The organism is Shewanella bicestrii, assembly GCF_002216875.1.
Taxonomy (GTDB): Bacteria; Pseudomonadota; Gammaproteobacteria; order Enterobacterales; family Shewanellaceae; genus Shewanella; species Shewanella seohaensis.
Window position 1 is genome coordinate 1267319 of record NZ_CP022358.1, and the last position, 57671, is coordinate 1324989.

At 48.1% G+C, this 57671-nt stretch carries 56 protein-coding genes and 1 other annotated feature (2 of these 57 running past the window's edge); of the genes, 38 read left to right on the top strand and 18 right to left on the bottom strand.

The window, feature by feature from the left end:
* From CF168_RS05575 to gltB, 6 genes are all read right to left on the bottom strand, one after another.
* Positions 1 to 335, bottom strand: the 5' portion of a protein-coding gene (locus tag CF168_RS05575) for a trimeric intracellular cation channel family protein (protein ID WP_086903127.1). Its footprint begins 292 nt before the window's first position; the window shows 335 of its 627 coding nt (coding positions 1–335); it begins with the start codon at positions 333 to 335; its stop codon lies beyond the left edge, outside the window.
* Positions 332 to 709: a DUF2721 domain-containing protein gene (locus tag CF168_RS05580; RefSeq protein ID WP_011623626.1), complete on the bottom strand. Its 378-nt coding sequence runs from the start codon at positions 707 to 709 to the stop codon at positions 332 to 334. Before CF168_RS05580 ends, CF168_RS05575 begins: the two co-directional genes overlap by 4 nt.
* A gap of 55 nt (positions 710 to 764) precedes the next feature.
* Entirely contained in the window at positions 765 to 1754 is a 990-nt protein-coding gene (locus CF168_RS05585) for a cobalamin biosynthesis protein CobD/CbiB (protein ID WP_089067255.1), read from the bottom strand.
* A gap of 31 nt (positions 1755 to 1785) precedes the next feature.
* On the bottom strand, positions 1786 to 2496 hold the full coding sequence (locus CF168_RS05590) for a 5'-methylthioadenosine/adenosylhomocysteine nucleosidase (RefSeq protein ID WP_037427597.1): 711 nt from the start codon (positions 2494 to 2496) through the stop codon (positions 1786 to 1788).
* Positions 2497 to 2743: 247 nt separating this feature from the next.
* On the bottom strand, positions 2744 to 4150 hold the full coding sequence (locus CF168_RS05595; protein ID WP_089067256.1) for an FAD-dependent oxidoreductase: 1407 nt from the start codon (positions 4148 to 4150) through the stop codon (positions 2744 to 2746).
* Positions 4151 to 4156: 6 nt separating this feature from the next.
* Positions 4157 to 8605 (bottom strand): glutamate synthase large subunit, encoded by a 4449-nt coding sequence (gene gltB / locus CF168_RS05600; protein WP_089067257.1) that lies wholly within the window; start codon positions 8603 to 8605, stop codon positions 4157 to 4159.
* Between the two features lie 586 nt (positions 8606 to 9191).
* Between gltB and CF168_RS05610 the strand changes: the two genes are divergently transcribed.
* The 3 genes from CF168_RS05610 (at position 9192) to oxyR (ending at position 11813) form a co-directional block, all read left to right on the top strand.
* Positions 9192 to 10121, top strand: coding sequence for a TIGR01212 family radical SAM protein (locus CF168_RS05610; protein WP_089067258.1), 930 nt, complete (start codon positions 9192 to 9194; stop codon positions 10119 to 10121).
* 185 nt (positions 10122 to 10306) lie between these two features.
* Positions 10307 to 10672, top strand: a complete 366-nt coding sequence (locus CF168_RS05615; RefSeq protein ID WP_089067259.1) for an Hpt domain-containing protein — start codon at positions 10307 to 10309, stop codon at positions 10670 to 10672.
* A gap of 229 nt (positions 10673 to 10901) precedes the next feature.
* The gene (gene oxyR / locus CF168_RS05620; RefSeq protein WP_089068908.1) at positions 10902 to 11813 is read left to right on the top strand and encodes a hydrogen peroxide-inducible genes transcriptional activator OxyR; all 912 of its coding nucleotides are present in this window, start codon (positions 10902 to 10904) and stop codon (positions 11811 to 11813) included.
* A 24-nt stretch (positions 11814 to 11837) separates the two neighbouring features.
* On the opposite strand, the gene CF168_RS05625 is transcribed toward oxyR, so the two are convergent.
* The gene (locus tag CF168_RS05625; RefSeq protein WP_041412723.1) at positions 11838 to 12905 is read right to left on the bottom strand and encodes an adenylate/guanylate cyclase domain-containing protein; all 1068 of its coding nucleotides are present in this window, start codon (positions 12903 to 12905) and stop codon (positions 11838 to 11840) included.
* A gap of 123 nt (positions 12906 to 13028) precedes the next feature.
* Positions 13029 to 13700 (bottom strand): DNA mismatch repair endonuclease MutH, encoded by a 672-nt coding sequence (gene mutH, locus CF168_RS05630; protein WP_089067260.1) that lies wholly within the window; start codon positions 13698 to 13700, stop codon positions 13029 to 13031.
* Between the two features lie 691 nt (positions 13701 to 14391).
* Here mutH and rppH point away from each other — a divergent pair.
* From rppH to CF168_RS05680, 10 genes are all read left to right on the top strand, one after another.
* Complete coding sequence (gene rppH / locus CF168_RS05635; RefSeq protein WP_011623615.1) at positions 14392 to 14916, top strand: RNA pyrophosphohydrolase; 525 nt, start codon at positions 14392 to 14394, stop codon at positions 14914 to 14916.
* Between the two features lie 23 nt (positions 14917 to 14939).
* A complete protein-coding gene (gene ptsP, locus CF168_RS05640; protein ID WP_089067261.1) occupies positions 14940 to 17174 on the top strand; it encodes a phosphoenolpyruvate--protein phosphotransferase in 2235 nt (744 codons plus the stop codon).
* A 58-nt stretch (positions 17175 to 17232) separates the two neighbouring features.
* On the top strand, positions 17233 to 18033 hold the full coding sequence (locus CF168_RS05645) for a sulfite exporter TauE/SafE family protein (RefSeq protein WP_086903298.1): 801 nt from the start codon (positions 17233 to 17235) through the stop codon (positions 18031 to 18033).
* 45 nt (positions 18034 to 18078) lie between these two features.
* On the top strand, positions 18079 to 18885 hold the full coding sequence (gene lgt, locus CF168_RS05650; RefSeq protein WP_089067262.1) for a prolipoprotein diacylglyceryl transferase: 807 nt from the start codon (positions 18079 to 18081) through the stop codon (positions 18883 to 18885).
* Positions 18885 to 19679: a thymidylate synthase gene (gene thyA / locus CF168_RS05655; RefSeq protein WP_089067263.1), complete on the top strand. Its 795-nt coding sequence runs from the start codon at positions 18885 to 18887 to the stop codon at positions 19677 to 19679. The genes lgt and thyA overlap by 1 nt, the downstream gene beginning before the upstream one ends.
* 117 nt (positions 19680 to 19796) lie before the next feature.
* On the top strand, positions 19797 to 20966 hold the full coding sequence (nhaA, locus tag CF168_RS05660; protein ID WP_089067264.1) for a Na+/H+ antiporter NhaA: 1170 nt from the start codon (positions 19797 to 19799) through the stop codon (positions 20964 to 20966).
* 2 nt (positions 20967 to 20968) lie between these two features.
* Positions 20969 to 21355 carry a hypothetical protein gene (locus tag CF168_RS05665; protein ID WP_086903301.1) on the top strand — a complete coding sequence of 129 codons (387 nt, stop codon included), beginning with the start codon at positions 20969 to 20971 and terminating at the stop codon, positions 21353 to 21355.
* 95 nt (positions 21356 to 21450) lie between these two features.
* Positions 21451 to 22359 (top strand): transcriptional activator NhaR, encoded by a 909-nt coding sequence (gene nhaR, locus CF168_RS05670; RefSeq protein ID WP_086903346.1) that lies wholly within the window; start codon positions 21451 to 21453, stop codon positions 22357 to 22359.
* Between the two features lie 82 nt (positions 22360 to 22441).
* A complete protein-coding gene (locus CF168_RS05675; RefSeq protein ID WP_084294861.1) occupies positions 22442 to 22690 on the top strand; it encodes a succinate dehydrogenase assembly factor 2 in 249 nt (82 codons plus the stop codon).
* Positions 22671 to 23111, top strand: a complete 441-nt coding sequence (locus tag CF168_RS05680) for a protein YgfX (RefSeq protein WP_167373572.1) — start codon at positions 22671 to 22673, stop codon at positions 23109 to 23111. Before CF168_RS05675 ends, CF168_RS05680 begins: the two co-directional genes overlap by 20 nt.
* Before the next feature lie 90 nt (positions 23112 to 23201).
* On the opposite strand, the gene nadB is transcribed toward CF168_RS05680, so the two are convergent.
* A complete protein-coding gene (gene nadB, locus CF168_RS05685; protein ID WP_086903302.1) occupies positions 23202 to 24815 on the bottom strand; it encodes an L-aspartate oxidase in 1614 nt (537 codons plus the stop codon).
* Positions 24816 to 25004: 189 nt separating this feature from the next.
* On the opposite strand from nadB, the gene rpoE reads away from it, so the two are divergent.
* From rpoE to CF168_RS05745, 12 genes are all read left to right on the top strand, one after another.
* A complete protein-coding gene (rpoE, locus tag CF168_RS05690; protein ID WP_011623604.1) occupies positions 25005 to 25583 on the top strand; it encodes an RNA polymerase sigma factor RpoE in 579 nt (192 codons plus the stop codon).
* A 26-nt stretch (positions 25584 to 25609) separates the two neighbouring features.
* Positions 25610 to 26233 carry a sigma-E factor negative regulatory protein gene (locus CF168_RS05695; protein WP_086903303.1) on the top strand — a complete coding sequence of 208 codons (624 nt, stop codon included), beginning with the start codon at positions 25610 to 25612 and terminating at the stop codon, positions 26231 to 26233.
* Between the two features lie 12 nt (positions 26234 to 26245).
* On the top strand, positions 26246 to 27178 hold the full coding sequence (locus CF168_RS05700) for a MucB/RseB C-terminal domain-containing protein (protein ID WP_011717876.1): 933 nt from the start codon (positions 26246 to 26248) through the stop codon (positions 27176 to 27178).
* Between the two features lie 11 nt (positions 27179 to 27189).
* Complete coding sequence (locus tag CF168_RS05705; protein ID WP_089067265.1) at positions 27190 to 27663, top strand: SoxR reducing system RseC family protein; 474 nt, start codon at positions 27190 to 27192, stop codon at positions 27661 to 27663.
* 167 nt (positions 27664 to 27830) lie between these two features.
* Positions 27831 to 29621, top strand: coding sequence for a translation elongation factor 4 (gene lepA, locus CF168_RS05710; RefSeq protein ID WP_011717874.1), 1791 nt, complete (start codon positions 27831 to 27833; stop codon positions 29619 to 29621).
* Between the two features lie 179 nt (positions 29622 to 29800).
* On the top strand, positions 29801 to 30718 hold the full coding sequence (gene lepB, locus CF168_RS05715; protein WP_089067266.1) for a signal peptidase I: 918 nt from the start codon (positions 29801 to 29803) through the stop codon (positions 30716 to 30718).
* Position 30719: 1 nt separating this feature from the next.
* Complete coding sequence (gene rnc, locus CF168_RS05720; protein ID WP_011626882.1) at positions 30720 to 31400, top strand: ribonuclease III; 681 nt, start codon at positions 30720 to 30722, stop codon at positions 31398 to 31400.
* Complete coding sequence (gene era / locus CF168_RS05725) at positions 31397 to 32416, top strand: GTPase Era (protein ID WP_011623597.1); 1020 nt, start codon at positions 31397 to 31399, stop codon at positions 32414 to 32416. Before rnc ends, era begins: the two co-directional genes overlap by 4 nt.
* A 49-nt stretch (positions 32417 to 32465) precedes the next feature.
* Positions 32466 to 33167, top strand: coding sequence for a DNA repair protein RecO (gene recO, locus CF168_RS05730; RefSeq protein WP_089067267.1), 702 nt, complete (start codon positions 32466 to 32468; stop codon positions 33165 to 33167).
* 89 nt (positions 33168 to 33256) lie between these two features.
* Positions 33257 to 33994 carry a pyridoxine 5'-phosphate synthase gene (gene pdxJ, locus CF168_RS05735; protein ID WP_089067268.1) on the top strand — a complete coding sequence of 246 codons (738 nt, stop codon included), beginning with the start codon at positions 33257 to 33259 and terminating at the stop codon, positions 33992 to 33994.
* The gene (acpS, locus tag CF168_RS05740; RefSeq protein WP_089067269.1) at positions 33994 to 34377 is read left to right on the top strand and encodes a holo-ACP synthase; all 384 of its coding nucleotides are present in this window, start codon (positions 33994 to 33996) and stop codon (positions 34375 to 34377) included. Before pdxJ ends, acpS begins: the two co-directional genes overlap by 1 nt.
* Positions 34378 to 34546: 169 nt before the next feature.
* The gene (locus CF168_RS05745) at positions 34547 to 35083 is read left to right on the top strand and encodes a DUF962 domain-containing protein (RefSeq protein WP_089067270.1); all 537 of its coding nucleotides are present in this window, start codon (positions 34547 to 34549) and stop codon (positions 35081 to 35083) included.
* 65 nt (positions 35084 to 35148) lie between these two features.
* Here CF168_RS05745 and CF168_RS05750 read toward each other — a convergent pair whose 3' ends face one another.
* Positions 35149 to 36420, bottom strand: coding sequence for an HlyC/CorC family transporter (locus CF168_RS05750; RefSeq protein ID WP_011717867.1), 1272 nt, complete (start codon positions 36418 to 36420; stop codon positions 35149 to 35151).
* Positions 36421 to 36521: 101 nt separating this feature from the next.
* Positions 36522 to 37310 (bottom strand): cytochrome C assembly family protein, encoded by a 789-nt coding sequence (locus CF168_RS05755; protein WP_011623590.1) that lies wholly within the window; start codon positions 37308 to 37310, stop codon positions 36522 to 36524.
* 288 nt (positions 37311 to 37598) lie between these two features.
* Between CF168_RS05755 and ffh the strand changes: the two genes are divergently transcribed.
* The 11 genes from ffh (at position 37599) to CF168_RS05810 (ending at position 48757) form a co-directional block, all read left to right on the top strand.
* The gene (gene ffh, locus CF168_RS05760) at positions 37599 to 38972 is read left to right on the top strand and encodes a signal recognition particle protein (protein WP_011623589.1); all 1374 of its coding nucleotides are present in this window, start codon (positions 37599 to 37601) and stop codon (positions 38970 to 38972) included.
* A gap of 218 nt (positions 38973 to 39190) precedes the next feature.
* A complete protein-coding gene (gene rpsP, locus CF168_RS05765; RefSeq protein WP_011071566.1) occupies positions 39191 to 39439 on the top strand; it encodes a 30S ribosomal protein S16 in 249 nt (82 codons plus the stop codon).
* Between the two features lie 20 nt (positions 39440 to 39459).
* Positions 39460 to 39990 carry a ribosome maturation factor RimM gene (rimM, locus tag CF168_RS05770; RefSeq protein ID WP_086903309.1) on the top strand — a complete coding sequence of 177 codons (531 nt, stop codon included), beginning with the start codon at positions 39460 to 39462 and terminating at the stop codon, positions 39988 to 39990.
* Between the two features lie 15 nt (positions 39991 to 40005).
* A complete protein-coding gene (trmD, locus tag CF168_RS05775) occupies positions 40006 to 40752 on the top strand; it encodes a tRNA (guanosine(37)-N1)-methyltransferase TrmD (RefSeq protein WP_011623586.1) in 747 nt (248 codons plus the stop codon).
* 34 nt (positions 40753 to 40786) lie between these two features.
* The gene (gene rplS / locus CF168_RS05780) at positions 40787 to 41140 is read left to right on the top strand and encodes a 50S ribosomal protein L19 (protein ID WP_006080791.1); all 354 of its coding nucleotides are present in this window, start codon (positions 40787 to 40789) and stop codon (positions 41138 to 41140) included.
* A gap of 399 nt (positions 41141 to 41539) precedes the next feature.
* Positions 41540 to 42631, top strand: coding sequence for a 3-deoxy-7-phosphoheptulonate synthase (locus CF168_RS05785; RefSeq protein WP_011623585.1), 1092 nt, complete (start codon positions 41540 to 41542; stop codon positions 42629 to 42631).
* 62 nt (positions 42632 to 42693) lie between these two features.
* Positions 42694 to 43833: a bifunctional chorismate mutase/prephenate dehydrogenase gene (gene tyrA / locus CF168_RS05790; protein WP_089067271.1), complete on the top strand. Its 1140-nt coding sequence runs from the start codon at positions 42694 to 42696 to the stop codon at positions 43831 to 43833.
* A 216-nt stretch (positions 43834 to 44049) separates the two neighbouring features.
* Complete coding sequence (hcp, locus tag CF168_RS05795; RefSeq protein ID WP_089067272.1) at positions 44050 to 45714, top strand: hydroxylamine reductase; 1665 nt, start codon at positions 44050 to 44052, stop codon at positions 45712 to 45714.
* A gap of 81 nt (positions 45715 to 45795) precedes the next feature.
* Positions 45796 to 46908 (top strand): hybrid-cluster NAD(P)-dependent oxidoreductase, encoded by a 1113-nt coding sequence (locus CF168_RS05800; protein WP_089068910.1) that lies wholly within the window; start codon positions 45796 to 45798, stop codon positions 46906 to 46908.
* Between the two features lie 163 nt (positions 46909 to 47071).
* Positions 47072 to 47407: a hypothetical protein gene (locus tag CF168_RS05805; protein WP_011623581.1), complete on the top strand. Its 336-nt coding sequence runs from the start codon at positions 47072 to 47074 to the stop codon at positions 47405 to 47407.
* Between the two features lie 45 nt (positions 47408 to 47452).
* A complete protein-coding gene (locus tag CF168_RS05810; RefSeq protein ID WP_089067273.1) occupies positions 47453 to 48757 on the top strand; it encodes a cation:proton antiporter in 1305 nt (434 codons plus the stop codon).
* A gap of 147 nt (positions 48758 to 48904) precedes the next feature.
* Here the strand turns inward: CF168_RS05810 and CF168_RS05815 are convergent, their stop codons facing one another.
* Together CF168_RS05815 and pepA are read right to left on the bottom strand one after the other, a co-directional pair.
* Positions 48905 to 50908: a chorismate mutase gene (locus CF168_RS05815; protein ID WP_089067274.1), complete on the bottom strand. Its 2004-nt coding sequence runs from the start codon at positions 50906 to 50908 to the stop codon at positions 48905 to 48907.
* A gap of 37 nt (positions 50909 to 50945) precedes the next feature.
* Positions 50946 to 51064 (bottom strand) — a sequence feature (Phe leader region).
* A gap of 175 nt (positions 51065 to 51239) precedes the next feature.
* Positions 51240 to 52748 (bottom strand): leucyl aminopeptidase, encoded by a 1509-nt coding sequence (gene pepA, locus CF168_RS05820; RefSeq protein ID WP_086903313.1) that lies wholly within the window; start codon positions 52746 to 52748, stop codon positions 51240 to 51242.
* 255 nt (positions 52749 to 53003) lie between these two features.
* Between pepA and lptF the strand changes: the two genes are divergently transcribed.
* Positions 53004 to 54116, top strand: a complete 1113-nt coding sequence (lptF, locus tag CF168_RS05825; protein ID WP_011623577.1) for an LPS export ABC transporter permease LptF — start codon at positions 53004 to 53006, stop codon at positions 54114 to 54116.
* Entirely contained in the window at positions 54113 to 55171 is a 1059-nt protein-coding gene (gene lptG / locus CF168_RS05830) for an LPS export ABC transporter permease LptG (protein ID WP_086903315.1), read from the top strand. The genes lptF and lptG overlap by 4 nt, the downstream gene beginning before the upstream one ends.
* A gap of 106 nt (positions 55172 to 55277) precedes the next feature.
* Here lptG and CF168_RS05835 read toward each other — a convergent pair whose 3' ends face one another.
* From CF168_RS05835 to CF168_RS05855, 5 genes are all read right to left on the bottom strand, one after another.
* Positions 55278 to 55787, bottom strand: coding sequence for an RDD family protein (locus CF168_RS05835; protein ID WP_011717856.1), 510 nt, complete (start codon positions 55785 to 55787; stop codon positions 55278 to 55280).
* A gap of 39 nt (positions 55788 to 55826) precedes the next feature.
* Positions 55827 to 56084, bottom strand: coding sequence for a DUF2960 domain-containing protein (locus CF168_RS05840; protein WP_011626864.1), 258 nt, complete (start codon positions 56082 to 56084; stop codon positions 55827 to 55829).
* A gap of 37 nt (positions 56085 to 56121) precedes the next feature.
* Entirely contained in the window at positions 56122 to 56472 is a 351-nt protein-coding gene (locus CF168_RS05845) for a DMT family protein (protein WP_037415674.1), read from the bottom strand.
* On the bottom strand, positions 56472 to 56966 hold the full coding sequence (locus tag CF168_RS05850; RefSeq protein ID WP_011623571.1) for a GNAT family N-acetyltransferase: 495 nt from the start codon (positions 56964 to 56966) through the stop codon (positions 56472 to 56474). The genes CF168_RS05845 and CF168_RS05850 overlap by 1 nt, the downstream gene beginning before the upstream one ends.
* Before the next feature lie 118 nt (positions 56967 to 57084).
* Positions 57085 to 57671, bottom strand: the end of a protein-coding gene (locus CF168_RS05855; RefSeq protein ID WP_089067275.1) for a carboxypeptidase M32. The gene runs 907 nt beyond the window's last position; only the last 587 of its 1494 coding nucleotides appear in the window; its start codon lies beyond the right edge, outside the window; the stop codon is at positions 57085 to 57087.

The window sequence follows — 57671 nt, forward strand, 5'->3', positions numbered from 1 at the left end:
AGGGCTTTTTCGGCACCAATCACAGTGAACAGGGCCAAACCTAAGGCATCGGCGACCGGCAGCGTATATTGCGGCATCTTGCGGGGGCGGCGCACCAACAGCAAACAAGCTAGGACTGTGGCGAGTATGACAATGATGTAGTTAGGGTCGCGGATCCAAAACACTGGCGTCGCGCCTATCAGCGCATCGCGAATACTGCCACCGCCGACCGCAGTCACCGAGGCCAGCACGATAACGCCAAAGGGATCCATACGGTGACGACCTGCGGCTAAAGCGCCGGAAAGGGCAAATACCGCTGTGCCACATAAATCGAAGAAGTAAATCCAGTGGCTCATTTACTCATCTCTTTGATGTGGATGTTTAGCGCGTCCACAGAGATACGAATTTCTATCACAGACAAAATCAGTGAATAGAGCAGCAGTAGCAAGCTGGCACCGAAGATCACCGAGCCCGTCTTATTAAAACCGATATAGATAAAAATCATACAGAGCACACACAGGGCAAAGCTGGATACGCCAGCCTCCTGCATGCGGCGAATAATCCGGATCCGTTGGCTTAAGTTTTTAATCTGATCCTTATGCACGGGTTTATCACCGTTACTGAGCTGACGTATCAGTGCTGCCAATGCAAAGAAACGGTTGGTATAGGCCAGTAATAGCAGTGAGATTGCCGGAAATAGCAAGGCGGGAGTTGTTAATGAAACATGCATGTTTTCGAACAAGATAGTCAGCCTTTAACCCAATGTTAAGATTAAAGGCATCATATCACAGGGTTTGTAGCCAGCGTAAACCCGCCCAAATGATAGGAAGTAAGGTAATAAAGCTAAACCAGATAGCACAGGCACGCGATGTGAGTTTTACCGCGGGGGCAATCATTTCTTGGTGTGGCTGTGGCCCATGGGCAATCTTAGCCACATCAATACGCTGTCCTGAAAACTTCTGTGGTCCACCCAATTCAATGCGTAAAATATTTGCCACTAAGGACACGCTCATCACATAACCCCGCAGGGCAGGATGATTTTTAGAGGTGCGAAACAGCATTGCTAAGGCCTTGGGGCCGCCCTGAATCGCAATCGACAGGCTCCATAACCAAGCAGGGATAGCCAGCAGCGCCGTAGAAATAACGTGTACCGAACTGCAAAAGTGTTGGTACTTAGGTTGAATGGGCGGCCAACTGAGTTCGAGCTGTTTAATCATTCTGACCGCCAGCACCATAGGGGCGCCTGCGATCGCAAAGAAGAAGATGGTCGATGCTGTGCCGTAAATCGGCGCGGTAGCGAGCTTTTCTATCGTGGCCTTGGTTAAACCGACTTCCGACAGACTATCCGTATCACGGACAATCCACGGCTGTAATAGCTTTTTTGCGCTGGCATTATCCTCGCGCTTCAATGCTTTAGCTATTTCGTCGGCGACTTGGCTAAAGCCTGCATCCGTCAAACACAGATACAGAACTAAAAACTCAAAGAACCAAGGGAAGGCGGCAAGTTCGAGTAAAAAAGTGATAATCGCCCAGAAGGGAAACACCAGCAGCAACATGGCTAAAAAGCCAGCGGTCGCCTGTTGACTGGGCGCGCGCCCGGGGCGATTGACTTTGGCGGCGAGCTGTTTGGCTAAGTGACTAAACCAAATCAGTGGCTGCATTTCCCTCGGCAATGGCGCTAAACGCGCCAACAGTAAAGCAAAGAAAAGTACCAAGAAGCCCTCAAACAAAGCGCCATCAATTTCGACAAGTTGTTGATAAAAAGAACTGTGCATCAGGTACTTTCCGCAATCATGCTTTAGTCAATTACTTTACTGAGTTTGGATCTAATTGCTCAAGCAGCAACATCACCATTAGTGCCGAATGGTAACCTGCCTTCACAATGTAAGAATCAAAATCGACCGGTGAGTCGTTGTTGGCGTTATCAGAGAGCGAGCGGATCACCACGAATGGCACGCCAAACTGGTGACACACTTGGGCAATTGCCGCGCCTTCCATCTCACAGGCTGCCATGGTTGGGAAGTGTTCCAACATGGTCTTGGTGCGAACAGGGTCGCAAATAAAGCTATCGCCAGTACAGATTAAGCCTTCAATCGCTTTCACTTCGCCTAATTGTGCGATGGCCTTATTAGCCGCTTCGACTAAGTATGGCGCCGGAATAAAGGCTGCGGGTTGCTGCGCCATTTGGCCAATTTCGTAACCAAATGCGGTGACATCCACATCGTGGTGGCGCACTTCGGATGAAATCACGATATCGCCAATCGACAGTGAATCGACAAAACCACCCGCAGAACCTGTGTTGATTACCGCATCGGGGGCGTATTTCTCAATCAGCAGCGTGGTGGCAATACTAGCGGCGACTTTACCAATACCAGAGCGCGTCACTACAACGTCTTTGCCCGCTAAGGTGCCAGCGATAAATTCAATACCTGCAATCGTTTGCGAAGAGGCGTTTGTCATAGCCGCAATAAGATGGGCAACTTCTGGCTCCATTGCGCCAATAATACCAATTTTCATGGGAGACCCTTTTGATTCAACTGAATGTGTGATGCCACTAAAAGAGTGGGATAACAGAATGGCGGCTAATATACCATAGTTATGCTTTATCGTTATTGTGGGATTGCGATTGCTTGATTGGGGTGGGATAAAACGCGCGGAAGGTAAAAAAATGCGCACCCTAAGGTGCGCCAAAATTCACAAGCAAATGGTGGACTCGTGGGTACGAGTCCGAGACTCACAGGTACAGCGGTACAACAAAAAACAATTAATCTAAGTAGTTAAGAATACCTTGCGCGGCATCACGTCCTTCGGCAATTGCGGTCACAACCAGATCCGAGCCACGGACCATATCGCCGCCAGCAAATACCTTTGGATTGGTGGTTTGGAATGGGTTATCGGCCTGTTTACTGGCTTTTACTCGGCCCCATTGGTCGAGTTCAATGCCGTAATCGGCAAACCAAGGCGCAGGGCTAGGTTGGAAACCGAAGGCGATAATTACCGCATCTGCGTCGAGTAACTGCTCGCTGCCTTCAATTGCTTCAGCACGTTGACGGCCACTCGCATCGGCTTTACCCATTTGGGTTTCAACGCATTCCACACCCACCACTATACCGTCCTGGGTTTTAATCGCCACGGGTTGACGGTTAAACAGGAAGTTCACTCCCTCTTCACGGGCGTTTTGTACTTCGCGGCGTGAACCTGGCATGTTGGCTTCATCACGGCGATAGGCACAAATTACACTGCTGGCACCTTGGCGCACGGCGGTGCGAACACAGTCCATGGCTGTATCACCACCACCTAAGACCACCACGCGTTTACCGGCAAGATTCAGGTAAGGCGTATCTGGATTACTGCTGCCCATCAGGTGATGGGTATTGCCAATCAAGTAGGGCAGGGCTTGGTACACGCCTTGGGCATCTTCGCCCTCAAGGCCCGCTTTCATGGCGGTGTAGGTTCCCATACCGAGGAAGACGGCATCGTATTCCTCAAGCAGTTGGTTAAAGGCGACGTCCTTACCCACAGTGACGCCCAGTTTGAACTCGATGCCCATGCCTTCTAACACTGTGCGGCGAGTCGCCATCACGGCTTTATCCAGTTTAAAGGCGGGAATACCGTAGGTCAGCAGGCCACCAATCTGGGGATACTTATCAAATACCACAGCCTTAACCCCATTACGGGCAAGAATATCGGCGCAGCCTAAACCCGCAGGGCCTGCGCCCACAATCGCGACCTTTTCCTTGCGTGGCGTGACCTTGCTCATATCCGGACGCCAGCCTTGGGCGATGGCGGTATCAGTAATATATTTCTCCACATTACCGATAGTCACGGCGCCAAAGTCGGCGTTTAGGGTACAAGCCCCTTCACAGAGTCTGTCCTGTGGACAGACGCGGCCACAGATCTCGGGCAGGGTATTGGTCTCATGGACTAAATCAGCCGCCTCCATGATCCGCCCCTGCTGTGCCAGCTTCAGCCAGTTGGGAATATAGTTGTGCAGCGGGCATTTCCACTCACAATAAGGGTTGCCGCAATCGAGGCAACGGTCCGCCTGTTCAGTCACCTGAGCTTGAGCAAAGGGCTGATAAATCTCAATAAACTGAGTCGAACGCTTTGCTGCAGGGTGTTTAGTTGGGTCTTTACGACCCACTTCAATAAATTGAAAATCGTTACTCATCTGCTATTACCCCGCTTTAACTGCTAGTTCCGGGCTCGATTGCTCTAATTTGAGCAGATCTGCAACGGCGATATTTTTCGGTTTCACTAAAACAAAGCAATCTAACCAGTTGGCAAAGTCGCTTAAGATCATCTTCGCGTGCTCACTGCCGGTTTCGGCCACATGCTCTTCAATCAAGCCTTTCAAATGCTGTTGATGAATAGGCGACTCGAGTTTTTGGGTATCGACAAGCTCGTTATTCACGCGGCGGTTAAAGCGGCCAAATTGGTCGAACACATAGGCGAAGCCGCCCGTCATCCCTGCGCCGAAGTTCACCCCGGTTTTGCCGAGCACAACTACAATGCCGCTGGTCATGTATTCACAGCCGTTATCGCCTAAGCCTTCAACTACGGCAATGGCGCCCGAGTTACGTACCGCGAAGCGTTCACCCGCTTGACCCGCTGCGAAGAAGCGTCCGCCAGTCGCGCCATACAGACAAGTGTTACCGACAATCGCGCTGCGCTCGCTCTGGAATGGACTCCCTAGCGGTGGATAAATCACAATCTTGCCGCCTGACATGCCTTTACCGACGTAGTCGTTGGCATCACCGCAGAGCTTGAGTTCAAGGCCTGGGCTATTCCATACCCCAAAGCTTTGGCCGGCACTGCCATTAAAGCTGAGTTTAATCGGGGCCTTAGTGCCTTTAACCCCAAGGGTAGTCGCGATATAGCCCGACAGGCGTGCGCCCACTGAGCGGTCAGTGTTGTTGATACTGTAAGCGGCATCGAAACACTCGCCCTTATCGACCGCACTCTGGCACTCGTTGAGCAGATGTTGATTGAGTAAGCCTAAATCCGCTGGTGGATTGGTTTCCTGCCAAGTGCGCGAGGTGCTGGCTCTGACCTTTGGCTGATACAGGATCGGCGCTAAATCGAGTCCACGTTGTTTATCGGTCTGGCCTTCCAAGGTATGTAGCCACTCACTGCGGCCCACTAAGTCTTCGAACTTGCTGACCCCTAGCGTTGCCATCCACTGGCGTACTTCCTCGGCGACAAACTCAAAGTAAGTCATCACTCGCTCTGGTAAGCCGTGGTAGTGGTTATCGCGCAGTTTCTTGTCCTGAGTTGCGACACCAGTAGCGCAGTTGTTCAGGTGGCAAATACGCAGGTACTTACAACCTAAGGCAATCATAGGCACAGTCCCGAAGCCAAAGCTCTCGGCGCCGAGTAAGGCTGCCTTGATGACGTCGGTTCCGGTTTTTAGGCCGCCATCGACCTGCAAGCGGATCTTATGGCGTAGGCCATTTTCCACCAGAGATTGATGCACTTCGGCAAGGCCGAGTTCCCATGGGCTGCCGGCGTATTTCACCGAAGTGATAGGGCTTGCGCCCGTGCCACCATCGTAGCCAGAAATAGTGATCATATCTGCGTAGGCTTTTGCTACACCTGTGGCGATAGTACCGACACCTGGCTCAGACACTAACTTCACGGAGATCAGTGCCTTGGTATTGATTTGTTTTAAATCGAAAATCAGCTGGGCTAAGTCTTCGATAGAGTAAATATCATGGTGCGGTGGTGGTGAAATCAAGGTTACACCTGGGCGCGCGTGGCGCAGTCCTGCAATTTCCACACTCACCTTATGGCCTGGCAGTTGTCCGCCTTCACCGGGTTTTGCGCCCTGTGCGACTTTAATCTGCAACACATCGGCATTGACTAGGTAATGGGCGGTTACGCCAAAACGTGCCGACGCAATTTGTTTAATCGCCGAGTTACGCTCGGTATTAAAGCGGCGAGCATCCTCACCACCTTCGCCCGAGTTAGAGCGGCCGCCTAAGCGATTCATGGCGATGGCTAATGCCTCATGGGCCTCGGGGCTTAGGGCGCCGATACTCATGGCCGCACTGTCAAAGCGCGGGAACAAGTGGCTGGCAGCCTCGACCTTATCCAGTTCAATTGCGGCTTGGTCAGCTCTAATGCCAATCAAATCCCTTAGGGTAGCAACTGGGCGGTTATCGACTAATTCGGCAAACTTCTTGTAGGTCGCAAAATTCTTGTCGATTAATGACGCCTGCAGCGTGTTGACCACATCTGGGTTGAAGCAGTGGTACTCACCGCCATCAACGTATTTGAGTAGACCGCCTTGTGGCAGTGGCACATGGGCGCGGTAAGCGGCTTTATGCAGCAGCGCTTGATCTTGAGCGATATCCTCAAAGCTGGCGCCTTCGATGCGGCTCACCACTCCTTTAAAGCAGAGTTCAATTACATCGCTGGCAATACCAATGGCCTCAAACTGTTGGCTACAACGGTAGGAGCCGACGGTACTGATCCCCATCTTCGACATGATCTTACGTAGACCTTTCTCGATGCCGTAGCGGAAGTTCAGCATCAGCGCCGTGGTGTCGGTCAGTTGATGGCGTTTCGCTAGATCTGAGATTGATTCATACACTAGATACGGATAAATCGCCGTGGCACCAAAGCCGAGCAGCACCGCAAAGTGGTGCGGATCCCGCGCCGATGCGGTCTCAACAATGATGTTGGTATCGCAGCGTAGGCTCTTGCTGACCAGCATTTGTTGTACTGCGCCGACTGCCATGGCCGCTGGGATTACCTGCGCCGATTTATCAATCGCACGGTCGGATAAAATCAGCAGCGTAGTGCCACTGCGGGCTAAACGCTCGGCTTCCGAGGTGATGCGGCGAATCGCCTGTTCTAAGCCTTCTTTCGGATCGTAGTTTAAATCGACGATATTGGCGCGATAGTAAGTGCTATCTAATCCAAGTAATTGATTGAAATCACTGAATAATAATATCGGTGAGTTGAACATCACTCGATAGGCATGGCCAGTAGTTTCGTTGAAGAGGTTTTGTTCGCGGCCAATACAGGTCGCCAGAGACATCACGTGCTTTTCACGCAATGGATCGATAGGCGGGTTAGTGACTTGAGCGAATTTTTGCCTGAAATAGTCATAGAGCGAGCGTGACTTTTTCGACAATACGGCCATTGGCGTATCATCGCCCATGGAGCCTGTCGCTTCTTCGCCTTGTTTTGCCAGCACCCAAATCACTTGTTCAAGCTCTTCGCGGGTGTAACCAAATTGCTTTTGGTATTGCAGCAGTTGCTCAGGGCTTAATTCGCTGGCGCCATGTTGCTCCGTTGCTAACTGCTCGGCAGGGACCAGAGTACGACTGTTTTTGGCCATCCACTCTTTATAGGGGTGGCGACGCTTAAGATCGTTATCGATTTCGAATGACTGGTACAGACGGCCATTGAGTGTATCTAACACTAATAGCTCACCCGGGCCGACGCGGCCTTTTTCAATCACTTCATCGGCGGCGTAGTCCCAAATGCCCACTTCGGAGGCGAGGGTTAAGATACGATCTTTGGTGATCACATAACGTGATGGACGCAGACCGTTACGATCCACCGCGCAAGCTGCGTGGCGACCGTTGGTCATTACGATACCCGCTGGGCCATCCCAAGGTTCCATATGCATGGAGTTAAAGTCATAGAAGGCTTTTAGCTCATCATCCATCTCTGGGTTACTCTGCCATGCTGGCGGAATAAGCAAACGCATGGCGCGGTATAGGTCCATACCGCCTGAGAGCAACATCTCGAGCATATTATCGAGCGATGAGGAGTCAGAACCCGTTTCATTCACAAAGGGCGCCGCCTGTTGTAAGTCGGGCAGTAGTGGTGAATTAAACTTGTAGGCACGGGCACGGGCCCATTGGCGGTTACCGGTAATAGTGTTGATCTCGCCGTTATGGGCAAGATATCTAAAGGGCTGAGCGAGTGGCCATTTAGGTGAAGTATTGGTTGAAAAGCGTTGATGGAATAAACAAATAGAGCTCTTCAAACGAATGTCAGCAAGGTCGGAATAGAATGCGGGTAAGTCGGCAGGCATCATCAAGCCTTTGTAGACTATGACTTGGCCTGAAAGACTCGCGACATAAAAGTCTTTATCGTCAGTAATTTGTTGCTCTAATCGGCGGCGAGCCATGTAGAGGCGACGCTCAAGATCTTTCTCACGCCAGCCAATCGGGGCGTTGATCAGTACTTGATAGATTTGCGGTAGGCTCGATTTACCAATTTCACCCAATACTTCAGGATTGACGGGGACTTTACGCCAGCCGGCAATGCTTAAGGTTTCACGCTCGAGCTCGCGTTCGAGAATAAACTTGGCTTGGTCGGCCAGTTCTTCATCTTGGCTTAAAAACAACATGCCCACGGCGAATTTGCGGCTCAGGTGCCAGTCATTTTCCGCGGCAATGGCTTCAAAGAATTGCAATGGTAGCTGCATTAATAAACCACAGCCGTCCCCAGTTCGACCGTCAGAGGCGATACCGCCACGGTGTTTCATGCGATCGAGGCCATGGATGGCGGTGCGCACGATACGATGGCTGGCTTCGCCATCCATTTGTGCAATCAAGCCAAACCCACAATTGTCCCGCTCAAAACTGGGATGATATAAGCTCATACAAAAACCTCCCTTGACCTCAACGAAATTACTACTCGGGAGAAATGTAAAGACTTTCTATAGATATGCACCCGAACCACCCAAATTATCCTGAGATTAACTAAAGGTCAAACCAAAATTTTGCATAAAATATGGGTATTAATTCATGTTTTATACACAAAACATAATTACTTTACGTTAACGTTAACTGATTAAAGTGCTGTATAACATTATGAATAAAAAGAATTTTAAAAAATGAAAAACTTGTAAGTTACCAAAATGTAACATTGGCGCTGATTGTTTTTGATTTAGAAATAGTGATTTTTATTGCAAATACAGTGTTTGTATAAAAATATGAAGTAAGTGAATTGTTATTCCGTTTGGTTGTGAGTGCTATCACAGAATGTAAAGGCCCTGTGAGGGGCTGCTCAGGTTTTTAGCTTGGATATGGTGAATATTATGAGAGTTTGATTTACCGCCAAGAAAAGTGTGCTCGCTTTGTTTATCATGAGTTTTTTCATCTAAACACACGTCTTTACTCCTTCTTTTTTGTGATTTTATCTTGGTTAATTTTAATGAAACGACATGAAATTTGGCGGGCGAGCTAATGGGGCTCGATGCATACGTAAACACATTTGGTGCTGTTTGTAAGGCTAAATACGGTGAGCGATTACGCAAGCTCACCATAGATGCCAAATTCACTTGTCCTAACCGTGATGGCACGCTTGGACGTGGTGGTTGTACCTTTTGCAACGTGGCGTCCTTTAGTTATCAGCAAACGGAAACGCTCAGCATCAGTGAGCAGCTAGAACAAGGGAAAGCCCGTTATAAAGAGGCGAAACCCAAGCTGAATGCGGATAAGTTTATCGCTTATTTTCAGGCTTATACGAGCACTTATGATGAGTATCAAGTGCTGATGGCTAAATACGATGAGGCGGTCAAAGACAGTGAGATTGTGGGCCTGTGTGTTGGTACTCGTCCCGACTGTGTGCCAGATAATGTATTAGATTTATTAGCGAGTTATCAGCAAAAGGGCGTCGATGTCTGGTTGGAGCTTGGATTGCAAACCGCCAATGATAGGACTTTGCATAAGATTAACCGTGGGCACGATTTTGCCTGTTATTGCGATACCGTTTTGCGGGCGAGAAGTCGAGGATTAAAGGTGTGTACTCACCTTATCTTAGGTTTACCCGGTGAGACTCGTCTCGATTACATGGCGACCCTTCAGGCCGTGCTGGCGCAGGGCGTAGATGGTTTAAAGCTTCATCCATTACATGTGGTTGAGGGCAGTACTATGGAAAAAGCTTGGCGCGCAGGGCGCTTACCTTTGCTCAGTATTGAGGAGTATGCGGCTTGTGTCGGCGAACTGGTTCGGCATACACCGAAAGAGGTGATCTTTCATCGGGTGACCGCCTATGCGAAAAAACCGATACTGCTGGCACCCGATTGGTGTGGTTATCGTTGGAATGGCTTAGTGGCGATTATTGAGGATCTTGCGAGTAAGGGTGGACAAGGGGCGGCATTAGCGCGACCATAATGTCCATATTTGCTGAATGGATTCATTTGGTAATTTTTTATCGCTAATAGTATTTGATATAGTTGATTTTTTGTTAATAAAAACATCTTTTGACCACAAATGCTGCTATAAGTTGCGCTGACAATTTTAGTGGGTATCATGTCATAAATTTGTTTTAAGCATTGGACTACTTAAGGGAGGCCTAGATGGCCACAGTTGAATTAGAGACAATTCTAGATCTCAATACGTTAGAACAGTATTGCAGCGCGATTGGTGCCGGTACTTTGCTAAAGAGCGTGGTGTTATTTGAGCAATTAATGCCTGAATATGTTGGGAATCTAGTAAAGGCTAACGAAGCTGCTGACAAGGACACTTTATGTTCAGAGGCCCACAAATTTAAAGGTGCAGCGGGTTCAGTTGGTTTAAAACGTATTCTGCAAATTGCCCAATTACTCCAGCATGGCGAAGAAGCGCGTTGGGAAGTTGAACATGCAACTTGGGTCGCGCAAATTGTTGAATTTGCGAGTGCCGATCTGCAGCAATTAAAGCAATTCTTACAGGCTAAAGCCTAGTTTGGTTTGCGAGGTGCGGCGTAAAGGTTGCACCTCGATAACTTCTTCCTTCCCGTTTTATCCCCCCTTTTGCTTTTCCCTCCTGTATTCTGAGTTGCCTCAAGCGTTTTACCTTGATTGAAAATCGATTTTGCTCACACTATTGAGTAATTTAGCCGCGTTTTAGTTGATAACTTATGATAGAGTTGATTAAATTTATTAATTCATAACCGTAGTGGCAATCGATAAAATGAAAAATTTACCTAGCCTTAAGAATCTATATTACTTGGTGAATCTTCATCAAGAGCAGAATTTTAATCGCGCCGCTAAGGTGTGTTTTGTGAGCCAATCAACGCTGTCGAGCGGGATCCAGAATCTTGAAGAACAGCTTGGCCATCAATTAATTGAACGTGATCATAAATCCTTTATGTTCACCGCTATCGGCGAAGAAGTGGTGCAGCGTTCACGCAAAATACTCACGGATGTGGATGATTTAGTCGAACTGGTTAAAAACCAGGGCGAACCCATGACTGGGGATATCCGCTTAGGCTGTATTCCAACGATAGCGCCATTTTTATTAAGCCGCGTGGTTAAGCAATGTCAGCAAGCTTATCCGGCGATGAGTTTATTACTCAAAGAGGATACTACTGAGCGTTTGCTCGATGCCTTAGGCAAAGGGGAATTGGATTTACTGATCCTCGCCTTGCCCGTGGATACCAGTGGTTACCACAGCATGAAAGTCGGGATAGACCCCTTTAAGATGGTGATCCATAAAGATTTAGTGGGTGGCATTCATCAACCTATCGATTATCAGACCTTGCCCGATGAGAGTATCTTCCTGCTGCAGAGTGAACACTGTATTACAGGGCATGCGATTACCGCTTGTCAGTTAGGTGACAGCGCTAAGGTGAATCCCTTTGCCGCAACCAGTCTGCACACTTTAGTGCAAATGGTGGATAGCAAGCTGGGCACAACCTTCTTACCGCAAATGGCGATTGATGCTGGCATCTTAAATGATACCGATCTGGTGGTGATGACTCCGCCAGGTGAAGCGCCTTACCGCGATATCGGCTTAGTTTGGCGACAAACAACCAGCCGGATTTTGACCTTCCGTACCTTAGGTTTGCTTATTCAAAAGCTGTTAACCAAAGAAATGGAATAATCGCTGTAAGTTAAAACTAGGATATTAGAGAGGGGAAACACCAAACACTTCAATCGAGTGTTGTTTCCCCTTTAGTTTGACTGGACCCAAATTAGTTAAGCGGTATTCGCTATTGGGATTATCGAGTCGGCCCGCCAATGCACCTGAAATCAACATGCGTTGCCCCAGTGGATTACACTGATCTTGAAGTCTGGCTAAGGTATTTAGTACATCACTAAAGAAGCTAATTTCTTGTTTTTGCACACCAACCACAGCAGCAACCACTTGTCCACAGTGGGCCGCAGCCTTAAATTTGGGCACAAAACCATAGTGCTCTTCAAAGTAACGTCGCTGCCAATTTAACTGCTGGCTAAATTCAAAATAGATATTCATGCAGCGGTCGTGCACCACGCCTTCTTCTAACGGCCAGTGGATCAATACGGCATCACCCATATAACGGTAAATTTCGGCTTCGTTATTAGTCACAGTATCGGATAACAGGCTAAAGCTGTCTTGAATGAGACGGCTAAAACGGTAATCCCCGAGGGATTCGGCGTGGGTTGTCGAGGCAACCATATCTAAATAAAGGAATAAACGCTGTTCGTACCTAGGTTTATGGTATTTACCTAAACCAATATTGAGCAGAATACGCGGCCCAACCAAGAGTGCCATTTGTTCGACAAAGGCTAAGCTGACCCGTACGACCACTAAATAGACGATGAGCGCTTGGAAGGACGGACTATAGAGAATATGCGCCGTGAGCATTTGCCTTAGGGTCGACATGTGATTCTCAATGGCCCACATATTCAAGAACTGGGTCATATAGGCTAAGGTCGTCGCCCCGAGTAGCAGGAACAAACCTTTAAAAATCACTGAGAATACATAGGGAAGACGATTGATGGCGCTGAAGTCGGCGATCAGGTTCGACATCCAATGTAGGCTGCCAAAAATGATGCCCATGTAGACGGCAAGCGTCGCGAGATCGGCCGAACCGACAGCCCATTGTGGTAACTCTGGCGACTGTGCATATCGGAAAAACACGAACGCAGCCATGGCTATCGCCCAAGCTAATATCGCAAAAAGAAGTTTTTTCGCTTGTCTACGTGCTCTCACAACGGGTTTTGTATCCGAATACGACCATATATTTCAGGATGCCGTAGTTTATAGAAAATCATCACTAGAGTGCCAGTGATATTTGTGATCTGGATCAATCCAACGCTATATAGCTACGAAAATTTAACCAAATACCTTATTTAATAGCATGGCGGTAAAAGCGGTCTTTAAATAGAAACCCCGTGGATTGGTCATTTTCAGGCTACCGTCCTCGGCAATGCTCTGGGTAAGCGCCTTACTGTTGGCGGCTTTAGGGCGCAGTTGCAACACTTCGCCATGCCTTGCGGTGAGTTTTTCCACTTTACCTAAGGCGATAAGTTCCATTATCTCCTCCCAATCCTGTTGCAGTAACCTTTGCTCTTGGAGATCGGGTTCCCACAATATGGGGGTGCCGACTCGACGATTTCCCACAGGAATATGCCGCTCGCCCTCAACGGGTACCCAGAGCACACGCTGTAACTTGTGACACACTAAGCTGTCTTGCCAAGTTAAGCCTTTGATATTGGTTAGCGGCGCCACACACACATAGGTGGTTTCCAGTGGTTTGCCTTTGCTATCGATGGGAATGGTTTTTAGCTCAACGCCGAGGTGGAGAAAATCCTGCTCGGGCTTTGAGCCGGCAGTTGCTCCTAACTCCATTTCAATGAGTTGTCCGACCCAGCCCTTATCTCGTTTCAGATCCTTAGGCACAGTAATCCCTCGGTGGGCTGCAATTTGGGCCAAAGAGATGCCGGCCATCATATTGGCACGTTCGAGCAGTTCGCTCAGATTTTGAGGAGGGATTATTGGTTTCATAGGGCGAATTTTACTGGAAAATAGGTGCTTAGCAACAGAGGTTAAAAATTAAGCACTCAAAAAAGCATAAGATTTTACTTACAGGGGAATCTGTAAGTATATGATTTTAATGTTAGTTGTTAGTTTGCATTCCAATACCTGCGAAAGTGTTCAAAGTTACTCTCGGTTTTCCCTTGCGTTTCTCACATATTTATCCACAGATATTATGGATAACTCACAATGCAGTAGGCTTTAACCGAATAAAAATCGTGAGTCAATTGCTAAAAGGGGCATTTTTCCACGGGAGTGTGGGTAATTTTGGGTGAGCTCTGTGTATAACATTTAGGTGTTACTCGGATGAAATCGCATAATTTGCATTAGGTTAAAAAGTGAGCTCATTAGTTTTTAAGTCACATATTTTTACACTGAATATTTGTAACTTAATGATTTTTAGTTTTTTATTTTATTTAAACAAGCTGACTGCCATGAATGATATTTGATGTTTTTTGAACGATATACCTAGTTTACCCTAGTTTCAAACAGAGATATCCACAGAAAATGTGGATATCCCCAAGGTTGAAACTCTTAGATTGTTGATAAAGTAGTAAGTTGAGGGTATTTATCCAAAAAATAGCTGTAAATAGAGGTTTGCTGAGAGACTGGCTTTGTGAAACAATCGGTTTATTAAAAGTTATCCTTATTTGGAGTCCATGTGATTGATAGCGACGGCTTTCGCGCAAATGTGGGCATAATAATTTGTAATAGATACGGCCAAGTCATGTGGGCCAGACGATTCGGACAACATTCATGGCAATTTCCTCAGGGCGGCGTCGATGATGGTGAGACGGCCGAAGAGGCGATGTACCGTGAATTGTATGAGGAAGTAGGCTTAAGACCTGAGCATGTCACTATATTAACCTCGACCCGTTCTTGGTTGAGATATCGTTTACCTAAACGTTTAGTGAGACAGGACAGCAAGCCTGTGTGTATCGGCCAAAAACAAAAGTGGTTTCTGTTACAACTCAAAAGCCAAGATAGTGCGATTAATTTAAGTTCTTCAGGCCACCCTGAGTTTGACGATTGGCGTTGGGTAAGTTATTGGTATCCTGTGCGGCAAGTTGTCTCATTTAAGCGTGATGTTTATCGTAAGGTCATGAAAGAATTTGCGGTAACGGCATTGTCATTCCAAACCCAGGAAATTCCGAGGAAGCGGGTAAGACAAAGAACAACGGGCTGATTTTCAAAAGAGGATTGAAAACAGTGTTAAATACGCTCAGGGATATTACTCAAGCTGTGGCGTCCGCCCACAGCTTAGAAACCGCATTAGAAGTCCTAGTTTCATCGACCAAAGCGGCGATGGAAACCCAATGTTGCTCGGTCTACATCTTAGATCAGCAAGAACTCGTATTATCAGCCACCGATGGCCTCGAAAAGAGTGCCGTTGGGCGCGTGCGCATGCCGTTAACCCAAGGCTTGGTTGGCTTGGCTGCTGAACGCGAAGAAGCCGTAAACCTCGCCGATGCGCGTTTGCATCCACGCTTTAAACTCTTCCCCGAAGTCGCTGAAGAAGAATACCGTGCCTTTTTAGCCGTCCCCATTATTTATCAAAAAGCCGTAGTTGGCGTGATTGTGGTGCAGCAGGCCAGCGCGCGGCAGTTTAGCGAAGGGGAAGAAGCCTTCTTAATGACCTTGGCCGCGCAGCTCGCGATGGCGATTAGAGGATTAAAGCAAAAGGCACAAGTCAGTTCGCTGCATCAACAGATTTTATTCCAGGGCACCTCAGCATCAAGCGGTATCGCTATTGCCCATGCCTTAGTGCTCGGTGGCGAAATTTCCCTCGAGCAGCCCGATGTACGCTGCGAGGATATTGCCCTCGAATCCAGCCGATTAGTGGCGGCAATGGGGCGTTGTAAAGAGGCAATCGGCGCCTTATCTCAACGTTTCGACCGTGAGCAGGATGAAGAAGTAGCCTCGATATTCAATGCCTTGCAGCTGCTGCTTGATGATGCCAGCTTAGGTGGTGAATATGCCCGTGAAGTGCAGCAGGGCTGGGAAGCCGAATCGGCGGTCAGCCGAGTTTCGCTGCGTTATATTCAACAGTTTTTAGCGATGGAAGATCCCTACCTGAAGGAGCGGGCGAGTGATATTCGTGACCTTGGGCAAAAGGTATTAAGGCAGTTAATCGAACCCGAGCGTTTAGAGCTTGAACCCGATAAGCCGGTGATTCTCGTTACCCGTGAAGCGGATGCCACATTGCTGGCGGAATTCCCTCGACAAAAATTAGCCGGTATTGTCACTGAACTGGGGGGTGTTAACTCCCATGCGGCCATTTTAGCGCGCGCACTGGGCGTACCCGCCATTACCGGCGTTGAGCAGTTGTTGTCGGCCGATATTGACCAGAAGCTGTTAGTGGTCAATGCCAGCCGTGGGCAATTGATGGTGTCGCCATCGCCCGCCATTGTGAGCGAATATCGCAGTTTGATTTCGGCGCAAAAGGCGTTGCAACGCCAATACGCGCAGGAGTTAGCCCTGCCGTCGGTCATGCTCGATGGTACGCGTATTCGTTTATATCTTAACGCTGGCTTACTCAGTGGTGTCGCCTCTGAAATCGCCGAAGGCGCCGATGGTATCGGGCTCTATCGCACCGAAATTCCCTTTATGCTACAGCAGCGTTTTCCGAGTGAGTCCGAGCAGGTAAAAGTCTATCAACAGGTGTTATCGGCGGCATCGGGTCGCCCTGTGGTGATGCGTACCTTAGACGTGGGGGGCGATAAGCCGCTGCCTTATTTCCCGATCAAAGAAGATAACCCCTTCCTAGGCTGGCGCGGTATCCGCTTATCATTGGATCATCCCGAGCTGTTCCTCGTACAGCTAAGAGCGATGTTGCAAGCAGGCGGAGAGGGCAAACAGCTCAGTATTTTACTGCCAATGGTCAGTAACTTAGATGAAATTGATCAATCCTTGGCCTATTTAGAACAGGCTTACGTTGAACTCAAGAACGATGTGAACAGCCAAATTGAAATGCCGCGCATTGGCATTATGCTCGAAGTTCCTGCGCTGTTATATCAGTTGGATGAAGTCGCAAAACGCGTCGATTTTGTGTCGGTCGGTAGTAACGATTTGACCCAATATTTACTCGCGGTGGACCGTAACAACCCAAGGGTGAGTTCCCTGTTTGATAGTTATCACCCAGGCATTCTTCGGGCGCTGCATCAGGCTCGGCTCGATTGTGACTACCATGAACTCGATATTAGTATCTGTGGCGAGCTGGCGGGGGAACCCATGGGGGCGATTCTGTTGGTGGCGATGGGATACCAGCATTTGAGTATGAACCAAGGCAGTTTAGCCCGGATAAATTATCTGCTGCGCCGTGTGTCCCGCGCCGATTTGACGCAACTCTTGTCGCAGGCCTTGAGCCTATCAAACGGTTTTCAAGTGCGTGAGTTGGTTAAAGAATATTTAACACAGCAGGGATTGGCCACAATTCTTAATTAACTAATCGCGCCTTTTGCTTTAAGCTAAGGCTTCACTTAATCACGCTGTAGGTACCCGTGTGGATAGTTTGCTGTCGGTGTTCTTTATTTGCTTGGCTTTAGGCGCGTTTGTCGGTTTTATGGCGGGGTTATTGGGCATTGGTGGTGGCTTAATTGTCGTGCCCGCACTGCTTTATATCTTACCTTCTGTCGGTATCACTTCGGCTCAGTTACCCCATATTGCGATTGCCACATCCCTTGCGGCGATTATTTTAACCTCGATTTCTTCTGCAAGAGCGCACCATAAACGCGGTAATGTGCCCTGGGGATTGTTTCGAACCATGTTCCCGGGGATTATTCTCGGCGCCTTGATGTCCGGCTTTATTGCCGAACAAATCCCTGCGGCGACCCTCAGACAAGGGTTTGCGGTATTTGTGATGTTAATGGCGATTCAAATGGCTTATCCCTTTAAAACCGAATCGAATCGAGAACTACCAAACTCGATGATTTTGTTTGTGGTGGCCGTGATTGTTGCCGCTATTGCAGGATTAATGGGAATTGGCGGCGGCGTCTTGTTAGTACCATTTTTAACCTATTTTGGTTTGCAGATGCGCCTAGCTGTGGGATTTTCCGCCGCGACCGGATTATTAATCTCCTTGTCGGGCAGCTTAGGGTATATAATCGCGGGCTTTAACGCGCCGGATCTCCCCGAGGGAACCTTAGGGTATATCTATTTACCTGCGCTATTTGGCTTAATAATAACCTCAATTTTAATGGCTCCAGTAGGCGTTAAGGCGGCAAGCACTTGGCCTACCTCGGTCCTTAAAAAAATATTTGCACTTTTACTCCTGTGTGTCGGTCTCAAATTAATTCTGAGCTGATTTTTAGTGTTTAGCCCTCGATTTGAGGCTGTTGATGGATAAGTTATGGCATTGAATTTTCCCAATATCGATCCTGTGATCGTGAAGTTTGGTCCCTTTGATATTTTTGGACAAACCTTTGAACCCGCCCTGCGTTGGTATGGATTTACTTACTTAGTTGGCTTTGTCGCCGCCATGTGGTTACTCAATCGCCAGGCCGACCGCTCCAATGGTTTATGGTCAAGAGAACAGGTTTCCGATTTACTGTTTTATGGCTTTTTAGGGGTGATTTTAGGTGGCCGCATCGGCTACGTGCTCTTCTATCATTTCGATTATTTCCTCGCTAGCCCAATGTATTTGTTTAAGATTTCAGAAGGTGGTATGTCTTTCCACGGCGGTCTAATGGGGGTCATTACCGCCATGATTTATATTGCCTGGAAGCAAAAGCGTACCTTCTTTGCGGTCGCAGATATGGTGGCACCGGTTGTACCTATTGGTTTAGGTGCGGGCCGTATCGGTAACTTTATCAATGGTGAGTTATGGGGCCGAGTCACCGATGTCCCTTGGGCCATGGTGTTCCCAAGTGGTGGACCAGAACCTCGTCATCCATCACAACTCTATCAATTCGCCCTTGAAGGGGTAGCCTTATTCCTGCTCCTCTATTGGTTCAGTAAACGAACGAAGAAAGTCGGTGCCGTGTCGGGCATGTTCTTACTCGGATACGGGATTTTCCGTATGATTGTTGAAACCGTAAGACAACCCGATGCGCAGTTAGGTCTCTATTGGGGCTTTATGACGATGGGGCAAATCTTGTCTGTGCCGATGGTCCTCTTCGGTTTATATCTCATTCTTCGTCCAGAGGGTAAGCAGTAATGCAACAGTATTTAGACTTGATGAAGCACATCTTAGCCGAAGGTGTGGATAAATCAGACCGCACAGGTACCGGTACTCGCTCGGTGTTTGGCTATCAAATGCGTTTCGATTTGAGTAAGGGCTTCCCCTTAGTGACCACCAAAAAGTGCCATATGCGCTCGATTATTCATGAGCTATTGTGGTTCCTGAAGGGCGATACCAATATTGCTTATCTGCGTGAGAATAAAGTCAGTATCTGGGACGAATGGGCCGATGAAAACGGCGATTTAGGCCCTGTCTATGGCGCGCAGTGGCGCAGCTGGCCGACCCAAAGTGGTGATGCTATCGACCAAATCGCTCTGGTGATCGCACAAATCAAATCTCAACCCGATTCTCGTCGTTTGATTGTTTCGGCGTGGAACGTGGGTGAACTGGATAAAATGGCATTGGCACCTTGTCATGCCTTTTTCCAATTCTATGTTGCCGATGGCAAATTATCCTGTCAGCTGTACCAGCGTAGCTGTGATGTGTTCTTAGGCTTGCCTTTCAATATCGCTAGTTATGCGCTGCTGACCATGATGGTGGCACAGCAATGTGATTTAGCTTTGGGTGACTTTGTGTGGACGGGTGGCGATACCCACTTGTACTCCAACCATATGGAACAAACGGCGTTGCAGTTAAGTCGCGAGCCAAGACCCTTACCCACCATGACAATCCTGCGTAAACCCGCTTCTATTTTCGATTATCAATTCGAAGATTTCGAGCTAACTCACTACGATCCACACCCGCATATCAAAGCGCCTGTCGCCGTTTGATGGCGAAATAATCGACTAATACCTCGGAATTGCCGAGGTATTTTGTCGAAACTATCGATTATACTTGTCAATTTTCTTCGTCTACACTCATTTCATTATGATTTTTTGGAGTGCAAGATGGAAAAAGCAATTAGAAATTTTCTGAGCCAGGAATCGGCTGGCGGCATCCTGTTATTGGTTGCTGTTGTCTTAGCTATGCTCATGGCCAATTCTCCTCTAGCGGGACTCTATCAAGGTTTTCTCGGAACTGAAGTACAAGTGCGTGTCGGCGCGCTCGATCTGCATAAGCCGCTATTGCTGTGGATTAACGATGGCCTGATGGCATTGTTTTTCTTACTGATCGGCTTAGAGGTAAAGCGTGAACTGTTAGAAGGCGCCTTATCCAGTGTGGCCCAGGCTTCACTGCCAACCTTTGCCGCGATAGGGGGGATGTTGGTGCCAGCAGGCATTTATCTGTTATTTAACTATGGCGATCCTGTGACCCAAGCGGGCTGGGCTATTCCTGCGGCCACCGATATTGCGTTTGCGTTAGGTATCATGGCGCTGTTAGGTAGCCGGGTGCCAGTGGCATTGAAGGTTTTCCTGTTGGCGCTGGCCATCATCGATGACTTAGGTGTGATTGTGATTATTGCGCTCTTCTACAGCAGCGATCTCTCAACCATTAGCTTAGTGATTGCCAGCATTGCGATTGTCGGTTTAGTCGCCTTAAACCGTAAAGGTGTGACCGCGTTAGCACCCTATGGCGTGTTGGGACTCGTACTGTGGGTCGCGGTATTGAAGTCTGGCGTCCACGCGACTTTGGCAGGTGTGATTATTGCCTTCTGTATCCCACTGCGGGCAAAGGATGGCAGTTCACCCTCTGAGCATTTAGAGCATAGCCTGCACCCTTGGAGCACTTTCCTTATCTTGCCAGTCTTTGCCTTTGCAAATGCGGGTGTGGCCATAGGTAACATGAGTTTGGATACCCTGATTTCCCCTGTACCAGTCGGGATTGCATTGGGACTCATGTTAGGTAAGCCGATTGGTGTAATGTTGTTTAGTTATGTGGCCGTCAAACTGAAGTTGGCGCAATTACCCGATGGGATTGGTTGGAAGCAGATTGCGCCTGTGGCGGCAATGTGTGGTATTGGTTTTACGATGTCGATGTTTATTGCTTCGCTGGCATTTGAGCAAGCAGACCCTATGTACGGCGACTTAGCGCGTCTTGGCACCTTGATAGGCTCAATTCTGGCGGCCTTGATCGGGTATTTCTGGTTATCAAAAGTGTTACCTAAAAAAGGAGTATAACTATGATAAATATGAAATTAGTAGGAGTGGCAGCACTGTTAACACTTTCTTCAAGCGCAATGGCTTCGCAGATTGATGCCTGTAACAAGGATGTCGCATCACAAACCTGTCAAAGCTACCTTGAGGGCATAGTCGATGGCGCGTTAATGTTTAAATCTGAGGCATTAGGTGCACGGCTTGAAACCAATGGCTATGAGTCTAGGGCGCTCAAGTACCGCGGCGGTAAACGTTTCCAAGAGGCGAATCGCACTTATTGCGCCAATCGTATTCCGGATAGAGACAGTTTAGTCTCTGGCGTAACGGAAGCGGTTAGCACGGGTACCGCAGCCGATTTAGAACAGCTGCAGGGAATTGTGGTTAACTTATTGGATTGTCAGCGTTTAAAATAGCGCTATTGACTCATCATTTGCTAAGCTGAGTCACTGCGATCCGACATGCCGCAGCCCTTGAGGCTGCGGTATCCATCAGAGGAAGCTTATTGGCGATGCTGCATCTTAATTACAACCATCTTTATTATTTCTGGATGATCAAGAAGAAGGGCTCTGTGGCCAAGGCGGCCGAAGCCCTTTGTCTGACACCTCAAACCATCACGGGGCAAATTCGCGCCCTTGAAGATCGCCTTAACGGCAGCCTATTCAAACGTGTCGGACGCAATTTAGAGGCGACAGAGCTCGGTGAGTTGGTATTTCGCTACGCCGATAAGATGTTTTCCCTCAGTTATGAGATGCTTGATTTACTGAACTATCAAAAAGATGATGCCATTTTATTTGAAGTGGGTATTGCCGATGCCTTGTCTAAAGCCTTGGCGAGTCGCGTATTACTTTCTGTGGTGCCCAATGACGGCTCTATGCATCTTGCTTGTTATGAAGCGACCCACGAAAGTTTAATGACCCGTTTACGCGAGCATAAACTGGATATGATCCTCTCGGACTGTGCAGGTGAGTCATTGAAATATCCTGAGATTTTATCGAAAAAACTGGGTGAGTGTGGCGTGAGCTTTTTCTCCGCTGAAACCTACAGCGCCGATTTCCCTGCCTGTTTAGAACAAGCTCAATTGCTGATCCCCGGCCGTAGAACATCGCTTGGGCAACAATTATACCGTTGGTTCGATGAACAAAATCTTAAGGTGAGCATCCTAGGTGAGTTTGACGATGCGGCGATGATGAAGGCCTTTGGCTACCTGAAACGCGGGATCTTCGTTACGCCATCAGTTTACCCTCAAGAGGTGATTTCCCATGGCATGCATCTCCTAGGTGAAACCTTAGATGTGAAGGAGGAATACCATGTGATGTTTGCCGAGCGGATGATCCAACATCCCGCGGTGAAACGTTTATTAGAGACGGATTTCAGTGATTTATTTGCCGGATTAGACAGCCAAGTTCAGCGGTGTTAAACCGAGTTTCAATACGGCTTGCATCGACACTCTACGGCGTGAACTGGTAAACTAAGGCGAAATTTGTTTTGGGAGAATTAACTTGGAGTTAATGAACATTGCACGGGTCCGCTGGGCATGTCGCCGCGGAATGCTCGAATTGGACGTCTTGTTCCAGCCTTTCGTCGAAAATGTTTATCAGGATTTGTCGGATGACGACAAGGCCCTGTTTATTCGTTTACTCGAGTGTGAAGACCCTGAATTATTTGCCTGGTTTATGGGTCATGAAGCCTGTCCCGATGCAGAGCTTGCCCGCATGGTAGTGCAAGTCCGTGGCAGAGCGGCGCCATAGTTTTAGCGTAAAAGCCTCTCGCGACCAGCGACTCTCGTTGGTCGTTTTTGTTTGTGTCTGCAGTACCTCTTTACTTATCTGGCCTGAAACGGACGTCGTATTTTGGCGTGTGCTTAAGTTGATATTCGCCGTTTTAATCCTCGGATTCTTAGGCTATCAGTTATGGCGACTGAGGACTTGGCATTGTCGTTTTGAGCTGAATGGAAAAGGGGAAGGCTGGCTCTCAACAGGGGAGGCGTTTCATGTTCTCCCCAGAACTTGGGTAACGCCCTTTGTTTGCTTGGTTTATTATCAGTCCGCCGATAAGTTGCATCTCTTGCCCCTTTGGGCCGATATGTTTAGCGATAGGGAGTACCGCCACTTATGCCGACTGTTACTTAAGGTTAAAACTCAGGCGACGAGCCTGCGCGAATCTCTTTAATTCATATCTAGCATGTTTCCTTCAGCCTAAATAAAACGGGCTAAATCTGAGTAGATTTAGCCCGTTAAAAGTGTCCCTAAAGCAACTCGGTTATTTTTCTGGTTGCAGAATCGTTGGTTGCGGTGAGTCAACTTTCTCTGGATGGTCGATATTGTAGTGCAGACCACGGCTCTCTTTACGATCCATAGCACAGCGGATAATCAGCTCCGCCACTTGCACTAAGTTACGCAGTTCCAGCAGGTTATTGCTGACTCTGAAGTTGCTGTAATACTCTTGGATTTCCTGTTGCAACATCAGGCAGCGGCGCAATGCACGCTCCAAGCGTTTATCCGAGCGGACGATCCCCACATAGTCCCACATAAAGAGGCGCAGTTCGTGCCAGTTGTGGGCAATCACCACTTCTTCATCGGAGTTGGATACTTTACTCTCGTCCCACGCCGGAATTTGCCCCGGTAATGGAATTTTGTGCATTTGGCTCTCAATATCCTGCGATGCAGCGCGGGCAAATACCAAGCACTCGAGCAGCGAGTTACTCGCCAGGCGGTTCGCACCATGTAAGCCGGTATAGGCCACTTCGCCGATGGCATAGAGACCGTTGAGGTCGGTTTGGCCATGCAAGTCCGTCATTACACCACCACAGGTATAGTGGGCGGCAGGCACCACAGGAATAGCATCCTTAGTGATATCAATGCCCAGTTCCAAACAGCGACTGTAAATTGTTGGGAAGTGCTTGATGATAAAGTCGCTGTCTTTATGGCTGATGTCTAAGTAGACACAATCGGCACCTAAACGCTTCATCTCATAGTCGATGGCGCGGGCTACGATATCGCGGGGCGCGAGTTCGGCACGCTCGTCAAAGTCAGGCATAAAGCGGCTGCCATCGGGGCGACGTAAATAAGCTCCTTCACCGCGCAGGGCTTCGGTCAGTAGGAAGTTACGCGCATCAGCATGGTAAAGGCAGGTCGGATGGAATTGATTAAATTCCATATTGGCTACGCGGCAACCTGCACGCCACGCCATGGCAATACCATCACCACTCGCCACATCGGGGTTTGAGGTGTATTGGTAGACCTTAGAGCTACCGCCCGTGGCTAATGCGACAAATTTTGCCTTAATGGTTTCGACCTGCTCGGCATTACGGTTCCACACATAAGCGCCTAATACGCGATTGCCAGGGCGATTTAATTTACGGGTGGTGATAAGGTCGATGGCGTTGTAACGTTCTAAAACTTGAATATTGGGGTGGGCGAGGGCGCGTTCTTGTAGCGTGGTTTGCACTTCTTTGCCCGTCGCATCTGCGGCATGCAGAATGCGTCTATGGCTGTGACCGCCTTCGCGGGTCAAATGATAAGGTGCGTCTTTGGCATTATCGCCAGCGGTTTCTTCTTTATCGAATGCCACGCCACATTCAATTAACCATTGCATGGCGCTCTTGGCGTTTTCAGCGGTAAAAGTTACCACTTCTTTATCGCACAAGCCGGCACCGGCCACTAACGTATCGGCCACATGGGATTCGATGGTGTCACTTTCATCGAACACGGAGGCGATACCGCCTTGGGCGTAGTATGTCGACCCTTCCGAAAGTGGGCCTTTTGAGAGCAGAATTACGTTTGCTTTTTCAGCAAGATGCAAAGCTAGTGTCAGACCTGCGGCACCGCTACCTATGACTAATATGTCAGATTGGTGTTCAACTACTTGTTTCATCGGGTATCATGCTATGACTGAGAGTGCCATCTATGGTAAACCAACTCACCGATTATGGGTACTTTCCTTTTAACCTTACTTTTTTTGTATAATTCTTAGAACTTTTTCAAAGCACGCTAGTCTACATAAGTGAATATGATTCGAGCGACTGAGAAATCAGCATTTTAGATTTGGGAGAAGTCGGCTCGGATGAGTGGACAAATAAGTGATCAACAATTAGTTGAGCGCGTACAACGGGGAGATAAAAACGCTTTTAACCTGTTGGTGCTTAAATATCAGAGTAAAGTAGTGAGCTTGATTTCACGCTATGTGCGTAACCAAGCCGACGTTACCGATGTGGCACAGGAAGCGTTTATCAAAGCTTATCGAGCTTTGCCAAACTTTCGCGGAGAAAGTGCGTTTTATACCTGGTTGTACCGCATAGCCGTAAACACGGCTAAGAATTACCTCGTGTCACAGGGGCGCAGAGCGCCTGCAAATGATGTGGATGCCGAGGATGCCGAATACTACGAAGGCAGTGATGCGCTAAAGGAGTTTGCCTCCCCAGAGCGACTAATGTTATCGGACGAAATCAAAAAAGTGGTTTTCGAGACGTTAGAAACCTTGCCGGAAGAATTACGTATGGCGATTTCGCTACGCGAACTCGATGGGATGAGTTACGAGGATATTGCCATCATCATGGATTGCCCCGTGGGGACTGTAAGATCTCGTATCTTCCGCGCCCGTGAAGCAATCGATAAAAAACTCCAGCCATTACTGGAAGAGTAACACCCTTAAATTTAGACAGGTGAACAATGGATAAATTAGGTCAAGAATGGGTATCTGCCGCTGTCGATGGAGAGACAGATCTGCAGACTATGGCAGAACTTGCTGCCGATACGCATTCACATAATAAATGGCGTAACTATCATGTGATAGGTGATGCTATGCGGGGTGAATTGCCCCAGGCTATGGCGTTAGACCTTTCCGCCAGTATTGCAGCTGCAATCGAACTTGAGCCTGCCATTGTCTCGCCTCAAGTGAGCGCACCTGAAGTTACAGAGGCTCCACAGCAAGTCGCCGTCAATGCTGGCCAAAGCCGCGTTGTGCCCTTATTCAAGCAGTTTGGTCAGTATGCGATTGCCGCTACTGTGGCCATGTTCGCCATCGTAGGCGTACAGAACTTTAACCAAACAGCTGATGATGCCGCATCGCCATCGCCTGTGCTCATTACCCGTCCCCTAGTTGGTAGTGCGTCGCCTGTGAGCTTGCAGACAGGTCCAGTGCAGCAAAACCAGAGCTACACTAATGACCAAATGAATGAGCAACGTCGCCGAATTAACACTTATATTCAGGACCATATGTTGCAACAACGATTGAATACGGGTGCCGTTGTAGAAGACAATAGCGAGGTTATCCCCGTTCCTGTCAATCAGTAGTAAGGAGTTAGCTTGCGTCTAATCCTGTTGGCTTTGTTAGCCTTGGTATTCCCTGCAGTGGCGCAGGAAGATATGCCTGCCAAAGTCTGGCTTGAGAAAATGAGCCAGGCTTTAAAAGAGAAAGAGTTTAAAGCATCGATTATACAACTTCAGGCCGACCATATTCGGCCTTTGGTTTATCTTCACGGTAAGGTGAATAATCAAGAAGTTGCGTTTCTTGAGTACCTCAATGGCCCGCCAAAAAATGCGGTCAGAGTGGGCAATCGAGTCACCTTTATCGAACACGATCAACCCGCCTATAGCATCCTTTCTAATCATATTCAGGGCGTATGGCCTGCGGCTTTCTCGTCAAAGATGAGTGATTTAGAAGTGGGTTATCAGTTTGTGCTCGGTGGTCGTACGCGTATTGCGGGACGTCCCGGTCAAATGATCCGTTTATTGCCAAATGATGAATACCGTTACGGTTTCCAAATTTGGCTGGATATGGACACCTATCTGCCCCTCAGATACGACATGCTGACTCAAGATAAACAATTACTTGAACAGCTGATGGTGATTGAGCTTATTGAGTTAAATGAACCGCCATCGATTTTACAGGAAGCCTATAAACAAGAATGGCCAGCGGTTATCGATCAGGCTGAACGCCAAGATGGACAAAATTGGCAGTTTTCTTGGTTACCAGCAGGATTTAGTGTTGTGGTGCGTGATCACCACCGTTTGATTGGCAGTCACGAGGCGGTTGAATATATTGCCTTAACCGATGGCTTAGCCAGTATTTCCGTCTATGTCGCACGAGCAGGTTCCACGCCATTACCCGAAGAGTTAATCACTCGTAATGGCTTGTCTTTGGTATCTGAAAAAGTGGGTAATGCTGAAGTTGTTGCCGTGGGTAAAGTGCCGACCGAAACCTTAGCCCGTATCGCAAAAAGTCTGATGTTAGAATAAGGCCTCCTATCATGATGGAAGAAGTTGCGCGGGTTATCGCCTGCGATAATCAAGGTTGGCTGACCGTCGAGGTTGAGCTTAAAAGTACTTGCAAGAGCTGCAGCAGTAGCGAGTCTTGTGGTACGTCGGCTGTGGCTCAGGCTTTTTCGGCAAAGACACAACAATTCTCCATTCAAAGTGAACGAAACTGCGAGGTTGGCGAACTGCTCAAGCTCGGTTTGCCTGAGAGCGTGATCCTGAAAGCGGCGGCCTTAGTTTATTTGATGCCGCTGCTTGGTTTATTTGCTGGCGCGGTATTTGGCCAGTTTTTCGCAGGTTTGTTGGAAATCAATTCGGATCTCAGTGCGATAGCCTTTGCAGCCTTAGGTGCGTTAACCGCTTGGTTCTTTGGAAAGCACAAGGCAAAACAACTCGAAGTCGATTCGCAACCTGTCATTTTGGCTTATTTAGGCTCAGGGATCAGTTTAGAAAAATTACCCGTTTAATTTCATGTTGTTATTGATTTTAATCTGGCAATAAACTTCCGCTGAGAGCCACATTTTCCGACTTAAAGAGAAGGATGAGTGAATCTGATTGGTATTGAAACCGCAATCAGGTACAATTTCGCACCTTTGAACCGTATCCATTTTTCAGTATTAGTCATAGCAGCATAATGAAACACATTAGAAACTTCTCAATTATTGCCCATATCGACCATGGTAAATCGACGCTATCAGATCGTCTGATTCAGGTTTGTGGCGGGTTAAGCGACCGTGAAATGGATGCGCAAGTTCTTGATTCTATGGATCTAGAGCGTGAGCGCGGTATCACGATTAAGGCCCAGAGCGTCACGTTGGAATACAAAGCCAAAAATGGCGAAACTTACCAACTTAACTTTATTGATACCCCTGGCCACGTTGACTTTTCCTATGAAGTATCTCGTTCATTAGCCGCCTGTGAGGGCGCGCTGCTCGTGGTGGATGCGGGGCAAGGCGTTGAAGCTCAGACGCTCGCGAACTGTTACACCGCGCTGGATATGAATCTGGACGTAGTTCCTATCCTAAACAAAATCGACTTACCTCAAGCCGATCCTGAACGCGTAGCCGCTGAGATTGAAGATATCGTGGGTATCGATGCGATGAACGCTGTGCGTTGCTCGGCCAAAACCGGTGTGGGTATTGACGAAGTATTAGAAGTCATCGTTGATCAAATTCCGCCGCCAGAAGGCGACCCAGAGGCGCCGCTACAAGCGCTGATCATCGACTCTTGGTTTGATAGCTACTTAGGCGTTGTTTCTCTCGTACGTATTAAAAACGGCGTGCTGAAGAAAGGTGACAAGTTTAAGGTGATGTCTACCGGACAAAACCACACCGCAGACCGCGTGGGTATTTTCACACCTAAACAAACCGATAAAACCGAGCTGAAAACCGGTGAAGTAGGTTTCGTTATCGCGGGTATTAAAGAAATTCACGGCGCACCAGTGGGTGATACCTTGACACTGGCTAAGCATGGCGCTGAAAAGCCATTACCCGGCTTTAAGAAAGTGAAGCCTCAGGTTTACGCTGGTGTGTTCCCAATTTCGACCGATGAATATGAAAACTTCCGCGATGCGCTGAACAAACTCAGCCTCAATGATGCGTCATTGTTCTTCGAACCTGAAAGCTCATCAGCCCTAGGTTTTGGTTTCCGTATTGGCTATTTAGGCCTGCTCCACATGGAAATCATTCAAGAACGTTTAGAGCGTGAATACGATCTTGACCTAATCACGACTGCACCTACCGTAGTGTATGAGGTGCTGTTGACCAGTGGTGAAACCATCTATGTTGATAACCCAGCAGACTTGCCAGCGATTAACAACATCGAAGAGATGCGTGAACCTATCGTTGAAGCTAACATTCTGGTGCCAAAAGAATACTTAGGTAACGTGATTACCCTGTGTATCGAAAAACGTGGTACCCAAGTGAACATGGTTTACCACGGTAATCAAGTGGCCGTGACTTACCACCTGCCAATGGCGGAAGTGGTGATGGACTTCTTCGACCGCTTAAAATCGACCAGCCGTGGTTATGCATCGTTAGAATACAACTTCATCCGCTTCGATCCTGCGGACATGGTGCGCTTAGACATTCTGATCAACGGCGACCGCGTAGACGCATTGGCGATGATTATTCACCGTTCAAACATTCGTCACCGTGGTTTAGCGCTGGTTGAGAAGATGAAGGAGCTGATCCCACGTCAGATGTTTGATATCGCGATTCAAGCCGCTGTTGGCAGCCAAATTATTGCCCGTTCTACCGTAAAAGCCCTACGTAAAGACGTAACGGCGAAGTGTTACGGTGGTGACGTTTCCCGTAAGAAGAAACTCTTGAATAAACAAAAAGAGGGTAAGAAACGGATGAAACAAGTGGGTAACGTTGAGGTGCCGCAAGAGGCGTTCTTAGCGGTACTTAAGCTAAACGAGTAACACTCGAGATAACACAATTTAGCTATTATTGCGCCGCAGTTTGCGGCGCTTTACTTAGCTTATCGTATGTTTTGTGGTGTTTTTTTAGAAATACGGTAAGTTAACTAAAGTTCGCGAGTCGAAATACAATAGTCGCTGAGTTTGGATCTTTACATTTCAAGGCAGGAGTTCAATAAGCAATGGCAGCCTATTTTTCCATTATTTTAGTGCTAGTCACCCTGATTTCAGGGCTGATCTGGTTAATCGATGTGCTGGTATTTGCGCCTAAACGCCGCGAAAGCTTAGCCTTAGCCAAGGCTTCGCAGGCTAATTTAACCGAGGAAGCCGAATATAACATCATCCGCGAACCCACAGTGGTTGAAACCGCGCATTCCATCTTCCCTGTGATTGCCTTCGTGTTGATCCTGCGCTCGTTTATTTACGAACCATTCCAAATTCCCTCTGGCTCTATGATGCCAACCCTGTTAGTGGGTGACTTTATTCTGGTGGAAAAGTTTAGCTATGGCCTAAAAGATCCCGTATGGCGCACTAAACTGATTGAAACGGGCGAGCCGAAACGTGGCGATGTGATTGTGTTTAAATACCCAGAGAATCCTCAGATTGACTACATCAAGCGCGTGGTGGGTTTACCGGGCGATAGGATTATTTACCGCAACAAGCAGTTGATGATCCAAAAAGCCTGTGGCGCAGAGCAAACTAATTGCCCAGAGCCAGAACTGGTGGCGCGTACCGAAATCAGCCGTGGTGATTTCAGCCAAGATGGTGTGCCATTAATTCGTTTTAAAGAGCAACTCGGTGAAGTGGCCCACGATATTTTAATCAATCCAAGCCGCCCCGATATGCTGGGATACTTCAAGCGTGAAGCTAACTTACCTGCGGGTGAGTTCCTTGTACCCGAAGGACATTATTTTGCGATGGGTGACAACCGCGATAACAGTACCGACAGCCGTTTCTGGGGCTTTGTCCCAGAAGAAAATCTTGTCGGCAAAGCGGTGGCTATCTGGATTAGTTTTGAGTTTGACCGTTCTAAAGCCGACTTCCTGCCAACTTGGGTGCCAAGTGGGGTACGTTTTGAACGAGTAGGTGGAATTCACTAGTATGGAACCGATTAAAAATTTGCCACGTTTGTGTCGTACTTTGGGCTATGAGTTCAAGAACCTTGAGCTTCTCACCCAAGCGTTGACCCACAGAAGTGCGGCAAATAAGCACAACGAGCGGTTAGAGTTTTTAGGCGATTCGATTTTATCGATTGTGATTTCTGACGCTTTATACCATCAGTTTCCTAAGGCGACTGAGGGTGACCTGAGCCGGATGCGTGCCACCTTAGTGCGTGGCGATACGCTCACCTTGATTGCTAAGGCCTTTAAGCTTGGGGATTATTTATTCTTAGGCCCCGGCGAGTTAAAGAGCGGTGGTTTTAGACGTGAGTCTATCTTGGCCGACGCGGTCGAGGCGATTATCGGCGCAATCTACTTAGATTCCGATCTCGAAGTGTGCCGTAAGCTGTTACTGCATTGGTACGCTGAGCGTTTGGCCGAGATCCAACCGGGCGTGAATCAAAAAGACGCTAAAACCTTACTGCAAGAATATTTACAAGGGTTAAAGAAGCCGCTACCCGATTACCAAGTAATCAATATAGAAGGCGATGCCCACGATCAAACATTCACCGTTGAATGTCGTATAGATGACTTGAGCGAAAGCGTGATTGGCGTAGCGAGTTCGCGCCGCAAAGCCGAGCAGATTGCCGCGGCTCAAGTATTGGAGTTACTGAAGAAATGACCAAAAAAACAGACTTGCCAGCTGTCGATGCCGCTAACGCGAGCAATGAGCCGAGCTTAGATGAATTACTGGCAAGGATGAATGCGGCGAGCGCGGCGGCGCCGTCTGTTCACTATGATGTGACCTACTGTGGCATGGTGGCCATTATTGGGCGCCCTAACGTGGGGAAATCGACTCTGCTGAACCGTTTGCTTGGGCAAAAGATCAGTATTACCTCGAAAAAGCCGCAAACGACGCGTCATCGCATCATGGGGATCCATACCGATGGTCCACGCCAAATCGTGTTTATCGACACACCGGGTCTGCATATTGAAGAGCAGCGTGCGATTAACCGTCTGATGAACCGTGCGGCGGCGAGCTCGCTTGCCGATGTGTCTATGGTGATTTTTGTGGTCGATGGTATGACATGGACCGCCGATGATGAGATGGTATTAAGTAAACTTCGCCGTGGCGGTGAAGAGCGTAAAACCGTTTTAGCCATCAATAAAGTCGATAATATCAAAGACAAAGAAGCTCTTTTCCCTTATTTGGAAGAAGTGGCCAAGAAATATCCCTTCGATGAGATCCTGCCGATTTCAGCCAGTAAGGGCACCAACGTTAAGCGCATTTTAGAGATGGCGGCAGAGTCTCTGCCCGAGAATCCATTCTTCTTCCCCGAAGACTATGTGACCGACCGTTCGCAACGTTTTATGGCTTCTGAAATTGTCCGCGAAAAACTGATGCGCTTTTTAGGTGATGAATTGCCCTATGATGCGACGGTTGAAATCGAGCAATTTAAGATGATGGAAAACGGCGTTTATCAAATCAACGCCCTGATCTTGGTCGAGCGTGAAGGCCAAAAGCGGATGGTGATTGGTAGCAAAGGTGAGCGCATTCGTACCATCGCCACGCAAGCGCGCCTCGATATGGAAACCTTGTTTGATAACAAAGTGTTCCTCGAGGTGTGGGTGAAGGTCAAATCCGGTTGGGCCGATGATGAACGCGCCCTGCGAAGCTTAGGTTACGGTGACGATTAATCGTTACTGATAATAGGCCGAGCCTGATCATGAACGAGCGCGCAGACCGATGAAACGGGGCTATGTTTTGCATCATCGCCCTTACCGGGAGTCTAGCGCGCTGGTCAATCTCTTGGTTGACGGTATTGGTCGTGTCGATGCCGTAGCGCGAGTCGGGAGCGGAAAACGCTCCATCAAAAGTATCCTCCAGCCCTTTCAACCGCTGATTTTTGAATTTAGCGGTAAGTCTGAACTCAAGAATATCAGCCAAATTGAAGCGGCCGCGCCAGCCGTGCCTTTATCAGGTTATAGCCTGTATGCCGGCATGTATATCAATGAGTTGCTGATGCGAACCTTGTCGGTTCACCATAATGCCGAGGCGTTATTTTTCATCTACCACCAAGCCTTGGTAGGACTTGCGGCGCAGTTTTGTGAGTCGAAGCTGCGATACCTTGAGTTGGCGCTTTTGCGGGAGCTTGGGGCCATGCCATCCCTTATTCGCGATACCCAGGGCGAACCGCTGATCCCTGAACATTACTATCAGCTTGTGCCAGAACTGGGTTTTCAATTTGTGTTGAACAGCAGGGCAAAGTATACCTATCAAGGCGCGATGTTAACCGCGCTTAACGATAATCAATTGTTGCAAGAGCAGTTTTTAGAGGCCAAACGGTTGATGCGCTCGATGCTGCAACCCCTGCTCGGAAATAAGCCGCTGGTGAGCAGGCAGTTGTTTATTCAAGCGACAGCCTCTAACAGAGATGGGAATAATTAGCCCTAGCTCCTGTTTTTTACTGTCTGTCCCAGTACAATAGGGCGCAAATCAGCGTTAATTCTAGCCTTACAAACATAAAGGAGTTCCCGATGAGCCGTATCTTATTGGGTGTTAATATCGACCATATTGCGACCCTGCGTCAGGCTCGTGGCACCAGTTATCCCGATCCTGTCCATGCGGCGGCGGTTGCCGAGCATGCGGGAGCCGACGGTATCACGATTCATTTACGGGAAGACAGACGTCATATTATCGACCGCGATGTGTATCTGCTGGCAAAAACCTTAAAGACGCGGATGAACTTTGAGTGTGCAGTGACTGAAGAAATGCTCAACATTGCCTGCGAAGTCAAACCAACCTACGTTTGTTTAGTCCCTGAAAAGCGGCAAGAAGTGACGACTGAAGGCGGTTTAGATGTGGCTGGTCAACTCGATAAAATCACTGCCGCGGTAAGCCGTTTAGCTGCCAATGGTATTCAAGTGTCACTGTTTATTGATGCCGATAAGACGCAAATCGATGCCGCAGTCGCCTCTGGTGCGCCACTTATCGAAATCCATACCGGTTGCTATGCCGACGCTAAAACAGCTGAGGAAGAGGCCAAAGAACTTGCGCGTATCAGCGAAATGGCGAAATACGCTCACGGTAAGGGCTTAGTCGTGAATGCGGGCCACGGGCTGCATTATCACAATGTTAAGCCTATTGCGGCGATCCCAGAGCTGTATGAACTCAACATTGGCCATGCCATTGTCGCGCGTGCGGCCATTGATGGCTTAGCGACAGCGGTTAAAGACATGAAAGTGCTGATGTTAGAAGGTCGTCGAGGCGAATAATGGCAATCGTTGGGCTTGGCACTGACATAGTTGAAATTGAGCGTATCACGGCCCATGTGGAACGTTCCGGCGATAAGCTGGCTAAACGTGTACTCACGGAGGCTGAGTTCGAAATCTATCAACAGCATAGCCAACCGAGCCGTTATTTGGCGAAACGTTTTGCCGCCAAAGAAGCCGCAGCTAAGGCCTTGGGGACGGGGATTGGTCGAGGGGTATCTTTTCAGCATATCCATATCGGGAATACGCCCGATGGTGCGCCGACGATTGATTTTACACAAGGGGCGCAGCAGCGTTTAGCTTTGCTCAACGGCGTGGTGGGACACATTTCAATCGCGGATGAAAAATCCTACGCCATTGCGACGGTTATCCTCGAATCGCGCTAGTTTCTAACCCATTAGCACAAAGGGAGCCTTAGCTCCCTTTTTTATTGAGTAAAATGCGTGGCAACATTTTTGTTACTTTTTTCTGTTCAGTTTCGCATTTTTGGGCTAGGTTAGGTCAAAAGTGGTATCTAGATACTTATTTGCAGGGACACAGCAAAAGGAGCCCCAGATGAAATCCGCTGTAGAGCAGCTATCAACCTATAAGAGTGTGCATTTAAATCAGCGCAACATACTTACCCATTTCGTTGGTATTCCATTGATTATATGGTCTGCTTTTCTATTGCTGGCGACTATCCGTATTCCACTTGGTAGTACGGGCGATGTGAGTTTAGGTGTGATTTTAGGGGCAGGTGTGCTGGTTTATTATTTTCGCTTACATGCAAAGTTAGCGATTGGCCTAGCTTTATTTATCGCCCCCGTCGTATATACCACTGAACTCATGGCAGACTCTCCCAACGCCTTCTGGTTGGCTATATCGGTATTTATCGTGGGATGGATTTTCCAGTTAATTGGCCATCAATACGAGAAGGCCAAACCCGCTTTTGTGGACGATTTAAACCAACTGCTAATTGGTCCGTTCTTCTTAATGGCCGAAGTGTATTTTATCTTGGGGTTAGAAAAGGCGTTAGATGCTGAGATTACACCTATTGCTATCGAGAAGCGCCGGGCTCTCGAAGCACGTCTAAAGACGCAAAGCGTTAAATAATTTCTTGGGGGAGAAGGAAATCGGCTGATTCCATTTGGATTCAGCCGATTTTTTATCTGGGAACGTTAGCGTGGCGACTGATAATGCTGCGGAATGATACGTACTGTTTTGACCATATTGTCAGCAACTTCAATGACTTCTAATGGATAACCTGCTAGGCGAAGGCTAGTGTTTTCAGCGGGGATATCCTCTAAATACTCTAAGATCAGGCCATTGAGGGTTTTGGGGCCATCGGTTGGGAAATCCCATTTCATTTCTTTATTCAAATCACGGATAGTGATACTGGCATCGACTAAGTAGCTTCCATCCTGCTGGGCGGTAATGTCTTCACTCGGTGTGGCCAGCATCGAGGTGGTGAAGTCACCGACAATTTCTTCGAGAATATCTTCGAGTGTCACTAATCCTTGGATATCACCGTATTCATCGACCACTAGGCCGATACGTTCTTTATTGTGCTGAAAGTTGGCTAATTGCACATTGAGCGGTGTACCTTCGGGAATAAAGTAGAGTTCTTTGACAGCACGTAGCAATGAGGATTTACTGAACTGCTCTTTTGATTGCAGGCGCAGTGCGTCACGTAGATGAATAAAGCCGACGGCATCGTCAATGGTATCGCGGTATACCAACACTCGAGTATGTGGGCTTTGGATCACTTGGCGATTGATAAACTTAAAGTCATCGTTGACGTTAATCGCGTAGATATCCGAGCGCGGCACCATAATGTCTTCAACGGTCACCTTTTCTAAATCGAGAATCGATAACAGCATCTCTTGGTGGCGTTGGGGGATCAAGGCGCCAGCCTCATGTACAACCGTCCTTAACTCTTCTTGGCTAAGTGCATCGCTGCTGCTGATGGTTTTGATGCCGAAGAGACGCAGTATGCCTGTGGTTATCCAGTTAACGCTGGTGACGACATAGGCGAAAATCGTTGATAGACCAATGAGTAAAATACTCGATGGGAAGGCAATGCGTTCAGGGTTTAAGGCGGCGATAGTTTTGGGGGTGACTTCGGCAAAGACCAATACGACTAAGGTCAGCACACCAGTGGCTACCGCGACGCCTAAATCACCCCAAAGGCGCATACCAATAATGGTCGCAATGGCCGATGCGAGAATATTAACCAGGTTATTGCCTATCAGAATTAAGCCAATTAAGCGGTCTGGTCGTTCGAGTAACTTGAGGGCACGTATGGCACCTTTATGGCCGTTTGAGGCGAGATGTCTTAACCGATAGCGGTTAAGGGTCATCATGGCGGTTTCAGAACCTGAAAAGTAGGCAGAACAAAGGATAAGCACTAGTAAAAAAATGAGGAGTGCGCTTGTCGATATAGCGTCCAAAAATAGGCTCCAATCAGGCCGATAAGTATAAGTTGATACCGAGAAATAAACGGGGTGTCAAGTCAGCTCAGGGAATAAGCGCCTAAGCTGACTTGAAATTATTAACTAAGAATTAACTCTTTGACAATCCGAGCGCCAAAATAAGCTAAGGATAACAAGGTCGCGCCGGTTAAGGTGTAAATGACCGCTGTGCGAATTTTACAGCCGACCCAATACTGCTGCCATAGCATGGCGATATACACAAACCACGCGATGATAGACAGAATCGCCTTATGGCCTTTGCCATCGGCAAACATATCATCGAGGAAGATAAAGCCTGTGGCGAGGGATAAACTCAATAAAATCACCCCAATAATTACAAGATGATAGAGCTGCTTTTCTACCGTCATCAACGGCGGAATGCCTGGGCTTAGCATTAATTGTTTTTTCTTGAGTTTATTTTGGATCATCGCCAGCTGAATCGCGTACAGGGCAGCGATCATCAGGGCGCTGTATGCCATGAGAGAGAGCACAACGTGGGCCAAGACCTCAGGGTACAGCTCAAAGTGAGTAATAAACTTAGGTGGCAATAACCAGAGTAGGGCTACAGAGAGCACAGAGCAGGCGTAAACCACGGGTACAACCACAATCACTTTTAGCCTAAACATCATCACGGTAAAGGTGAAGGCGATGATCCAGTTCACTAACGAGATCACATTAGTGAGGCTGAAGTTTTGCCCATCGGTCGTAAACATCGCTTGAGAAAGGGCTGCTGCGTGCAAAATCACGGCGATGGCGGCGACACCGGCAACGGCCTTTCGATTAGGACCTTCAGGGTGGAACAGTCGACTTGTCACTAATACCAATGCAATGCAATAAAAAAACATGGCTGAGGCAGAAAAAATGACCATGGGTAATTAACCTATTCGTGTTGTTAATGGTGCCTTAAAAACGGGGCATACAGATCAATATTTTGCCTAGAATAACATGAGCCGTCGGCAAATGGGCAGTGACATAAGTTGCAAAATTTAGCAGATTCTTATTGTTAGACGTAAATAGTCGTAGGCGAATCGCAAAATATGACCTAAAGCAGGTTAGTTGCCGAAGTTAACGCAAGTAGGGCATAGCAGTAGCATAATGCGCCCGCATCGTTATAATACAGCCCATTAATCGAGATCCTAAAGGTATAGAGCAGGACGATGTTTGAGAATCTAACCGACAGACTGTCACGCACGCTGAAGAATATCAGTGGCCGTGGTCGCTTAACCGAAGAAAACGTTAAGGAAACCCTGCGCGAAGTGCGTATGGCGCTGCTGGAGGCCGATGTTGCCCTGCCTGTGGTGCGTGAATTCGTTAACAATGTAAAAGAACGTGCTGTTGGTCAGGAAGTAGCGAAGAGCTTAAGTCCTGGTCAAGCCTTTATTAAGATTGTTCAAAGTGAACTTGAAAAATCCATGGGCGAGGCAAACCAAGCTCTGGATTTAGCCACTCAGCCGCCAGCCGTGGTGATGATGGCGGGTCTTCAAGGCGCGGGTAAAACGACCAGCGTTGCCAAACTGGGTAAATTGCTGCGTACGCGCCATAAAAAATCGGTACTTGTCGTCAGCGCCGACGTTTATCGTCCTGCGGCGATTAAACAGCTTGAAACCTTAGCGACTGAAGTCGATGTGGAGTTCTTCCCATCGGATGTGAGCCAAAAGCCAATCGATATCGCCAAGGCGGCCATTGCCCACGCTAAACTCAAATTTATCGATGTAGTTATCCTCGACACCGCGGGTCGCCTGCACGTCGATGAAGCCATGATGGATGAGATCAAGGCGCTGCACGCGGCGGTTAAACCGATTGAGACATTGTTCGTGGTCGATGCCATGACAGGTCAAGACGCGGCAAACACGGCCAAAGCCTTTAACGAAGCGCTGCCGCTCACCGGTGTGATTTTAACTAAGGTCGACGGTGATGCGCGCGGTGGTGCGGCGTTATCGATTCGCCACATTACAGGCAAGCCGATTAAATTCCTTGGTGTCGGCGAGAAGACCGATGCCCTAGAGCCTTTCCATCCAGACCGTATCGCCTCACGTATTCTCGGCATGGGCGACGTATTATCGCTTATCGAAGAAGTTGAGCGCGGTGTCGATAAAGACAAGGCGATGAAGCTGGCTTCTAAAGTGAAGCAGGGCGGCAGTTTTGATCTCGAAGATTTCCGCGAGCAGCTACAGCAGATGAAAAACATGGGCGGCATGATGAGCATGATTGAAAAGCTGCCCGGTGTGGGTCAATTGCCACCGGATGCCCTAGCGCAAATCCAAGACGGTAAAATGACCCGTCAAATGGAAGCCATCATTAACTCAATGACGGCCAAAGAGCGTAAAAACCCTGATTTAATCAAGGGCTCACGTAAGCGCCGTATCGCAGCGGGTTCTGGTACGCAAATTCAAGACGTGAACCGTTTATTGAAACAGTTTACCCAAATGCAAAAGATGATGAAAAAGATGTCGGCCAAGGGCGGCATCCAGAAGATGATGCGCGGAATGCGTGGCATGATGCCTGGCGGAATGAAATTTCCTGGCCGTTAATTCCAGCGATTTTCATCAAAGTTGATGTTTTATCAGTTGGTTGATTCTATTTGAAATGAAGCGGGCAATCCTAAGGCAGGTTTAATAATCGCCAGATTTGGTTGCATTCGTTGAAAAGTCAGGTAAAATCTTCCGGCTTTCTATCTGGGACTCTTCGCGAACACGGGGTTCCAGTTTTTATTTTTGCTTCAAGCAAATCATTAGAGGATTGAAAACGCATGGTTACCATTCGTTTAGCTCGTGGTGGCGCTAAAAAGCGTCCATTTTACAACATCGTTGTTGCTGACAGCCGTAACGCTCGTGACGGTCGTTTCATTGAGCGTGTTGGTTTCTTCAACCCATTGGCTCGTGGCCAAGAAGAAACTTTACGTTTAGACCTAGCTCGCGTTGAGCACTGGGTTGCGAACGGCGCTGCGACAACTGATCGCGTAGCAAAATTGATCAAAGACGCTAAAGCAGCTGCTTAATAGCGTTAAGGTATAGATTGATGAGCAGTAACCAACAGCCAGTCGTACTGGGGAAATTAGGCTCCTGTCATGGCATTAAAGGTTGGCTGAAAATCACCGCCTATACCGATTCTGTTGAAGGTATCTTTGACTATTCACCTTGGCTTATTAAAGAAAATGGTGAATGGCGTGAAGTAAAAGTCATTCAGTGGCGTTACCAAGGCAAGGCGGTTGTCGCCGAGCTTGAAGGTGTCACCACGCGGGAGCGAGCACAAATGCTCACCAATTGCGAAATTGGGATCCTGCCAGAGCAGATGAACGCATTGCCAGAAGACGAGTTCTATTGGCGTGACCTCATCGGTTGTGAAGTGATTAATACCAATGGCTATAACATGGGGGTTGTCGATCAAATCGTGGAAACCGGTTCGAACGACGTGCTCTTAGTGAAAGCCAACGCGAAAGATAGCTTCGGCAAAGTGGAACGTATGCTTCCCTTTGTCCCAGGGCAATTCATCTTAAAGGTGGATGTCCAAGGTAAACAGATTTTAGTGGATTGGGATCCTGACTTTTAAGTCGAGGTACAACATATGTGGTTAGGGGTAATAACCCTGTTCCCAGAAATGTTTCGTGCCGTAACAGACTTTGGGGTTACGGGTCGTGCCGTGAAGAACGGTCTGCTTGAGTTGCACACGTGGAATCCTCGCGATTTCACCCATGATAGACACAGTACGGTAGATGACAGGCCTTACGGCGGTGGTCCCGGTATGTTGATGATGGTGCAACCCTTACGCGATGCCATCCATGCTGCGAAAGCGGCGGCAGGCGAAGAGGCAAAGGTGATTTACTTGTCACCTCAAGGACGCAAGCTGGATCAGCAAGGCGTCACTGAGTTGGCTGAATCATCCCGGTTGATTCTGGTGTGTGGTCGATACGAAGGTATTGATGAGCGCATCATTCAAACGGAAGTGGATGAAGAATGGTCGGTTGGGGATTACGTGCTTTCGGGCGGCGAATTACCCGCAATGACCTTGATAGATGCAGTATCGAGATTGGTTCCTGGCGTACTAGGAAAACAAGCTTCGGCGGAGCAAGATTCTTTCTCCGACGGTTTACTGGACTGTCCTCATTACACGCGCCCTGAAAGCTTAGATGGACTCGATGTACCCGCAGTACTGCTAAGTGGCAACCACGAACAAATTAGACTCTGGCGTTTGCAGCAAAGCCTTGGTAGGACTTTTCTAAGACGGCCAGAATTATTTGAAAATCTAGCTCTGACTGACGAACAATCGACTCTTTTAGCGCAGTTCGTTGAAGCAATGGACAAGAATGCTTAGTCGTAGCTCAGTTAATTCTAGAACGGAGTAAGTTATGAACAACATCATTAAAATGCTCAACGATGAGCAAATGAAACAAGACGTACCTGCGTTTGGTGCTGGTGATACAGTAGTAGTTCAGGTTCGTGTTAAAGAAGGTGATAAAGAGCGTTTACAGGCTTTCGAAGGCGTTGTAATTGCTAAGCGTAACCGTGGTCTGCACTCTGCATTCACAGTACGTAAAATCTCTAATGGCGAAGGTGTTGAGCGTGCATTCCAAACGCACAGCCCTCTGATCGCTAGCATTGAAGTTAAGCGTCGTGGCCGCGTTCGTCGCGCCAAACTGTACTACTTACGTGATCGTTCAGGTAAATCTGCACGTATCCGTGAAAAGCTGGCTACTAAGTAATAGTACCCGTTACAGAAAACAAGACGTAGTGTTCGCACAGAAAACCGCCCTCGTGGCGGTTTTTTGTTGCCTGACGTTTTTCTTTTTAGCCATTTCGTGTGCGTTTCGGGTGAATACGGCTTTCTACAGAGAACCACTATGCCTTCAAGCCTTCGCCTTGTCTAAAGCGCGTTTAACTCCCGCGGAATGAACAGATATTTAATGCGATGCGTATAAATGCTGAATTTGTTAAATTCTTCCTTGATCTTCTGCCAATTAATAGGCATATTGGTCGCTCACTGTAATGGTGTATCATTACAATATTACATGGTGGCCTCGGCTATTTATTCTTCCCCGCAGCGGTTTGAGATCCAGACTCCTGATCACATGGGGATATGACTTCAGTTTTAGGTGGTAAGCATGCAACAGGATACGATCAATAACGTACACATTAGTTCAGAGAAAGTTCTTATTACACCGCAGGAGCTAAAAGCGGCTCTGCCACTCTCTGAGCACGCGTATCGTTACATCCTCAATGCACGCAAAACCGTGGCGGATATTGTCCATAAGCGCGATAACCGCGTGCTTATCGTCACCGGACCCTGTTCTATCCATGATATCGATGCCGCCAAGGAATACGCCTTAAAGCTTAAAAAACTACACGATGAACTCAGTGATGAGTTTTACATCCTGATGCGAGTGTACTTTGAGAAGCCACGTACCACTGTGGGTTGGAAGGGGATGATTAACGATCCTGATATGGACGAGTCCTTCGATGTTGAGAAGGGTTTAAAAATGGCCCGTGAGCTGATGATTTGGCTAGCTGAGCTCGAACTGCCTGTGGCAACCGAAGCGCTCGACCCTATTAGCCCACAGTACATCTCGGAATTAGTCACTTGGTCGGCCATTGGTGCTCGCACGACTGAGTCGCAAACCCACAGAGAAATGGCGTCGGGTTTATCTATGCCCGTCGGCTTTAAAAATGGCACAGATGGAAAGCTTGATGTAGCGATTAACGCGCTAAAATCGGCGGCCAGCAGTCACAGATTTATGGGGATTAACCAGCAGGGCCAAGTGGCGTTATTGCAAACAGCGGGAAATCCCGATGGACATGTGATCCTCCGTGGCGGCGCCACGCCAAACTACGATGCTAAGAGCGTTGCCGAGTGTGAGGCGCAGTTACATAAGGCCAAACTCAATGCTCGCCTTATTATCGATTGCAGCCACGGTAATTCCTCTAAGGACTACACCAGGCAAGTCCCCGTGTGTGAGGATGTATTTGCCCAGATCTACAACGGCAATAAGTCCATCATTGGCGTGATGTTAGAAAGCCATTTAAACGAAGGTAATCAAAGTTGTGATAAACCATTGAGCGAATTGGCCTATGGGGTTTCTGTGACAGACTCCTGTATTAATTGGGAAAAAACCGAAAGCGTTTTACGTGCGGGCGCATCGAAGTTATCTTCGGTATTAGCAACGCGTTTCGATATGCTCAAAGTGGCCAATGCTTAAGAGTCAATCTTAAGAGCCGAATGTTTAAACACCTTATTTTAGGTGTGTAGTGGACTGATAAGATGAACGAAAAAACCACAACTGAATTAGAACACCTTCGCGGTCTCATCGATGGTGTCGACCAGCAATTGCTGCATTTACTACGTAAACGCTTAGATTTAGTCGCCCAGGTCGGAACGGTAAAACACGCCGCAGGACTGCCGATTTATGCACCGCAACGAGAAGCGGTAATGCTGGCAAAACGTCGCGAAGAAGCCAAAACCATGGGCATTGCGCCGCAACTGATTGAAGATATTTTGCGCCGCTTGATGCGTGAGTCCTATCTCAACGAGAAGGATGTCGGCTTTAAGCAAGTGAAAAACGATCTCGGTTCGGTCGTGATTGTAGGTGGTAAGGGCCAGCTTGGTGGACTGTTCCAACAAATGCTGTCGCTCTCGGGTTATCAGGTCAAAGTGTTGGATAAAGACGACTGGCAGCAAGCGGAAACCTTATTTGCTGACGCTGGATTGGTATTGGTGACTGTGCCTATCGCCATCACCTGCGACATTATCCGTGAGAAACTGACCCAATTACCGCTGGAATGTATCTTAGCCGACTTAACCTCGATCAAGACCGAACCTATGAATGCGATGTTGGCCGCTCACAAGGGGCCTGTTGTCGGCTTTCATCCCATGTTTGGCCCAGATGTCGGCAGTTTGGCTAAGCAGGTGGTGGTGGTGTGCCATGGCCGCGAAGCCGATAAATACCAATGGTTGCTCGAGCAAATTGGAATTTGGGGCGCGCGGATTGTCGAAGCTGAGCCTGAGCGTCACGACAATGCGATGCAGCTGGTACAGGCGATGCGTCACTTCTCGACCTTTGTGTATGGCTTGAACCTTTGCAAAGAAGAAGCGGATATTGAAACCCTGCTGCAATTTAGTTCACCTATCTATCGCTTAGAGCTCGCCATGGTAGGGCGTTTGTTTGCCCAAAGCCCTGAGCTCTATGCCGATATTATTTTTGCCCAGCAGGATAGCCAGCATGCGATTGGCGATTATTTGGATAACTACCGCGAAGCATTAGAGCTACTGAAACGGGGCGATAGGGACGCGTTTATCAGCCAGTTCCAAACGGTTGCAAAATGGTTTGGTGATTTTGCACCGCAGTTTCAGCGTGAAAGCCGCATGATGCTGCAATCGGTCAGTGATATGAAAACAAACTGATAATGAATGAGTTAGCCATAAAAATGCCCATCTTTGATGGGCATTTTTTTTAGGATTTCAGGCTGATTTTACCGTGTTAATTAGCAATTACTGAAGGTGATCTCTCTCTAAGATTTCGCATTCGAACCAAGAAAAGGCTATCGCTTATTTACGGTTTCGGTAGACTTATTTTAAACATGCAAAAATAAAGCATGAATTTAAATTAGGAGTCTATCCATGTTTTGTATTCAGTGTGAGCAAACTATTCGTACCCCAGCTGGCAACGGTTGTAGCTATGCCCAAGGCATGTGTGGCAAATTGGCCGCGACCTCGGATCTGCAAGATTTGTTAATCTATATGCTGCAGGGTGTTTCAGTGTATGCGACTAAGGCGCGTGAACTGGGCGTCATTCACCCTGAGGTGGATACCTTTGTTCCTAAAGCTTTTTTCTCAACCTTAACCAACGTTAACTTCGATGATGAACGCATCATCGCCTATGCCAAGCAGGCCGCTGAATACCGTGAAAGTTTAAAAAATGCCTATGAAGCGGCGTGTGAAACTGCGGGTAAACGGGCTGAATCGCTCCCTCCTGTGGCGCAATTTGTACTGGGTACCAGCAAGCCTGAAATGTTGTCTCAAGCGCCAGTCGCCTTACTCAATAAAGATAAAAATGAGATCCACGAAGATATCCTTGGGCTGAGACTACTGTGCTTATATGGCCTTAAAGGGGCAGCGGCTTACATGGAGCACGCCCGTGTATTAGGTAAAACCGATGCTGAGATTGCTGGTCGCTTCCATGAGATCATGGCGTTTCTTGGTGAGCCGAGTGTCGATGCCGATAAACTGTTCACAACAGCCATGGATATTGGTCAGCTAAACTACCGTATCATGGCCATGCTCGATGCGGGCGAGACCGAAGCCTTTGGTCATCCAGAACCGACTGTCGTCAACACTAAACCCGTTAAAGGCAAAGCGATTCTGGTTTCTGGCCATGATATGAAGGACTTAGAGCTTATCCTCGAGCAAACTGCAGGTAAAGGCATTAATGTTTATACCCATGGTGAAATGCTGCCTGCGCTTGCGTATCCTGCCTTTAAAAAATATGCCCATTTAGTGGGTAACTACGGCAGTGCATGGCAGAACCAGCAAAAAGAATTCGCTAATTTCCCCGGCGCCGTAGTGATGACTTCAAACTGTATTATCGACCCGAATGTGGGCCAATACAGCGACCGTATCTTTACTCGCAGTATAGTGGGTTGGCCTGGTGTGACCCATGTAATTGGGGATGATTTTTCAGTTGTGATCGACAAGGCTCTCTCACTCGATGGCTTCCAATACGATGAAATTCCACACAATATCACCATAGGTTTTGCCCGTAATGCCTTAATGGCCGCAGCGCCGACTGTGGTGGAAAACGTCAAAAACGGTTCTATCAAACACTTCTTCTTAGTCGGAGGTTGTGATGGTGATAAGTCGGAGCGGAGTTATTTCACCGATTTAGCGAAATCGGCGCCAAAGGATTCCGTCATCCTGACCTTAGGCTGTGGTAAGTACAAATTCAACAAGCTGGAATTTGGCGATATCAACGGTATTCCGCGCTTACTCGACATTGGCCAATGTAACGATGCCTATTCGGCTATTCAGTTAGCTATTGCGCTATCACAAATCTTTGAATGCGATATCAATGAATTACCATTGAATCTCGTGCTTTCATGGTTTGAGCAAAAAGCCATTGTCGTGCTGCTGACACTATTGTCGCTTGGGGTGAAAAACATCCGTACCGGCCCAACGCCGCCGGCGTTTTTAACGGCTAATCTTGCCAAAATTTTGGAAGAAAAATTTGGTCTGCGTAACACCACCACAGTTGAAGCCGATCTGAAGACCATGCTGAACGTGGCCTAGGCCAATTGATGCATGGAGTCACTGCGGCTTTCGCGCTAAAGCCGCAGTGTTATGGATACAAAGACGATGAATATCAGTACTATGCAAAATATCATGCCAAGTCCCGCTTTATCTTCTGCGCCTGCAAGTGTTGTGGGTTTTAGCCAGTTAGTGTGTGTGGAGCGCTGGAACGAAACCGCCGATGTGGTGAGTTTTCGCTTTCAAGCCGGTGAGCCGATGAAGTTTGATTATAAGCCGGGGCAATTTATGACCTTAGTGCTAGAGATCAACGGTGAGCAGGCTTGCCGCAGTTACACCTTGTCCTCAACCCCTTCGAGACCTTACTCTTTAATGTTAACCATCAAGCGAGTCGATGGTGGACTGGTGTCGAATTACTTGATTGATCATTTACAGCCGGGGCAGACGGTACGCGTCTTACCGCCAACGGGGCAGTTTAATCTGTTTGATATTCCTGCCAAAAAATACCTATTTTTGAGTGCAGGCTGTGGGATCACGCCCATGTATTCGATGTCGCGTTATTTAACCGACAGCCAAATGAATGCCGACATTGCTTTTGTACATAGTGCTCGCACCCAGGCCGATATTATTTTTAAAACGTCATTAGAGACCATGGCTACGCGCCATCGAGATTTTAAGCTGCGTTACATTGTTGAGGATGTCACTGCGGACACGGCTTGGCATCCCGAGGCGGTATTGCATGATATCGGCCGTTTAAGTGCCAATAATCTTCGAGCTTTAGTCCCTGATTTTGCCGAGCGAACCGTATTTTTGTGCGGGCCAGAGCCTTATATGCAGGCGGTCAAAACGATTCTTGCTGAGCTTAACTTCGATATGACTCAGTTGTATCACGAGAGTTTTGCCACAGCGGTGAAAGAGGCGCAAAGCCGCGTAAAACAGGCAGAAATGCAGGCTGAGGCTCCTGTGAGTGGCAGTAACAGCTTTATGTTATCCATAGGCGATAAAAAGCGGGCTTTAACGGCCGAGCAAAGCTTGCTTGAAGGGATTGAAGCCGAAGGCTTACCGATTATTGCGGCCTGCCGTTCGGGCGTATGCGGTGCGTGCAAATGCCAAGTGCTCGAAGGGGAGACCGAGTCTACTAGTAGCATGACCTTATCGCCTACCGAAATCGAAGCCGGATATGTGTTAGCTTGCTCGACTAAACTCAAATCGGATGTGACCCTGTCTTTAACCTGATATTTGCCTGCGAAGGGCATTGGTCGATTCATTACATTGGTGGTTTAAAAACTCTCGCGCGGAAATATTTTTGCGCCTTAGTTGCGATTATGTCTGCGAGAACGTAAGGTTAAAGACGAGGGCGGAGTAACGCCCAGTCCCATCGTCTGGCTGGAGTCTCTCAATGACAACGACAACCACATATGCCGCAAAAATTGAAGATCGCAGCTTAGGCCATTTGCTTTACGCCTTAATGTCAGGCTTTCCGCTGTTACTGCTGCCGGTGTTGTTGAGCCTATTTATCAACTTGTCTCAACGGCATACGCAAGGTAATGCCTTGTTGGCATCACATTTACGCTGGCAACGTCATTCCAATGTGATATTTCTCGGCCTGTTAGTGTTGGGCTATTGTCTGCCGATCACTTGGCTCAGTCTTTCGATTTATCTCTTTGGTATCATTTGGTTTTGCCATCGGATTATTAAAGGCTGGTTAAGTCTGTTGGATGGTTTAGAAGTCTAAAACTTGTGCTTGAGTCTCTTCATCTTAGGGTGATTAGAGACTCTTATGACGAGTTATCAAATTCTCTGTATTCTCTGTGCGTTAGCCTTAGTCACGTCTGTGGCATCCTCGCGTTTGCATAAGCTGCAAGAAACCGTCGCCATTACCGCATTGGCGTTGGGCATGAGCCTGTTACTCTTGCTGGGCGGTAAAGCGCTTGGCGGCCATGTTTACGGTTACTTTGTTGCGGGGCTGGAGAAGCTCGACTTTCAGGCCCTGTTACTCAACGGCATGTTGGGTTTTCTCTTGTTTGCTGGGGCATTACAGATCCGCTTAAAAATCTTAAGGCATCAGAAATGGGAAATTCTCATTCTTGCCTTTGTCAGTACCTTGCTCTCGACTTTTATCGTCGGTGGTTTGCTTTACTACATTGCTCCCATGCTGGGATTACCCTTGGCCCTAAGCCATTGCTTGCTCTTTGGCGCCTTGATTTCACCCACAGATCCAATTGCCGTGTTAGCCATTCTGAAGAAAATGGGCGCGCCCGAAGATATTGCTATTCAGGTAGAAGGAGAGTCACTCTTTAACGATGGCATAGGGTTGGTGATTTTTGTGGCCATCTCCCATCTGGCCTTTTCAACTGAGCCGCTGACCTTTTCGCAAATCTCGCTATTGTTCGTCCAAGAGGCGCTCGGGGGCGTCGTTTATGGCGCCGTGCTGGGTGTATTGCTGCACCATTTCTTTCGCTACTGTGAGGAAGAAACCCAGCTGATGTTGGTCACTTTACTGATCCCGACTGCGGGTTATGTCATCGCCGAAGTGTTAGGGGTGTCGGGGCCGCTGGCGATGGTGAGTGCGGGGATAATTATCGGTAACTACAGCGTGCCTAAGTATTTTGCGCGTCAAGAGCGGGTAAAACTCTACACTTTTTGGTCGCTGATTGAATCCTTCTTCAATGCGCTGCTATTCCTCCTGCTCGGATTGTTACTCCTGCTCGTCACCTTTAAGGCGCCATTATGGTGGTTTATGTTAGTGGCCATTCCTCTGGTTTTAACGGCGCGTGCGGTGAGTGTATATTTGCCCTATATCGGATTTAGGTTGGTTAAGTCGTACAATCCCTATGCCGAGTCGATACTTATCTGGGGCGGGCTCAGGGGCGGTTTAGCCTTAGCTATGGCGATGAGTTTACCCGAGGGCGTGATTATCGATTCACAAACAGGTGCTGAGCTGCGAGAGCTTGTGCTCGTGATGACCTATGCCGTGGTGGTGTTTTCAATACTAGTGCAAGGCTCGAGTATGACGGGGTTAATTCGCCGCAGTAATGCGGTGGCAACAGAGGCTAATCATCAGATTGCAACTGAGCGAACCTAGGTCAGCTGGGATTACCCTCGAGGGATAAACCCAAACGCGAAGCGCTAAATCCGCAGCCCTAAATCTACAGTCTTAAATCCTAAGCCCTAAACAATACAGCCACGATATTCGTGGCTGTATGTTCTTCAGTATCCTGATACACGCAAATTAGCGATATAACTCCCTTACGACCTCGCTCATCAGCGCCAATGAGTCATGTGTTTTATCTTCTTCAAGGGAGCAATTCAGCACTAGGCCATCGGCTTTCAGCTGTTTAATCCCTTGAGTTTGCAGTGGCAGCGCATCTTCGCTGATGGCATAACAAGGGTTAATCACTATGGGGAGATGACTGTTGGCCTTAATTTGGATGAGGCTTGCTAAATCCAAGGTGGGTAAGTTGGCATTGTTATAGGTACGAATGCCAGAGTCACATAGGATAAGCTGTTGGTTCCCTTGACTTAAAATCGTCTCGGTTGCCGCCATAAATTCCTCATAACTTGCCATATCGTTACGTTCGAGGAATAGCGGAATCGGCAAGGTGCCTGCCTGAGTCAGCAAGGATTGATTAAACATTTGTTTGCCCGTTAAGAACAGCATGTCGGCATGACCAGTCGCCAATGGCATATCCGTCGCCTGTTCGATGGCGATGACACAAAGCAAATCATACTGATGTAGGGTTTGGCGCAGCTTAGGGATGATGGCTTCGGCCGAGGCGAGTGAGTGACATCCATCTAAAATCACCGCTTGGAAACCCGCTTCTTTTAGCTGTTTCACTCTGCGCTCAAAGGTGGATAAGGCGGCCTGTGACGACTCTTGCTGCAGTAGGCTTTTGCTCAACGTGATCTTGGCAATAGCACCAATATGGCCTGCGCCAATGGTAAAGGGGCCGCAGTGAATTTCACTCGCCTGCGCCTTGTACGCCTTACTGAAGCGATAGGGCGACGGGTCAAGGCTTACCGTGCTTATCACCTCAGCTTTTGAGGTGTTCGGTTCAATGAGTAATTGGCTATTACTGAGTTGCGTCGGTTTGACGGTTTCGCAGGGGTAACATCCTAATACTTTGATAAACCGCGTGATCCTCTCGAGCTGCTTTAGCCCTTGCTGCATGGCTTCGCTGGAGATATTGGCATCGATATCCAGATAGAACATTTCTTCCCACGGCGTACCAGGAATAGGGCGAGATTCGAGTTTGCTCATATTCAGTTGATGCGCTTTAAGTACCAATAGGGCTTCTACCAACGCCCCTGCCTTTTGGCCTGTGGCCATGATCAGGGTGGTTTTAGCGGGCAATTGCTCGGGTACGGCTACGGCTTTTCGAGCCACCACGATAAAGCGGCTCTGGTTAATCTTTTGATTGGCAAGGCCTGACTCAATCGACTCGAGTTGGTACAGCGCGCCACCTTCGGTACTACCAATCGCAGCGGCGCTATTGTCGGCAGATTGGTTGACCTTCTCCATCGCTTCGGCGCTGCTTGAGCAATATTCCAGTCTTAAGTCCTTGTGCTGGCTCAGATAACGGCTGCACTGACTAATTGGCTGCGGATGGGCATAAACAGTTTTGATATCGCTCAGTTTGCTGCCCGGTTTACCCAACAGGCAATGGCTTACTTCGATAGTCGTCTCGCCTACGATGGACAGACTCGTATGTTGTAGCACGTCATACACTTCGTTGATTGAGCCGGACGAAGTGTTTTCAATCGGCAAAAAGCCATAGTCGGCGTGGCCTGACTCAACGGCTTGGACAATCTCATCGAAACTTTGGCAGCCTAAGTCGAGCATCTCAACCTGACGACGTTGGCAATAGCGAGAGGCGGCTAAGTAAGAGTAGGAGCCGCGGGCGCCAAGGTAAGCAATACAGTACTGCTGTTTTTGGGTTTCTGGATTAGCACGGCCGTGGAGATAAGCCTGTTGATTAAGGACTGAGTCTTCGATAATGCTTTGATACAGTGAGATCACGTAATGGGCATCTAAGCCTTTTTCTCGACCAGCAGTGACTAATCTTGCCAGCAGTTCTTTTTCCCTTTGGGTGTCGCGAATGGGTCTCACATCCACTTCTTTACTGCGGGCCACTTCAAGGCTTAGGCGTCGACGTTCGGCGAGTAACGAGAGAAGCTCATTGTCGAGGTGAGTAATTTGTTCTCGCGTTTGATTTAAAGGCTGTGGTTTTTGCATTCTGACCTCATTTGCCACCGTATTATCGAGCGTTTAAGACGAAAAAGCCTCCCAGTGGGAGGCTTTGGATTTTTACTTTCGTTTTTACACAGTAAATCCGCCTCCTAGAGTGGGGGTGTAAAAAAGAAAGTAAAAAAAGCTGCGGTATTTGTTTTCATAGGAAGTAAAACTAAAGGGCGAGGGCGTGGCTGTCAATCAAAAATTATTCAATCGCGATTTTCTTTCCTCTTCGCGTTGCTAGGCTGCAATTATTCCTGAGTCAATCGTCATTTAGCCTTCGAGCCAAATAAAAAGGCGAAGAAATTCTTCGCCTTTTCAGTGTTGTTAGCGGTTACTCGCCTAATTCTACACCTGCGCGATTGATCAGGAATTGAGTCAGAATGGGCACAGGACGACCCGTTGAACCTTTATTCGCGCCACTGTTCCACGCAGTACCGGCCACATCTAAGTGAGCCCAGTTGTACTTCTTGGCGAAACGAGACAGGAAACAAGCCGCAGTAATCGCGCCCGCTGGACGACCACCTAAGTTGGTCATATCGGCAAATGGGCTGTCAAGCATATCTTGGTACTCATCCCACAGTGGCATACGCCATGCGCGGTCACCACTCTGTTCACCAGCATTGAGCAGCTCGTGTGCCAGAGGGTTGTGTGATGAGAACAGGCCAGAGGCATGTTTACCTAAGGCAATCACACAGGCGCCTGTCAGTGTTGCTGTGTCGATAACCAGTTCTGGGTCGAAACGCTCAACATAGGTTAATACGTCACAAAGTACCAGACGGCCTTCGGCGTCGGTGTTGAGCACTTCAACGGTCTGACCCGACATTGTGGTTAAAATATCACCTGGGCGGTAAGCATTGCCCGATGGCATGTTTTCACAACCTGCAAGAATACCAACGACGTTGACTGGCAGCTTCATCTCACAGATGGCTTTCATGGTGCCGATAACACCAGCTGCGCCGCCCATGTCGTATTTCATTTCGTCCATGGCTTCGCCTGGTTTTAATGAAATACCACCGGAGTCGAAGGTTAAGCCTTTACCAATCAATACGATAGGTTTCTCAGTGCTGTCAACGGCACCCTTGTATTCCATTACTGTCATAATGGATTCATTGGCACTGGCACGGCCGACGGCAAGATAAGAGTTCATGCCGAGTTTTGCCATTTGCTCTTCGCCCACAGTCGTGACATGCAGGTTTTCGTGAACTTCGGCCAATTGGCGAGCTTGAGAGGCTAAATAGGCTGGATTACAGATATTTGGCGGCATGTTAGCCACATCGCGACATAAATGCATACCGGCAGAAACGGCCATGCCGTGCTCAATCGCACGCTCACCTAAGGTCAGTTCGCGGCGAGTTGGGACATTAAACACTAACTTGCGCAGCGGACGACGGGTCTCACCTTTACGGGTTTTGAGCGCATCGAAGCTATATAAACTGCTATTAGTCGTTTCAACCGCTTGGCGAACTTTCCAATAGGTATCACGACCTTTTACGTGTAACTCGGTCAAGAAGCACACGGCTTCCATTGAACCTGTTTCATTTAAGGTGTTGATGGTTTTAGTGATGATCTGCTTGTACTGGCGTTCGTCTAGTTCTCGTTCTTTGCCGCAACCGACTAACAGTACTCGTTCACTCAATACGTTAGGAACGTGGTGCAGTAATAACATTTGGCCTGGCTTACCTTCTAAATCGCCGCGACGCAGTAGATTACTGATATAACCTTCGCTAATCTTGTCTAATTGCTCGGCGATGCCGGATAGACGGCGGGGTTCATAAACACCGACAACGATGCAGGCTGAGCGTTGTTTTTCGGGGCTACCGCTCTTTACGCTAAACTCCATGAGCACTCCTAGATTCTTAAAGACAAATTTTTATATTTATTGGATAATGTCTGCTTGTCCCGAAAAGGGCCTAAGTTATTACTCCAAAGGTGATTTATTCTCGGCACTTGAGTCACGTTTTTGTGAAAAATCCGTGACGTTTATTGTTTGCCAGGAACCCCTGAAGCTGGTCAGAAAACTATCAAAAGTAAACAGTTTACATGAAAGTTAGTCTGTTACCAGCAAAAAGATAAGTTTAGAGACCGGATCCTACCTGTGATTGTATTTAGATACCTTATTCGAGAAGTTTTAAAGGCGCAAATTGCAGTACTTTTCGTACTGTTAACTATTTTTATTAGCCAGCATTTCGTGCGCATATTGGCCGACGCCTCAGACGGTGAATTTCCTGCTTCTCTTATCGCCACCTTGATAGGCCTCAACTTACCCTATCTTGTTGTTCTCGTTTTACCTTTAAGTTTGTTCCTTGGGATCCTCATGGCCCACGGCCGCATGTATGCCGAGAATGAAATGGTCATTCTCCACGGTGTTGGCGTAAGTGAATGGTATGTTACCCGAGTAACTTTGATCCTCGCCGTGATCAACATGTTGTTTACTGGCTATTTATCCCTCTATGTTGCACCTTGGGCCGAGGAGCAACAAAACCAAGTGCTCGAGAAAGCTCAATCCGAGGCGGGTCTTGCCGCATTAGTGCAGGGGCGTTTTCAGGCGAGTCCTAACGGCCGTGCAGTGCTGTTTGTCGAGCGTATCGGCAAGGATAACGATCTGGATAAAGTGTTTGTGGCCCAGTTGCCTGACCCAAATGACGAAATTGGTTTAACCAACGTGGTCGTGGCTAAAGGCGGGCGGGTACTGGAAGATCAGAACGGCTCGCAGCAGTTACAGCTCAATGATGGGGTGCGCTATCAGGGCAGCCCACAACAGAAAGACTACCAAATGATTGAATTCGGTGGTTATAAGATGCAAATCAAAGAGCAACAGGTCGATGAGCGTCGTCGTAAACTATCAGCCTTACCGCTGACAGAGTTGATGAAAGTTGAAGGGCCAGAAGCCGTGGCTGAGTTCCATTGGCGTTTAGCGATTCCGCTGGCGATTCCTATCATGACACTTATTGCCGTGCCGCTGGCTCGAGTCAATGTTCGCCAAGGTAAGTTTGCTAAAATGCTCCCCGCGGTACTGTTATATCTTGGCTACTTTGGCCTGATGGTTGCCGGACGTAAAGCGTTGCAGGATGGTGTTATTCCACAGTATTTAGGCATGTGGTGGATCCATTTGTCGGCACTCATTATGGGGATTTTACTCCTCGGCAAAGACAGACCCTTATTTGCTCGTTTATCGACGGCAATGGCGCGTAAAAAGGTGGCCGCATGAAGATTTTAGACCTTTATATCGCCAGAGTTTTATTAAGTACTTCGGCGCTGTGTTTGCTAGTGCTGACGGGCTTGTCGGGCATTATCAAGTGGGTTGACCAGCTGCGCTTAGTCGGTCGAGGTTCCTACTCCATGATGGATGCGGGCATTTATGTGTTATTCCTCGTGCCTCGCGATATTGAAATGTTTTTCCCGATGGCGGTGTTGTTAGGCGCGCTGATCGGCATGGGGATGCTGGCCTCGAACTCTGAGCTGGTGGTGATGCAAGCCTCGGGCATGTCGCGGTTACAAATCACGTTATCTGCAATGAAAACCGCAGTGCCATTGATGTTGATGGTGATGGCATTGGGAGAGTGGGGCGCGCCAGTGGCTGAGCAAAAGGCCAATGAACTCCAAGCCATTAAACTCTCCGGCGGCAGTTTGATTAAATCCCACCGAGGCATTTGGGCAAAGGATGGTGATTTGTTCGTGAATATTGGTGAAGTCGCCGATATTGATAAGCTGAATAATATTACTTTGTATAAGTTTAACAGTGAGTTAAAGCTTACGAATGTTGTGCATGCCAAGAGTGCCTTGTTCAGTAAGGACAGCTGGCATCTTATGGATGTAAAGCGTACCGACCTAAGCTACGACGAAGTGAAGCTCGAACACTTAGATGAAGATATTTGGCGCTCAAGTCTCACGCCCGACAAGCTTAGCGTAGTATCGGTCAAGCCCGAGGCCTTATCGATTCGCGGCTTAATGGGTTACTTAGATTACCTTAAAAATAACAGCCAAGACCCAAGCCGTTACGAATTAGCCCTGTGGCGCAAGGTGATGCAGCCTGTAACGGTCGGGGTGATGATGCTGGTGGCCTTATCCTTTGTGTTTGGGCCGCTGCGGACCGTGACTATGGGGGCGCGGGTGTTGCTCGGTGTGGTGGCTGGGTTTAGCTTCTATATCAGTAACGAGATCTTTGGCCCCATGAGTATGGTCTATGAGTTGCCGGCCTACGTGGGGGCCATTGCGCCGAGTCTGTTGTTTACAGGCATAGCCTTTTACTTTATCCGGCGGTGATAAAACGCGGGTAATAAAAAACGACGCCATATGGCGTCGTTTTTTATTGGGGCAAGTTAGCTTAATCACGGTTGTGAGGTTTAGTGCTAACTTTAAGCGCTGCGCTTTATGCACCATGCCAATTGCGCATTTGGTTAGCTTCCTTGGATAACACAACCACTTCTGAGCGAGTCATCATATCCTGTAGTGCGAGTTTATCGTCGTTGATCAGCACCCACAGATTACCAATGCCGAGTAATGACCAGACGATGCGTGCATAGGCGGTGATAAGGCTTAGGTTTTGGCCATTAGGATGTTGGATCTTGAGGCGCCAAGCGCGCATCCCGAGGGTTTGACCGCCCTTACTCCAAAAGAGCGCATAAAAAGTACCAACGCAAAGTACTAACCAGAGTTGATAAATCCCATGGTAAATCGGTGTGCCATTGAGAGCGTCGGACACATGTTCAAAGCCATTCATGCTAATCAGGCCGGAGGCTGTGAGTCCGAAGAAAATACCAAAGCCGATGGCGCCAGCAAACATATAAACGGCTACTGCGAGCAGCAGGTCATAGATCATTGCCCCTAAGCGGCGGAAGAATCCTGCACGGGGAAAGTTAGCATGTTCAGCATTTAACATCTGCAATCCTAATTCTAAATGGATAAATGACGATAAGGCTTAGGCCTCGGGTTCTTCATCGCGTACAAAGTGGATATTGCTAAACCCAAAGCGCGCAAACTCGACCTTACGATAGTCTTTTTCGGCCTTGGCACCTTTGCGTGAGGTCATGGCAATTTGTTGTTCCATCGCGAGAAACTTGGTTAAGTCTATGCCTTCGGCTTCGGCCACGGCTTCGTATAAATCGCGGTGTTTATCATAACTAAAGGCGATGGTTTTCGTCTCACCTTTGAAGGTGTAAGTCACTTGACGCGCCATGGTTTTCTCCTGAAAAAGTCCTGAAATAAGTCTGGAATTAGTTAAATTCGCTTCTAAAAATAAAATACACCGCCCCGAGGATACACAGGCCCGCCCAGAGATAGTCGAGTTTGAGCGGTTCCTTCATGTAGAAATAGGCGAAGGGCACAAACAAGCTTAAGGTGATGACTTCCTGCAGGATTTTTAATTGGCCGACATTCATCACTGTGTAGCCAATGCGGTTAGCGGGCACTTGCAGTAGGTATTCAAATAAGGCGATGCCCCAACTGACTAAGGCGGCAATAATCCAAGGCTTTGAGCCTAAGGATTTTAAATGCCCATACCATGCAAAGGTCATAAAAATATTGCTAAGACAGAGTAAACCAATAGTCGTTAGGGTGGGGTTCATCATTCTTCTCGATGATTAAGCTTATAAATCATATACATTGCATCGTCGGTATAGCTGCCAAGGCATTTCTCAATGGCCTTAGGTTTAAAGCCCATTTTACGCCAGTAGCTATCGGCACCTTGTACCGCGACCAGAGAGAGGGAGCTCAAGTTAAAGCGATCCGCGAGTTGCTTTAAGCGCATTAGGGCTTTGGAGCCTGCGCCTAAACCTTGCGCCTTTACCGAGATGGCAATATCGTGCAGATACAAGGTATCGGCCTTAGGTAACTGAGTGATGGGCTCATACAGTGCGGGAGGCATATTGGTGGTCCAAGGGTGGGCGAGGCAATAGCCAACCACCGCCTCATTTACCTCAAACACAAAGCAGGATTGAGGTGAAACGTGCCACTTGCTTTGCAATACATGCAGGGGTTCAGGATCCAATTGGGAGTAACATTCTTCCTGGATCTGTAAAATAGCATCCCAATCCTCTGGGGTGATTGCACGCAGTAACATGGTCGACCTTTTTCCGTCCAAAACAGTGTGAATAAATAAGTTGGGGATTATATACCCAAATCGCAGCAAAAGCTTAGAAACTCGCCAGTGCTGCGATTATCTCGGCTGCTTACGGCGTTTACCCCAAATAACGTTGCTTCAAATGTTTGGCTAGATATTGGCTATTGAGCGGCTCTCCTGTGGCTTGAATGATGAGTTCATCCGTTGTCAGTAATGAGCCTTTGGACCAAATATGGCTGCCAAGCCAGTCAAATACTTGGGATAACTGCCCATTATCGATAAGGTTTTCAATCGGGCCTAAGCTTCGCTCAAGTGCAAAACGGCATTGGGCGGCATACATAGCGCCTAAGGTATAACTTGGGAAATATCCCAATTCACCTACGGCCCAATGGATATCCTGCATGCAACCATCGCGATAGTTACCATCGGTATTGATCCCGAGCAGTTGTTGCATCTGGCTTGACCAAAAATCGGGGAGATCATCCACGCTCAGGCTGCCGTCGATAAAGGCTTTTTCGGCCTCGAAGCGCAATAGAATGTGGCAAGGATAAGTGACTTCATCGGCATCGACACGGATAAGCCCGGGATTGACGCGGGTATAGTGTCTTGCCAAGTCTTGGGCGCTGAACTCGCAGCCCAAATGCTGTTTAATCAGTGGTTGTAATTGGCGTAAAAACGCAGGATTGGCACCGAGCTGCATTTCAC

Bases quoted from the DNA above. Each gene is read 5' to 3' on its own strand.
- CF168_RS05580 (WP_011623626.1), bottom strand. From the start codon at position 709: ATGCATGTTTCATTAACAACTCCCGCCTTGCTATTTCCGGCAATCTCA.
- CF168_RS05585 (WP_089067255.1), bottom strand. From the start codon at position 1,754: ATGCACAGTTCTTTTTATCAACAACTTGTCGAAATTGATGGCGCTTTG.
- CF168_RS05590 (WP_037427597.1), bottom strand. From the start codon at position 2,496: ATGAAAATTGGTATTATTGGCGCAATGGAGCCAGAAGTTGCCCATCTT.
- CF168_RS05595 (WP_089067256.1), bottom strand. From the start codon at position 4,150: ATGAGTAACGATTTTCAATTTATTGAAGTGGGTCGTAAAGACCCAACT.
- gltB (WP_089067257.1), bottom strand. From the start codon at position 8,605: ATGAGCTTATATCATCCCAGTTTTGAGCGGGACAATTGTGGGTTTGGC.
- CF168_RS05610 (WP_089067258.1), top strand. From the start codon at position 9,192: ATGGGGCTCGATGCATACGTAAACACATTTGGTGCTGTTTGTAAGGCT.
- CF168_RS05615 (WP_089067259.1), top strand. From the start codon at position 10,307: ATGGCCACAGTTGAATTAGAGACAATTCTAGATCTCAATACGTTAGAA.
- oxyR (WP_089068908.1), top strand. From the start codon at position 10,902: ATGAAAAATTTACCTAGCCTTAAGAATCTATATTACTTGGTGAATCTT.
- mutH (WP_089067260.1), bottom strand. From the start codon at position 13,700: ATGAAACCAATAATCCCTCCTCAAAATCTGAGCGAACTGCTCGAACGT.
- lgt (WP_089067262.1), top strand. From the start codon at position 18,079: ATGGCATTGAATTTTCCCAATATCGATCCTGTGATCGTGAAGTTTGGT.
- thyA (WP_089067263.1), top strand. From the start codon at position 18,885: ATGCAACAGTATTTAGACTTGATGAAGCACATCTTAGCCGAAGGTGTG.
- nhaA (WP_089067264.1), top strand. From the start codon at position 19,797: ATGGAAAAAGCAATTAGAAATTTTCTGAGCCAGGAATCGGCTGGCGGC.
- CF168_RS05665 (WP_086903301.1), top strand. From the start codon at position 20,969: ATGATAAATATGAAATTAGTAGGAGTGGCAGCACTGTTAACACTTTCT.
- nhaR (WP_086903346.1), top strand. From the start codon at position 21,451: ATGCTGCATCTTAATTACAACCATCTTTATTATTTCTGGATGATCAAG.
- nadB (WP_086903302.1), bottom strand. From the start codon at position 24,815: ATGAAACAAGTAGTTGAACACCAATCTGACATATTAGTCATAGGTAGC.
- rpoE (WP_011623604.1), top strand. From the start codon at position 25,005: ATGAGTGGACAAATAAGTGATCAACAATTAGTTGAGCGCGTACAACGG.
- CF168_RS05695 (WP_086903303.1), top strand. From the start codon at position 25,610: ATGGATAAATTAGGTCAAGAATGGGTATCTGCCGCTGTCGATGGAGAG.
- CF168_RS05705 (WP_089067265.1), top strand. From the start codon at position 27,190: ATGATGGAAGAAGTTGCGCGGGTTATCGCCTGCGATAATCAAGGTTGG.
- lepA (WP_011717874.1), top strand. From the start codon at position 27,831: ATGAAACACATTAGAAACTTCTCAATTATTGCCCATATCGACCATGGT.
- lepB (WP_089067266.1), top strand. From the start codon at position 29,801: ATGGCAGCCTATTTTTCCATTATTTTAGTGCTAGTCACCCTGATTTCA.
- rnc (WP_011626882.1), top strand. From the start codon at position 30,720: ATGGAACCGATTAAAAATTTGCCACGTTTGTGTCGTACTTTGGGCTAT.
- era (WP_011623597.1), top strand. From the start codon at position 31,397: ATGACCAAAAAAACAGACTTGCCAGCTGTCGATGCCGCTAACGCGAGC.
- recO (WP_089067267.1), top strand. From the start codon at position 32,466: ATGAAACGGGGCTATGTTTTGCATCATCGCCCTTACCGGGAGTCTAGC.
- pdxJ (WP_089067268.1), top strand. From the start codon at position 33,257: ATGAGCCGTATCTTATTGGGTGTTAATATCGACCATATTGCGACCCTG.
- acpS (WP_089067269.1), top strand. From the start codon at position 33,994: ATGGCAATCGTTGGGCTTGGCACTGACATAGTTGAAATTGAGCGTATC.
- CF168_RS05745 (WP_089067270.1), top strand. From the start codon at position 34,547: ATGAAATCCGCTGTAGAGCAGCTATCAACCTATAAGAGTGTGCATTTA.
- CF168_RS05755 (WP_011623590.1), bottom strand. From the start codon at position 37,310: ATGGTCATTTTTTCTGCCTCAGCCATGTTTTTTTATTGCATTGCATTG.
- ffh (WP_011623589.1), top strand. From the start codon at position 37,599: ATGTTTGAGAATCTAACCGACAGACTGTCACGCACGCTGAAGAATATC.
- rpsP (WP_011071566.1), top strand. From the start codon at position 39,191: ATGGTTACCATTCGTTTAGCTCGTGGTGGCGCTAAAAAGCGTCCATTT.
- rimM (WP_086903309.1), top strand. From the start codon at position 39,460: ATGAGCAGTAACCAACAGCCAGTCGTACTGGGGAAATTAGGCTCCTGT.
- trmD (WP_011623586.1), top strand. From the start codon at position 40,006: ATGTGGTTAGGGGTAATAACCCTGTTCCCAGAAATGTTTCGTGCCGTA.
- rplS (WP_006080791.1), top strand. From the start codon at position 40,787: ATGAACAACATCATTAAAATGCTCAACGATGAGCAAATGAAACAAGAC.
- CF168_RS05785 (WP_011623585.1), top strand. From the start codon at position 41,540: ATGCAACAGGATACGATCAATAACGTACACATTAGTTCAGAGAAAGTT.
- tyrA (WP_089067271.1), top strand. From the start codon at position 42,694: ATGAACGAAAAAACCACAACTGAATTAGAACACCTTCGCGGTCTCATC.
- hcp (WP_089067272.1), top strand. From the start codon at position 44,050: ATGTTTTGTATTCAGTGTGAGCAAACTATTCGTACCCCAGCTGGCAAC.
- CF168_RS05800 (WP_089068910.1), top strand. From the start codon at position 45,796: ATGCAAAATATCATGCCAAGTCCCGCTTTATCTTCTGCGCCTGCAAGT.
- CF168_RS05805 (WP_011623581.1), top strand. From the start codon at position 47,072: ATGACAACGACAACCACATATGCCGCAAAAATTGAAGATCGCAGCTTA.
- CF168_RS05810 (WP_089067273.1), top strand. From the start codon at position 47,453: ATGACGAGTTATCAAATTCTCTGTATTCTCTGTGCGTTAGCCTTAGTC.
- CF168_RS05815 (WP_089067274.1), bottom strand. From the start codon at position 50,908: ATGCAAAAACCACAGCCTTTAAATCAAACGCGAGAACAAATTACTCAC.
- pepA (WP_086903313.1), bottom strand. From the start codon at position 52,748: ATGGAGTTTAGCGTAAAGAGCGGTAGCCCCGAAAAACAACGCTCAGCC.
- lptG (WP_086903315.1), top strand. From the start codon at position 54,113: ATGAAGATTTTAGACCTTTATATCGCCAGAGTTTTATTAAGTACTTCG.
- CF168_RS05835 (WP_011717856.1), bottom strand. From the start codon at position 55,787: ATGTTAAATGCTGAACATGCTAACTTTCCCCGTGCAGGATTCTTCCGC.
- CF168_RS05840 (WP_011626864.1), bottom strand. From the start codon at position 56,084: ATGGCGCGTCAAGTGACTTACACCTTCAAAGGTGAGACGAAAACCATC.
- CF168_RS05845 (WP_037415674.1), bottom strand. From the start codon at position 56,472: ATGAACCCCACCCTAACGACTATTGGTTTACTCTGTCTTAGCAATATT.
- CF168_RS05850 (WP_011623571.1), bottom strand. From the start codon at position 56,966: ATGTTACTGCGTGCAATCACCCCAGAGGATTGGGATGCTATTTTACAG.